General features: G+C 61.8%; 53 protein-coding genes and 1 other RNA gene (2 of these 54 running past the window's edge). 36 read left to right on the top strand and 18 right to left on the bottom strand.

The genetic code is table 11. The annotated features are described in order from the left end of the window. From phnE (AC0JZ4_RS04795) to AC0JZ4_RS04820, 6 genes are all read left to right on the top strand, one after another. On the top strand, positions 1 to 692 hold the 3' portion of the coding sequence (gene phnE / locus AC0JZ4_RS04795; protein ID WP_471887792.1) for a phosphonate ABC transporter, permease protein PhnE. 235 nt of this gene lie to the left of the window's left edge; only the last 692 of its 927 coding nucleotides appear in the window; its start codon lies off the left edge, out of view; it ends in the stop codon at positions 690 to 692. Beyond that, complete coding sequence (gene phnE, locus AC0JZ4_RS04800) at positions 692 to 2,047, top strand: phosphonate ABC transporter, permease protein PhnE (RefSeq protein WP_471885291.1); 1,356 nt, start codon at positions 692 to 694, stop codon at positions 2,045 to 2,047. The genes phnE (AC0JZ4_RS04795) and phnE (AC0JZ4_RS04800) overlap by 1 nt, the downstream gene beginning before the upstream one ends. Positions 2,048 to 2,165: 118 nt before the next feature. Beyond that, complete coding sequence (locus tag AC0JZ4_RS04805) at positions 2,166 to 2,879, top strand: DUF1045 domain-containing protein (protein WP_471885292.1); 714 nt, start codon at positions 2,166 to 2,168, stop codon at positions 2,877 to 2,879. After that, on the top strand, positions 2,876 to 4,012 hold the full coding sequence (locus AC0JZ4_RS04810) for an alpha-D-ribose 1-methylphosphonate 5-triphosphate diphosphatase (RefSeq protein WP_471885293.1): 1,137 nt from the start codon (positions 2,876 to 2,878) through the stop codon (positions 4,010 to 4,012). The genes AC0JZ4_RS04805 and AC0JZ4_RS04810 overlap by 4 nt, the downstream gene beginning before the upstream one ends. Next, complete coding sequence (gene phnN, locus AC0JZ4_RS04815; RefSeq protein ID WP_471887793.1) at positions 4,012 to 4,620, top strand: phosphonate metabolism protein/1,5-bisphosphokinase (PRPP-forming) PhnN; 609 nt, start codon at positions 4,012 to 4,014, stop codon at positions 4,618 to 4,620. The genes AC0JZ4_RS04810 and phnN overlap by 1 nt, the downstream gene beginning before the upstream one ends. A gap of 70 nt (positions 4,621 to 4,690) precedes the next feature. Continuing rightward, a complete protein-coding gene (locus AC0JZ4_RS04820; protein ID WP_471885294.1) occupies positions 4,691 to 4,993 on the top strand; it encodes a hypothetical protein in 303 nt (100 codons plus the stop codon). 10 nt (positions 4,994 to 5,003) lie between these two features. On the opposite strand, the gene polA is transcribed toward AC0JZ4_RS04820, so the two are convergent. Further along, positions 5,004 to 8,018, bottom strand: coding sequence for a DNA polymerase I (polA, locus tag AC0JZ4_RS04825; RefSeq protein WP_471885295.1), 3,015 nt, complete (start codon positions 8,016 to 8,018; stop codon positions 5,004 to 5,006). Positions 8,019 to 8,399: 381 nt separating this feature from the next. On the opposite strand from polA, the gene AC0JZ4_RS04830 reads away from it, so the two are divergent. Then, positions 8,400 to 8,831, top strand: a complete 432-nt coding sequence (locus tag AC0JZ4_RS04830) for a MarR family winged helix-turn-helix transcriptional regulator (RefSeq protein ID WP_471885296.1) — start codon at positions 8,400 to 8,402, stop codon at positions 8,829 to 8,831. A gap of 36 nt (positions 8,832 to 8,867) precedes the next feature. On the opposite strand, the gene AC0JZ4_RS04835 is transcribed toward AC0JZ4_RS04830, so the two are convergent. Beyond that, positions 8,868 to 10,535, bottom strand: coding sequence for an L-lactate permease (locus tag AC0JZ4_RS04835; RefSeq protein ID WP_471885297.1), 1,668 nt, complete (start codon positions 10,533 to 10,535; stop codon positions 8,868 to 8,870). 229 nt (positions 10,536 to 10,764) lie between these two features. On the opposite strand from AC0JZ4_RS04835, the gene AC0JZ4_RS04840 reads away from it, so the two are divergent. Further along, the gene (locus AC0JZ4_RS04840) at positions 10,765 to 12,156 is read left to right on the top strand and encodes a M20/M25/M40 family metallo-hydrolase (RefSeq protein WP_471885298.1); all 1,392 of its coding nucleotides are present in this window, start codon (positions 10,765 to 10,767) and stop codon (positions 12,154 to 12,156) included. A 183-nt stretch (positions 12,157 to 12,339) separates the two neighbouring features. Here the strand turns inward: AC0JZ4_RS04840 and dnaJ are convergent, their stop codons facing one another. From dnaJ to AC0JZ4_RS04855, 3 genes are all read right to left on the bottom strand, one after another. Beyond that, positions 12,340 to 13,467 carry a molecular chaperone DnaJ gene (gene dnaJ, locus AC0JZ4_RS04845; protein WP_471885299.1) on the bottom strand — a complete coding sequence of 376 codons (1,128 nt, stop codon included), beginning with the start codon at positions 13,465 to 13,467 and terminating at the stop codon, positions 12,340 to 12,342. A gap of 91 nt (positions 13,468 to 13,558) precedes the next feature. After that, positions 13,559 to 15,463: a molecular chaperone DnaK gene (gene dnaK, locus AC0JZ4_RS04850; RefSeq protein ID WP_471885300.1), complete on the bottom strand. Its 1,905-nt coding sequence runs from the start codon at positions 15,461 to 15,463 to the stop codon at positions 13,559 to 13,561. Positions 15,464 to 15,665: 202 nt separating this feature from the next. Beyond that, positions 15,666 to 18,230: a transglycosylase domain-containing protein gene (locus AC0JZ4_RS04855; RefSeq protein WP_471887794.1), complete on the bottom strand. Its 2,565-nt coding sequence runs from the start codon at positions 18,228 to 18,230 to the stop codon at positions 15,666 to 15,668. 292 nt (positions 18,231 to 18,522) lie between these two features. On the opposite strand from AC0JZ4_RS04855, the gene AC0JZ4_RS04860 reads away from it, so the two are divergent. From AC0JZ4_RS04860 to AC0JZ4_RS04880, 5 genes are all read left to right on the top strand, one after another. Then, entirely contained in the window at positions 18,523 to 18,705 is a 183-nt protein-coding gene (locus AC0JZ4_RS04860) for a hypothetical protein (protein WP_471885301.1), read from the top strand. Between the two features lie 95 nt (positions 18,706 to 18,800). Further along, a complete protein-coding gene (locus tag AC0JZ4_RS04865; protein WP_471885302.1) occupies positions 18,801 to 19,013 on the top strand; it encodes a hypothetical protein in 213 nt (70 codons plus the stop codon). A 157-nt stretch (positions 19,014 to 19,170) separates the two neighbouring features. Further along, complete coding sequence (locus AC0JZ4_RS04870) at positions 19,171 to 19,368, top strand: hypothetical protein (protein ID WP_471885303.1); 198 nt, start codon at positions 19,171 to 19,173, stop codon at positions 19,366 to 19,368. 291 nt (positions 19,369 to 19,659) lie between these two features. Further along, positions 19,660 to 19,872: a hypothetical protein gene (locus tag AC0JZ4_RS04875; protein WP_471885304.1), complete on the top strand. Its 213-nt coding sequence runs from the start codon at positions 19,660 to 19,662 to the stop codon at positions 19,870 to 19,872. Positions 19,873 to 19,986: 114 nt separating this feature from the next. Beyond that, positions 19,987 to 20,358 carry a hypothetical protein gene (locus tag AC0JZ4_RS04880; RefSeq protein ID WP_471885305.1) on the top strand — a complete coding sequence of 124 codons (372 nt, stop codon included), beginning with the start codon at positions 19,987 to 19,989 and terminating at the stop codon, positions 20,356 to 20,358. A gap of 19 nt (positions 20,359 to 20,377) precedes the next feature. Here the strand turns inward: AC0JZ4_RS04880 and AC0JZ4_RS04885 are convergent, their stop codons facing one another. Then, the gene (locus AC0JZ4_RS04885; protein ID WP_471885306.1) at positions 20,378 to 20,881 is read right to left on the bottom strand and encodes a YbaK/EbsC family protein; all 504 of its coding nucleotides are present in this window, start codon (positions 20,879 to 20,881) and stop codon (positions 20,378 to 20,380) included. A 465-nt stretch (positions 20,882 to 21,346) separates the two neighbouring features. On the opposite strand from AC0JZ4_RS04885, the gene AC0JZ4_RS04890 reads away from it, so the two are divergent. Both AC0JZ4_RS04890 and AC0JZ4_RS04895 read left to right on the top strand, forming a co-directional pair. Continuing rightward, positions 21,347 to 21,556: a cold-shock protein gene (locus AC0JZ4_RS04890; RefSeq protein ID WP_471885307.1), complete on the top strand. Its 210-nt coding sequence runs from the start codon at positions 21,347 to 21,349 to the stop codon at positions 21,554 to 21,556. A 516-nt stretch (positions 21,557 to 22,072) separates the two neighbouring features. Further along, on the top strand, positions 22,073 to 23,266 hold the full coding sequence (locus tag AC0JZ4_RS04895; protein ID WP_471885308.1) for a low temperature requirement protein A: 1,194 nt from the start codon (positions 22,073 to 22,075) through the stop codon (positions 23,264 to 23,266). Here the strand turns inward: AC0JZ4_RS04895 and AC0JZ4_RS04900 are convergent, their stop codons facing one another. Both AC0JZ4_RS04900 and AC0JZ4_RS04905 read right to left on the bottom strand, forming a co-directional pair. Next, positions 23,267 to 23,473, bottom strand: coding sequence for a SlyX family protein (locus AC0JZ4_RS04900; protein ID WP_471885309.1), 207 nt, complete (start codon positions 23,471 to 23,473; stop codon positions 23,267 to 23,269). A gap of 236 nt (positions 23,474 to 23,709) precedes the next feature. Continuing rightward, entirely contained in the window at positions 23,710 to 25,227 is a 1,518-nt protein-coding gene (locus AC0JZ4_RS04905) for a globin-coupled sensor protein (RefSeq protein ID WP_471885310.1), read from the bottom strand. Between the two features lie 241 nt (positions 25,228 to 25,468). Here AC0JZ4_RS04905 and recF point away from each other — a divergent pair, with 241 nt between their 5' ends. The 3 genes from recF (at position 25,469) to AC0JZ4_RS04920 (ending at position 27,966) form a co-directional block, all read left to right on the top strand. Beyond that, entirely contained in the window at positions 25,469 to 26,599 is a 1,131-nt protein-coding gene (gene recF / locus AC0JZ4_RS04910; protein WP_471885311.1) for a DNA replication/repair protein RecF, read from the top strand. 114 nt (positions 26,600 to 26,713) lie between these two features. Continuing rightward, positions 26,714 to 27,496 carry a molybdopterin-synthase adenylyltransferase MoeB gene (locus AC0JZ4_RS04915; protein WP_471885312.1) on the top strand — a complete coding sequence of 261 codons (783 nt, stop codon included), beginning with the start codon at positions 26,714 to 26,716 and terminating at the stop codon, positions 27,494 to 27,496. Then, entirely contained in the window at positions 27,496 to 27,966 is a 471-nt protein-coding gene (locus AC0JZ4_RS04920) for a GNAT family N-acetyltransferase (protein ID WP_471887795.1), read from the top strand. Before AC0JZ4_RS04915 ends, AC0JZ4_RS04920 begins: the two co-directional genes overlap by 1 nt. On the opposite strand, the gene AC0JZ4_RS04925 is transcribed toward AC0JZ4_RS04920, so the two are convergent. Next, positions 27,967 to 28,971, bottom strand: coding sequence for a 2-hydroxyacid dehydrogenase (locus AC0JZ4_RS04925; RefSeq protein ID WP_471885313.1), 1,005 nt, complete (start codon positions 28,969 to 28,971; stop codon positions 27,967 to 27,969). Between the two features lie 218 nt (positions 28,972 to 29,189). On the opposite strand from AC0JZ4_RS04925, the gene AC0JZ4_RS04930 reads away from it, so the two are divergent. Further along, positions 29,190 to 29,666: an SH3 domain-containing protein gene (locus AC0JZ4_RS04930; RefSeq protein ID WP_471887796.1), complete on the top strand. Its 477-nt coding sequence runs from the start codon at positions 29,190 to 29,192 to the stop codon at positions 29,664 to 29,666. Here AC0JZ4_RS04930 and AC0JZ4_RS04935 read toward each other — a convergent pair. Further along, on the bottom strand, positions 29,659 to 30,651 hold the full coding sequence (locus tag AC0JZ4_RS04935; RefSeq protein ID WP_471885314.1) for an adenosine kinase: 993 nt from the start codon (positions 30,649 to 30,651) through the stop codon (positions 29,659 to 29,661). The genes AC0JZ4_RS04930 and AC0JZ4_RS04935 overlap by 8 nt on opposite strands. 311 nt (positions 30,652 to 30,962) lie before the next feature. Here AC0JZ4_RS04935 and AC0JZ4_RS04940 point away from each other — a divergent pair, with 311 nt between their 5' ends. Beyond that, the gene (locus AC0JZ4_RS04940; protein WP_471885315.1) at positions 30,963 to 31,907 is read left to right on the top strand and encodes an AEC family transporter; all 945 of its coding nucleotides are present in this window, start codon (positions 30,963 to 30,965) and stop codon (positions 31,905 to 31,907) included. Positions 31,908 to 31,979: 72 nt separating this feature from the next. On the opposite strand, the gene AC0JZ4_RS04945 is transcribed toward AC0JZ4_RS04940, so the two are convergent. Beyond that, positions 31,980 to 32,555 (bottom strand): c-type cytochrome, encoded by a 576-nt coding sequence (locus AC0JZ4_RS04945; RefSeq protein WP_471887797.1) that lies wholly within the window; start codon positions 32,553 to 32,555, stop codon positions 31,980 to 31,982. Between the two features lie 182 nt (positions 32,556 to 32,737). Here AC0JZ4_RS04945 and AC0JZ4_RS04950 point away from each other — a divergent pair, with 182 nt between their 5' ends. Further along, a complete protein-coding gene (locus AC0JZ4_RS04950; RefSeq protein ID WP_471885316.1) occupies positions 32,738 to 33,496 on the top strand; it encodes a 3-deoxy-manno-octulosonate cytidylyltransferase in 759 nt (252 codons plus the stop codon). Between the two features lie 11 nt (positions 33,497 to 33,507). Beyond that, positions 33,508 to 34,371: a prephenate dehydratase gene (locus tag AC0JZ4_RS04955; RefSeq protein WP_471885317.1), complete on the top strand. Its 864-nt coding sequence runs from the start codon at positions 33,508 to 33,510 to the stop codon at positions 34,369 to 34,371. A 16-nt stretch (positions 34,372 to 34,387) separates the two neighbouring features. Here the strand turns inward: AC0JZ4_RS04955 and nudC are convergent, their stop codons facing one another. Both nudC and AC0JZ4_RS04965 read right to left on the bottom strand, forming a co-directional pair. Continuing rightward, complete coding sequence (nudC, locus tag AC0JZ4_RS04960) at positions 34,388 to 35,347, bottom strand: NAD(+) diphosphatase (protein ID WP_471885318.1); 960 nt, start codon at positions 35,345 to 35,347, stop codon at positions 34,388 to 34,390. After that, positions 35,344 to 35,769, bottom strand: a complete 426-nt coding sequence (locus AC0JZ4_RS04965) for an HIT domain-containing protein (protein WP_471885319.1) — start codon at positions 35,767 to 35,769, stop codon at positions 35,344 to 35,346. Before AC0JZ4_RS04965 ends, nudC begins: the two co-directional genes overlap by 4 nt. Before the next feature lie 80 nt (positions 35,770 to 35,849). Between AC0JZ4_RS04965 and ffs the strand changes: the two genes are divergently transcribed. From ffs to AC0JZ4_RS04980, 3 genes are all read left to right on the top strand, one after another. Beyond that, positions 35,850 to 35,946: signal recognition particle sRNA small type (gene ffs, locus AC0JZ4_RS04970), an RNA gene on the top strand. A gap of 77 nt (positions 35,947 to 36,023) precedes the next feature. Continuing rightward, positions 36,024 to 37,904, top strand: a complete 1,881-nt coding sequence (locus AC0JZ4_RS04975; protein WP_471885320.1) for a DNA polymerase III subunit gamma/tau — start codon at positions 36,024 to 36,026, stop codon at positions 37,902 to 37,904. 22 nt (positions 37,905 to 37,926) lie between these two features. Next, positions 37,927 to 38,250 carry a YbaB/EbfC family nucleoid-associated protein gene (locus AC0JZ4_RS04980; RefSeq protein WP_119942352.1) on the top strand — a complete coding sequence of 108 codons (324 nt, stop codon included), beginning with the start codon at positions 37,927 to 37,929 and terminating at the stop codon, positions 38,248 to 38,250. A 72-nt stretch (positions 38,251 to 38,322) separates the two neighbouring features. Here the strand turns inward: AC0JZ4_RS04980 and AC0JZ4_RS04985 are convergent, their stop codons facing one another. Continuing rightward, positions 38,323 to 38,934 (bottom strand): hypothetical protein, encoded by a 612-nt coding sequence (locus AC0JZ4_RS04985; RefSeq protein ID WP_471885321.1) that lies wholly within the window; start codon positions 38,932 to 38,934, stop codon positions 38,323 to 38,325. Positions 38,935 to 39,121: 187 nt separating this feature from the next. Here AC0JZ4_RS04985 and recR point away from each other — a divergent pair, with 187 nt between their 5' ends. Together recR and AC0JZ4_RS04995 are read left to right on the top strand one after the other, a co-directional pair. Continuing rightward, complete coding sequence (recR, locus tag AC0JZ4_RS04990) at positions 39,122 to 39,727, top strand: recombination mediator RecR (protein ID WP_471885322.1); 606 nt, start codon at positions 39,122 to 39,124, stop codon at positions 39,725 to 39,727. 274 nt (positions 39,728 to 40,001) lie between these two features. Beyond that, on the top strand, positions 40,002 to 41,240 hold the full coding sequence (locus AC0JZ4_RS04995; protein WP_471885323.1) for a lytic murein transglycosylase: 1,239 nt from the start codon (positions 40,002 to 40,004) through the stop codon (positions 41,238 to 41,240). A 27-nt stretch (positions 41,241 to 41,267) separates the two neighbouring features. On the opposite strand, the gene AC0JZ4_RS05000 is transcribed toward AC0JZ4_RS04995, so the two are convergent. Further along, positions 41,268 to 42,917: an MFS transporter gene (locus AC0JZ4_RS05000; protein ID WP_471885324.1), complete on the bottom strand. Its 1,650-nt coding sequence runs from the start codon at positions 42,915 to 42,917 to the stop codon at positions 41,268 to 41,270. A gap of 221 nt (positions 42,918 to 43,138) precedes the next feature. Here AC0JZ4_RS05000 and rimP point away from each other — a divergent pair, with 221 nt between their 5' ends. The 9 genes from rimP to AC0JZ4_RS05045 all read left to right on the top strand — a co-directional run bounded on the left by rimP (position 43,139) and on the right by AC0JZ4_RS05045 (position 53,927). Then, the gene (gene rimP, locus AC0JZ4_RS05005) at positions 43,139 to 43,732 is read left to right on the top strand and encodes a ribosome maturation factor RimP (RefSeq protein WP_471885325.1); all 594 of its coding nucleotides are present in this window, start codon (positions 43,139 to 43,141) and stop codon (positions 43,730 to 43,732) included. 69 nt (positions 43,733 to 43,801) lie between these two features. Then, complete coding sequence (nusA, locus tag AC0JZ4_RS05010) at positions 43,802 to 45,409, top strand: transcription termination factor NusA (RefSeq protein ID WP_471885326.1); 1,608 nt, start codon at positions 43,802 to 43,804, stop codon at positions 45,407 to 45,409. Continuing rightward, positions 45,406 to 46,107, top strand: a complete 702-nt coding sequence (locus tag AC0JZ4_RS05015) for an RNA-binding protein (protein WP_471885327.1) — start codon at positions 45,406 to 45,408, stop codon at positions 46,105 to 46,107. Before nusA ends, AC0JZ4_RS05015 begins: the two co-directional genes overlap by 4 nt. Before the next feature lie 100 nt (positions 46,108 to 46,207). Then, on the top strand, positions 46,208 to 49,009 hold the full coding sequence (gene infB / locus AC0JZ4_RS05020; RefSeq protein WP_471885328.1) for a translation initiation factor IF-2: 2,802 nt from the start codon (positions 46,208 to 46,210) through the stop codon (positions 49,007 to 49,009). A 77-nt stretch (positions 49,010 to 49,086) separates the two neighbouring features. Further along, complete coding sequence (gene kduD / locus AC0JZ4_RS05025) at positions 49,087 to 49,845, top strand: 2-dehydro-3-deoxy-D-gluconate 5-dehydrogenase KduD (RefSeq protein ID WP_471885329.1); 759 nt, start codon at positions 49,087 to 49,089, stop codon at positions 49,843 to 49,845. 214 nt (positions 49,846 to 50,059) lie between these two features. Continuing rightward, complete coding sequence (gene exbB / locus AC0JZ4_RS05030) at positions 50,060 to 51,346, top strand: tonB-system energizer ExbB (RefSeq protein ID WP_471885330.1); 1,287 nt, start codon at positions 50,060 to 50,062, stop codon at positions 51,344 to 51,346. A 3-nt stretch (positions 51,347 to 51,349) separates the two neighbouring features. After that, positions 51,350 to 51,853: a TonB system transport protein ExbD gene (gene exbD / locus AC0JZ4_RS05035; protein ID WP_471885331.1), complete on the top strand. Its 504-nt coding sequence runs from the start codon at positions 51,350 to 51,352 to the stop codon at positions 51,851 to 51,853. Beyond that, complete coding sequence (locus AC0JZ4_RS05040) at positions 51,850 to 52,770, top strand: energy transducer TonB family protein (protein ID WP_471885332.1); 921 nt, start codon at positions 51,850 to 51,852, stop codon at positions 52,768 to 52,770. Before exbD ends, AC0JZ4_RS05040 begins: the two co-directional genes overlap by 4 nt. A 161-nt stretch (positions 52,771 to 52,931) precedes the next feature. Continuing rightward, positions 52,932 to 53,927, top strand: a complete 996-nt coding sequence (locus AC0JZ4_RS05045; RefSeq protein WP_471885333.1) for an Ldh family oxidoreductase — start codon at positions 52,932 to 52,934, stop codon at positions 53,925 to 53,927. A 28-nt stretch (positions 53,928 to 53,955) separates the two neighbouring features. Here AC0JZ4_RS05045 and AC0JZ4_RS05050 read toward each other — a convergent pair whose 3' ends face one another. The 3 genes in view from AC0JZ4_RS05050 to AC0JZ4_RS05060 are tightly spaced (at most 6 nt apart) and all read right to left on the bottom strand, a layout consistent with a single transcriptional unit that may run on beyond the window. Continuing rightward, positions 53,956 to 55,302: an FtsX-like permease family protein gene (locus tag AC0JZ4_RS05050; RefSeq protein ID WP_471885334.1), complete on the bottom strand. Its 1,347-nt coding sequence runs from the start codon at positions 55,300 to 55,302 to the stop codon at positions 53,956 to 53,958. Further along, positions 55,299 to 55,988 (bottom strand): ABC transporter ATP-binding protein, encoded by a 690-nt coding sequence (locus AC0JZ4_RS05055; RefSeq protein ID WP_471885335.1) that lies wholly within the window; start codon positions 55,986 to 55,988, stop codon positions 55,299 to 55,301. The genes AC0JZ4_RS05050 and AC0JZ4_RS05055 overlap by 4 nt, the downstream gene beginning before the upstream one ends. Before the next feature lie 6 nt (positions 55,989 to 55,994). Beyond that, positions 55,995 to 56,243, bottom strand: partial view of a hypothetical protein gene (locus AC0JZ4_RS05060; RefSeq protein WP_471885336.1) — the 3' portion only. The gene runs 240 nt beyond the window's last position; 249 of the gene's 489 nt are visible here — the last part of the coding sequence; the start codon falls outside the window, past its right edge; it ends in the stop codon at positions 55,995 to 55,997.

Here is a 56,243-nt window from a genome sequence, read left to right on the forward strand (position 1 = left end):
GCTCGCTGAAATACAATTATACCTCCGATCGCGTCTATATTACCGAGACGCTCTACATTCCGCATTTCCTCTACCAGCTTGTCATCACCATCAACATCGCGCTGGTCTCGACGATCATCGGCGCTGCCATCGCCTTCGTTCTCTGCTTCTTCGCCTCGACCAATCTGGTCGGCGCCAGTGCCACCCGTTTCGTCGTGCGCCGCATCATGGAAATCATGCGCGCCTTTCCGGAAATCGTCATTGCCGGGCTTCTGACAGCAATCCTGTCGATCGGACCGATCGCGGCGATCATCGCGATTACCGTCCATACGATCGGCGCGCTCGGAAAGCTGTTCTTCGAAGTGGTGGAGAATTCCGACATGAAGCCGGACGAGGGCCTGCGGGCCGCCGGCGCAAGCTGGGTCGAGCGGGTGCGCTTCGCCATCGTTCCCCAGGTCCTGCCGAATTTCGTCTCCTACACACTGCTGCGCGCCGAAATCAATGTGCGTGCCTCGACCATCATCGGTGCGGTCGGCGGCGGCGGCATCGGCGAGGTCTTCCGTCTGGCGATCGGCCGTGATCATGCCGCCAAGACCTATGCGATCATCATCCTTCTTCTGATCAGCATCGTCGCCATCGATCAGTTTTCCGCCTGGCTTCGCCGCCGCCTGATCGGCGACCAGTCCTTCGAATTCGGCAGGGGAGCAGCCTGATGACCACTTCGGTTCCCAGCATCAATGCGGCAGACCGCGAGCGTCTTCGCGAACAGTACCCACAGGTCTTCCATCGTTCCTTCCTGCAGCGCTATGGACTGCTGATCGGCTCCGGCACCGTCTTCCTCTATCTGGCGATATGCTTTTTCGCCTTCAATGTCGGTCCGGCCTTCATGCAGGGCCAGTGGGATCGCGCCTCGATCTATGTGCAGGACTGGTATTCCTGGCGCGCCCAGCCGCGCCTGCGCTACGAGGATGACGGCAGCGTTCGCGTTCAGTGGTCGAACCGTGGCCAGTATGCCGAAGGTGCGGAGATCTTCTGGCTGCAGCCGACCCAGAATGGCGGCTATTCCGTCACCTACGGCAGCGACGCCGCCCGCCTCGACGTGACGCCAAGCCAGGTCGATGTCTATCTGAACGGCACCGCTTACCCTGTTACGATCACGCAGGATGCGGCGACGGCTCCGGCCGGTGCGCCTGCGGCAATCGTCCAGGACGGCAACAAGGTCATCGTCCATTACGGCTTCGAAGGCCAGGCCGAGATCCGCACAAGCCAGGTCTATGTCCAACGTCGTTTTCTCGGCTGGGCTAACTTCCTGTTCGACACGCGCTCGGAATTCTGGGGCAAGAGCTGGGGCGAGCTGATCAGTCTGGCCACGGTCGGCGAGCGTCTCGATCCGGCCCGCACCAATATCACGCACATGTGGGGCGATTTCCTGGAGAACACCGTCTGGCAACATGCCGACATCTTCTCCAAGCTGGCGCAGACGCTGGTCATGGCTTTCGTCGGCACGCTGTTCGGCACGCTTCTCGCCTTTCCCTTCGCCTTCATCGCCGCGCGCAACATCACTCGCAACCGCGCCGCCAACTGGCTGATGAAGCGGTCCTTCGACTTCCTGCGCTCGATCGACATGCTGATCTGGGCACTGTTCTTCACTCGCTCCTTCGGCCCCGGACCGATCCCCGGCATCGCGGCGATCTTCTTCACCGACACCGGCGCACTCGGCAAGGTCTATGCGGAAGCGCTGGAGAATGTCGACGACAAGCAGCGCGAAGGGGTGAAATCGGTCGGTGCCAATTCTGTCACCGTCAATCGCTTCGGCGTCGTGCCGCAGGTCCTGCCGGTGTTCATCTCCCAGTCCTTGTATTTCTGGGAATCCAACACCCGCTCGGCGACCGTTATCGGCGCCGTCGGCGCCGGCGGCATCGGCCTCAAGCTTCTGGAAGCTATGGGTACCAATGCCGACTGGGACAAGGTCGCCTATATGGTGCTCCTCATCCTCCTCGTCGTCTTCGCCTTCGATGCGATGTCGAATGCGATCCGCTCACGACTGATCGGCGGCCCGAGCCACTAAAACTCGGGTCCCATCATCATTCTGTCATGGAAATCTTTTACGCGCAGGGCCTGTCTTCGGACGCGGCGGACGGATAGTCTTCCGTCGCCATCCCCTTCCATGTTTCCGGACCCTTGCCTTGCGTTACGCCCTCTATTTTTCCCCCGCTGCGGCCCACCCGCTGACGAAGACGGCATCCCGCTGGCTGGGCCGCGACGCCTTTTCGGGCGAGACCTTTCCGACGCCGGATGTCTCCGGTCTCAACACTGAAGACGTCCATACGCTGACTGCCGATCCACGCCGCTACGCCTTCCACGCGACGCTGAAGGCTCCGTTCGAACTGGCCGAAGGCAAAAGCGAGGCCGAGCTCCTGAACGCCTCCGAGCGCTTCGCGGCGAAGACGCCAGCCTTCGATATCCCGAACATCGTCATCGGCCAGCTTGGTCGCTTTTTTGCGCTGGTGCCGGATGCGGTTTATCCGGATCTGCAGGCCTTTGCGGCGGAGATCGTCGAAGAGTTCGAGCCGTTTCGCGCGCCACTGTCCGAAGCCGATATCGCCCGACGCAAGCCAGATACGCTGTCGCCTGCGCATCGCGACAACCTGATCCGCTGGGGCTATCCCCACGTCATGGACGAGTTCCGCTTTCATATGACGCTGACCGGCCAGGTGCCACCCGACCAGGCGTCGGCGATGCGCGCGGCGCTCGACGAACGATTTGCCGATTTCACCAACAAGCCGCTTTCCATCGACGGGCTGTCGATCTTCGTCGAGCCTGAACGCGGCGCCCCATTCACCGCCCTTCGCTGGCTGCCCCTTAAGCCGGCCCCTGCCACCAGAAAGACCGCCCCATGACCGAGACCGTATTCACCAATGCCCGTATCGTGCTGGAGGACAGCGTGAACTGCGGTTCCGTGCAGATCCGCGATGGCAAGATTACCGACATTTCCGAGGGCAATGTCCATGCCGGCGAGGATTTCGAAGGCGACTACCTGATACCCGGCCTCGTCGAACTTCACACCGACCATCTGGAGCAGCATTATTCGCCGCGTCCCGGCGTGCGCTGGAATGCGACGGCGGCGATCCAGGCGCATGACGCCCAGATCGCCTCTTCCGGGATCACCACCGTGTTCGACTGCCTGCGCATGGGTTCGGACGAAGACGGCGGCTTCGAGCATGGCGAGATGCGCGAAATGGCCGACGCCATTCAGGCCGCCGAGCGGGAGGGGCGCCTGCGTTCGGAGCACCTCATCCATCTGCGCTGCGAAGTTTCCGCCGATAACGTGCTGCAACACTTCGCCGATTTCGAGAACGACAGCCACGTACGGCTCGTTTCGCTGATGGACCATGCGCCCGGCCAGCGCCAGTTCCAGACCATGGACCAGTACATCTTCTACTACCAGAAGAAGCGTGGCCTTTCGGACGAAGCTTTCAAGGTGTTCATCGACAAGCGGATCGAGGAATCGCAGCGCAATTCGACGCCGCACCGGATCGCCATCGCAAGGCACTGCGCTGCCTTCGGCATCACCGTCGCAAGCCATGACGACGCGACGCTGGCGCATGTCGACGAGGCGATCGAGAACGGCGTCAAGCTGGCGGAATTCCCGACCAGTTTCGAGGCCGCCGCCGCTTCGCACAAGGCCGGCATGAGCGTGTTGATGGGGGCCCCGAACGTGGTGCGCGGCAAGTCGCATTCCGGCAATATCGCCGCCCGCGATCTGGCCGCCAGGAATGTGCTCGACGTTCTCTCTTCCGATTACGTTCCGCTCAGCCTTCTCTATGCTCCCTTCATACTGGCCGACGAGGTCGACGGCATCACACTGCCGAAGGCAATCGCCATGGTGACATCGACACCGGCACGCACGGCGGGCCTTGACGATCGTGGCCGCATCGCCGTGGATCTGCGTGCCGACCTCGTTCGGGTGCACCGCGAGGCGGGCGTGCCGGTCTCGCGCGCCGTCTGGCGGCAAGGACGTCGGGTGGCGTGATGGACAATAGCGCCGACCGACGAAGAGAAATCCCCGCCGGCTGGATGGTCGTGGTTGTCGGTCCGAGCGGTGCCGGCAAGGATACGCTGATGGCCTATGCCGCCCGGCATTTCACGGATTGCCGGGAGGTGATCTTTGCCCGCCGCGTCATTACCCGCGATTCCTCCGCCGGAGGCGAGGACCATGACGGCGTCTGTGAAGCGGAATTCGAGACCATGGACAGCGCCGGCCGGTTTGCGGTGTCATGGCAGGCTCATGGATTGTGCTACGGAATACCCGCCGAAACGCGCGATGCGGTTGCCGCCGGCGCGATCGTCATCGCCAACGGATCGCGCTCGGCCCTGCAGCTTTTCCGCCAGGCCTACCCGTCGCTGATCGTGATCAACGTGACCGCAAGGCCCGATGTGCTGGCCGCAAGGCTGGAAGCGCGCGGGCGCGAAAGCCGCGAGGATATCCTCAAACGCCTTGCCCGCGGCACACCGGATGTCCGGGGCGATTATCGGGTCACCACGATCGATAATAGTGGCGAAGTCGAAACGGCCGGAAACGCTTTGGTTAACGCGATATCAACTTTGATTGCCCAAGATTTGAGCAAGCTAGAAAAATAATACTTGGCCGCTTTACAGTTGTTCTGTCTCCCCTACTTGCTTATTCGGCATAGCTAATGGAGTTGGGGCGGTGATCGGAACACGGACGAATGACGGGGCTGACCCCGGCGGCATGGCGCATTCAGACATCGAGGCGCGCATGGTCGTGCTTGAAATCGTCGCCATGACATCGCTGGCCTTGGCGCTCGATACGAACGAGGGCGGCGATGGCGATCAGGCGCGCGGTATCGTCAGTTTGATACAGGACACGGTTCGCCAGAGGTGTCGCGAGGTGGGCCTCACCGAGGCGAGCCAGAAAAACGCCGATGCCTATGCCGGCGAACTTCTCTCCACCGCACTGCTCTCGCTCTACCCTGAAGAGGGTACGGCCTGACCTGAAAGCCTCAGTGCGCCTCGTCCCAGTTGGATGCCGCGCGGGCATCCACCTTGAGCGGAACCTTCATGGAAATCGCCGGCATGGACGCCTGTTCCATGGTCGAGACGATGATCGGCATGGCCTTGTCGACATCAGCGTCTTCGACCTCGAAGATGAGTTCGTCGTGCACCTGCAGCAGCATACGAACGCGATCGCCAAGCCCTGCTTCCGCCAAAGCCGGCTCCATCTTCACCATGGCGCGGCGGATGATGTCGGCGGCCGAGCCCTGGATCGGCGCGTTGATCGCCGCGCGCTCGTTGAAGGCGCGCATGGACGGGTTGGATGACTTGATTTCCGGGTAATGCGCGCGGCGGCCGAAGATCGTTTCCACATAGCCATGTTCGCGGGCGAATGCCTTGGTGGAGTCCATGTAATCGCGGATGCCGGGAAAACGCTCGAAATACTTCTTGATGTAATCGCTCGCTTCCGAGCGCTCGATCGACAGCTGGTTGGCAAGACCGAAGGCCGAGATGCCGTAGATGATGCCGAAGTTGATCGCCTTGGCGCGGCGACGGATCTCGCTCGGCATGCCTTCTACAGGCACACCGAACATTTCGGATGCCGTCATCGCGTGGATGTCGATACCATCCTCGAAGGCCTGACGAAGCTGCGGGATATCGGCCACGTGCGCCAGCACGCGCAGCTCGATCTGGCTGTAGTCGGCCGACAGGAGCTTGTGACCGGGGGCGGCGATGAAGGCCGTCCTGATCTTGCGACCCTCGGCATTGCGGACCGGTATGTTCTGCAGGTTCGGTTCGGACGAGGACAGGCGACCCGTCGTGGTCGATGCCAGCGAATAGGATGTGTGCACCCGCTTGGTTTCCGGATGGACATAGCCAGGCAGGGCGTCCGTATAGGTGGACTTCAGCTTGGTGAGCTGGCGCCAGTCGACGATCTTGCGCGGCAGTTCAGCACCTTCGGCCGCGAGGTCTTCGAGAACCTGCGCAGATGTGGACCACTGGCCGGTCTTGGTCTTGGAGCCGCCCGGCAGCCCCATCTTGCCGAACAGGATATCGCCGAGCTGTTTCGGCGAGCCGATGGTGAATTTTTCGCCGGCAAGTTCGTAGATCTCATCCTCGAAGGCGGCTGCCTTCTGCGCCAGTTCCCCGGAAAGGCGCGAGAGGATCTGCCGGTCGATGGATATGCCGCGCTCTTCCATGCGTGCCAGAACCTCGACCATCGGGCGTTCCAGGCGCTCATAGATGCGGGTCAGACCGATTGCCGCCAGCTGCGGTTTCAGCACCATCCATAACCGCAGCGTGACGTCGGCATCTTCGGCAGCGTAGGTGGATGCCCGCTCGATATCGACGAAATCGAAGCTGACGCCGCTCTTGCCCGAACCGGCCACATCCTTGAATGCGATCGGCTTATGGTTCAGCCAGCGCTCCGACAGGGCGTCCATGCCGTGGCCGCCGGACTTTCCGGCTTCCAGAACGTAGGACATCAGCATCGTGTCGTCATAGGCCTTGATGGCAATGCCGTGACGCTTCATGACGAGGTAGTCGAATTTGAGGTTCTGCGCGACCTTGAGCACCGACGGGTCTTCGAGCAGCGGCTTCAGCCGGTCCAGCGCATCGCGGGTCGGGATCTGGTTTTCCGCCATGCCGCCGCCGAGAAGATCGCCGACGCCGGTCTTGTGGGTGAGCGGCACATAGGCGGCGCGGATATCCAGACCGGACGGATCTTTGCTGTTTTCCGCAATCGCCAGTGAGAAGCCGACCAGTTCCGCCTGCATCGGATCGAGCGAATTCGTTTCGGTGTCGAAGCCGACGAGGCCTGTCTCGCGGGCCGCGGCGATCCATTCGTCGAGGACCGCGGCATCGCGGATCGTCACGTATTTCGTGGTGTCGATCCCGGCACTGGAGAAAGCGGCAATACGGGCTTCGGCAAAGGCGGATGGCGTATCCCCATCCGCACTTTTCGGCGCTGTCTTATTCGCAGCGGCTGCCACCGTTTCGCCGCCAGCTTCACCGGCCGTTCCGGCATCGAGATCCGGGCCGCGGGCTTCGGCACCCCATTCGACCTCGATCATTGCCGGCTCTATAGCATTGGCATCGCAATCGCAGGCCGCCGCCACGCGCCGTGTCAGCGTGCCGAATTCCATGGCCTTGAGGAAGGCGACCAGCTTCGGGCCATCCTGCGGCTCGAGGAACAGGGCGTCGAGATCAAGATCCAGCGGCACGTCGGTGCGAAGTTCCACGAGCTGGCGGGAGATCCTGGCCAGATCGGCGTTGGCGACGATGTTTTCGCGACGCTTGACCTGCTTGATCTCGCCGGCGCGCGCCAGAAGCGTTTCCAGGTCGCCGAATTCTTCCAGCAGCTGGGCGGCGGTCTTGGGGCCGATGCCGGGAATGCCCGGCACGTTATCCACCGAGTCGCCCACCAGCGCCTGCAGATCGATCATCTTTTCCGGCGCAACGCCCCATTTCTCGATGACTTCGGGAATGCCGATCTGCTTGTCCTTCATGCTGTCATACATGTGGACCATGGGCGTCACGAGCTGCATCAGGTCCTTGTCGGACGACACGATCGTGACATCGGCGCCGGCGGCTTCCGCCTTGCGGGCGTAGGTGGCGATGATGTCGTCTGCCTCGAAACCCTCCGTCTCGATGCAGGGCAGGTTGAAGGCACGGGTCGCCTGGCGGATCAGGCCGAACTGCGGCACCAGCTCTTCCGGCGGGGCGGAGCGGTTGGCCTTGTAGGCGTCGTAGAGATCCTTGCGGAAGGTCTTTGACGAGTAGTCGAAGATGACGGCGAAATGGGTGGGCGTCACGCCAACGGACGTATCGCGCGCATCGGTCAGCAGCTTCCATAGCATGTTGCAGAAGCCCGACACGGCGCCGACCGGCAGGCCATCGGTTTTGCGGGTCAAGGGCGGCAGCGCATGGAACGCGCGGAAGATGAAGCCGGAGCCGTCGACTAGGAAGAGGTGATCGCCTTTTTTCATCGGCATGGAATAGCGTGACGCATGCGCGGCGTCCATGAAAACTTGTCGGCGACCGCGCCCCGGATACGCGCCCAACCTTACGGAATTGTAATCCCGCCTTCCCTTGAAAAGCCGCAATCCGCCCCTCATTTCAAGCGTACCGGCGATTGATCACGCCGCAGTCTGGAACATGGCTTGTCCCCCGCCTCACCAGACCGGACAAAGGCCTATCCCCCTCTCCGGGTCTTTGTCCTCCTATCGGAACGCCACGGCTGTACCCCCTCCCAGCCGTGGCGTTTTTTACGGTCCTTTTCTGCGCCATGACAGCTGCACTGTCTTGCCAATCGGAAGCCTCTGCCCCACTCTTCCAATAAGCATCGCCTGATATCAGTTATCGTCCGCCGGCAGCGCCGGTGGCGCGGGAGGGATGACGGAAATATGGGTTTTGATCGCTCGCAGTCTGCCACCTATCTCGCTGGACAACTCGCCCGGCTCTTTTCACGCTCCCTGCAGAAGCGGGCGGCGAGGCTCGGCTTTTCGCCCGGCCAGTTCCCCGTGCTTCTGGAACTCTGGCAGGAAGACGGTCTGACGCAGAAGCAGCTGCTCGACAGGCTGGAAGTGGAACAGGCGACGCTTGCCAATACGCTTGCCCGCATGGAACGCGACGGGCTGATTGGCCGCACGCCGCATCCCAACGACCGGCGCGCCCAGATCATCAACCTGACGGCGCTTGGACGCGCGCTGGAGGAACGCGCAGTCGAAGCTGCAGCAGAAGCCGACAGCGCGCTGTTTTCCGGCTTCCGGACATTCGAGCGCGAGTTGATGATGGAATATATGCGACAGATCATCGGCAATAGCCGCAAGATTTGAACGGGCGCCGTCCGTGTGGACAGCGCCCCGTTCCATTCAGGGCTGTACCACGACCATGGCGGTGAAGGGCCAGACATAGGCCTGCAAGGTCACGAGAACCCCGACAAGGCAGGCAAGCGCGATCGAGTGCCAGAAGACGAAGCGCAGGATGCTGCCCTCGTGCCCGAACCAGCCGGTGGCGGTGGAGGCGACAACGATCGACTGTGCGTCGATCATCTTGCCCATGACGCCGCCGGACGAGTTTGCCGCGCCCATCAGGATCGGCGAGAGACCCAATTGCTCCGATGTCACCTTCTGCAGGTTGCCGAAGAGGATGTTGGAGGCCGTATCAGACCCCGTCAATGCCACGCCGAGCCAGCCGAGCAGCGTGCCGAAGAACGGGTAGAAAACGCCGGTTGCCGCGAAGGCCAAGCCAAGCGTGGAATCGATGCCCGACAGGCGCGTGAGCGTGCCGAGCGCCAGCATGGCCGCAATGGTGATCAGCGAATAGGCGCAGAGCTTGATCGTCCGGCCGTAGGTTTTCAGCATTTGTCCGGGGGTAAATCCCATGGCGAAACCTGAGAGGACCGCCGCGATCAACATGCCGGTTCCGGTATAGGAAAGCCACGTGAAGGAGAATGTTGCGGCTTCCGGTGTCGGGCCGGGCGCGACCGGCGGCATCTTGGCGATCATCTTGTCGAGGCCCGGTACGGGATAGTTCCAGACCGCCCAGGAATTGACCGCCGACTTGAACAGGCCCGTGCCCCAGATCAGCAGCACGATGCAGACGATGATCCACGGTGTCAGCGCCGACCGGATTTCCTTGGGCGACGGCCGCACGACCGGCTTCGGCGCCTTCAATGTGCCATCGTCGGAAATATCGTGGCCACGCAGTTTTGGCGAGGTCCAGACCTCCTTCGGCTGCCAGACCTGCAGGAAACCGATGAGGCAGGCCATGGACAGAAGCGACGCGCCGATATCGACGATCCACGGGTTGATGTAGTTGGAGATGAAGAACTGGGCGAGTGCAAAGGATGCGCCGGTCACCAGGATCGCCGGCCAGATCTGCATCATGCCCTTGCGGCCGGCAAAAACCCAGATCAGCCAGAAGGGCACGAGGACGGAGAAGAACGGCAATTGCCGCCCGACCATGGCGCCGAGCAGATAGGGATCGATGCCGGTAACCTGAGACAGGCCCTGGATCGGCGTGCCGAGTGCGCCGTATGCGACCGGCGCGGTATTGGCGATCAATGACAGGCCGGAGGCAGCAAGCGGCGAGAAGCCGAGGCCGATGAGGATCGCGCCGGTGACCGCCACAGGCGTGCCGAAGCCGGATGCGCCTTCGAAAAAGGCGCCAAAGGCAAAGGCGATCAACAGAAGCTGGATGCGGCGGTCATTCGTCACGCTGCCGATCGTCTGCTGCAGCTTTTCGAATTGGCCTTTCTCCACCGTCAGACGGTAGAGAAAGATGACGTTGAGGACGATCCATCCGATCGGAAAGAAGCCGGTGACCGCGCCCAACAAACTTGCGCTCAGCGACATGCCGACCGGCATGGTAAAGATGAAAATGGCAATGAGATTGGCGATCACCAGAGCGATGATCGCTGCGATATGAGCCTTGACGACATTGGTGGCGATCAGGCCCAAGAGAATGAGAACGGGAATTGCCGCGAGAATGGTGGACAGAACAGCGCTGCCCGTTGGGTCATACACTTGATTCCACATTTTAAGCCCCTCCCAAGGCCGGACGGAATGTGTCCTGAAGCGGAGCATATACCTCCACTTTCGGCACAGTCCAGAGTTGCAACACTGATACCAAAGTTGTATTCAGCGACCTTTCTCCTCAAAGGCGGCCCCGATTTTTGATTGTGCCGCGGCGCGCTTGCTTGCTAACACTCAGCGTGACAAGCCGGTTGCCCGTTCGTGGTAGCCCGCTCAAAGACAGGGTGTTTCCATGACCGATATTTCCACAGTTCTCGACCGCGCCGACCAGAACCTCGAAGCCAGTATCGAGCGTCTGTTCTCTCTCGTCCGCATCCAGTCGATCTCGACAGACCCTGCCTACAAGGGCGAATGCCGCAAGGCGGCCGAATGGTTGGTCGATGAACTCAAGGGTATCGGTTTCGAGGCATCGATACGCGCCACGCCCGGTCATCCGATGGTCGTCGCCCATCACGACGGCGCCACCACCGATGCGCCGCATGTGCTTTTCTACGGCCATTACGACGTACAGCCGATCGACCCGATCGAACTGTGGGAAGACAGCCCTTTCGACCCGAAGATCAAGGAGCTTGCGCCGGGCCGTAAGGTGCTGACCGGACGCGGTACCGCCGATGACAAGGGCCAGCTGATGACCTTCGTCGAGGCCTGCCGCGCCTACAAGGAGATCCACGGTTCGCTGCCGATCCGCGTGACGATCCTGTTCGAGGGCGAAGAAGAATCCGGTTCGCCGTCGCTCAAGCCGTTCCTCGCCGCCAATGCCGAAGAGCTGAAGGCGGAATACGCCCTCGTCTGCGATACCGGCATGTGGGATGGCGATACGCCGGCGATCGCGGCGGCCCTTCGGGGCCTCGTGGGTGAGGAAATCGTAATCAAGGCCGCCGACCGCGACCTGCATTCGGGTCTGTTCGGCGGAGCAGCCGCCAACCCGATCCACATCCTGACCGACATCCTTGCCGGCCTGCATGACGATACAGGCCGGGTGACGCTCGAAGGCTTCTATGACGGTGTCGAGGAAACCCCGACCAATATCAAGGAGGGCTGGGAAGCGCTCGGCCGCAACTCGGAAAGCTTCCTTGGCGGCGTCGGACTTTCGATCCCGTCCGGCGAAAAGGGTCGTTCGGTTCTGGAACTGACCTGGGCACGCCCGACGGCCGAGATCAACGGCATCACCGGCGGCTATACGGGCGAAGGCTTTAAAACCGTGATTGCCGCGCAGGCTTCGGCGAAGGTCTCGTTCCGCCTTGTCGGGCAGCAGGACCCGGCGAAGATCCGCGAGGCGTTCCGCACCTATGTGCGCTCGAAGATCCCCGGCGATTGCACCGTCGAGTTTCATGAACACGGCGCTTCGCCGGCCATCCAGCTTTCCTACGATTCAGCCGCGCTGACCAAGGCGAAGGGTGCGCTTTCGGACGAATGGAAGAACCCGGCCGTGATCATCGGCATGGGCGGCTCGATCCCGATCGTCGGCGATTTCCAGAAGATGCTCGGCATGGACTCGCTCTTGATCGGCTTCGGCCTCGTCGACGACCGCATCCATTCGCCGAACGAAAAATACGACCTGAAATCCTACCACAAGGGCATCCGCTCCTGGGCGCGGATCATGACGGCGCTGGCGCAGAAGTAATTTTTCTCGACGTCATCCTCGGGCTTGTCCCGAGGATCCATTCATGTTGAGGCTGGGTTGAACGACAGTAGACGCTTGGGACGAGCCCGAGCATGACGACCGGAACGAAGCCCTGCAACTTTTACCACAAACGCAAAACGCCGGCTCTTCAGCCGGCGTTTTCAATTCGAGGATCATCTTCGATCAGCTGTCGAAGAATTCCTTCATCCGGGCGAAGAAGCCGGTCGATTCCGGGTTGTTCTCCTTCGACGAGATCTCCTCGAATTCCTGCAGCAGTTCGCGCTGGCGCTTGGTCAGCTTCTGCGGGGTTTCGATGCCGATCTGGATATAGAGGTCACCCGTCTGCGACGACCGCAGGACCGGCATGCCCTTGCCCTTGAGGCGGAACTGCTTGCCGGCCTGGGTGCCTTCCGGCACCGAGACGCGCGACTTCGAACCGTCCAGCGTGGCGACATCGAACGTGCCGCCGAGTGCTGCCGTCGTCATCGAGATCGGCACGGCGCAATAAAGGTCCGCGCCGTCGCGCTGGAAGAATTCATGCGGCTTGACCGACAGGAATATGTAGAGGTCGCCGGACGGACCGCCACGAGCGCCAGCCTCGCCTTCACCCTGAAGGCGGATGCGGGTTCCATCTTCGATACCGGCCGGGATGTTGACCGAAAGCGAACGCTCCTCGGTCACACGGCCCTGGCCGTGACACTTGGTGCAGGGATCGGTGATCGTCTGGCCGCGACCGTGACAGGTCGGGCAGGTGCGCTCGACGGAGAAGAAGCCCTGGGAGGCGCGGACGCGCCCGGAACCCTGGCAGGTGCCGCAGGTTTTCGGCTGCGTACCCGGCTTGGCGCCCGAGCCGGTGCAGACGTCGCAGGTGATCGAGGTCGGCACCCGGATCTGCGCGGTCTTGCCGGCATAAGCCTCTTCCAGCGTGATTTCCATATTGTAGCGGAGATCGGCGCCGCGTTCGCGACCGCCGGCGGAACGTCTGGCGCGTCCACCGCCCATCATCTCGCCGAAAATGTCTTCGAAAATGTCCGAGAAACCGCCCTGTGCGCCGCCGAAGCCGCCACCACCGCCCATGCCGCCCTGCTCGAAGGCAGCATGGCCGAAACGGTCATAGGCCGCCCGCTTCTGCGGGTCCTTGAGCGTCTCATAGGCTTCGTTGAGTTCCTTGAACTTCTTCTCGGCTTCCGCATCTCCGGGATTCTTGTCCGGATGATATTTCATAGCCATCTTGCGGAAGGCGCTTTTCAGCTCCTTCTCGTCAGCCGTTTTGGCGACACCAAGGGTTTCATAAAAATCTGCTTTGGCCATTCAGGTATCCGGCTCCGGAAAGTAGTCCGGCTGCACATGGCAGCCGGATTTCTTAGTCGACTATATTGAGGCTTCCGTCAACGGAGCCCGATTAGGCCGACTTCTTGTCGTCCTTGATTTCCTCGTAGTCGGCATCGACGATACCATCGTCATTCTTGCCGCCTTCTTCGGAAGCACCTTCGGCCTGCTGGGCCTCGTAGATGGCCTGACCGAGCTTCATGGACACTTCCATGAGGGTCTGGGTCTTGGCCTGGATGTCGTCTGCATCCGGCTCGGACGCTTCGACAGAGGTCTTCAGGGCTGCAATCGCATCCTCGATCGCCTTGCGGTCGGTCTCGGTGACCTTGTCGCCATACTCCTGGAGAGACTTCTCGCTGGAGTGAATCAGGCTTTCGGCCTGGTTCTTGGCTTCAACGCCGGCACGACGCTTCTTGTCGGCTTCGGCATTGGCTTCGGCGTCCTTGACCATCTTCTCGATGTCGGCGTCGGAGAGACCACCGGACGCCTGGATGCGGATCTGCTGTTCCTTGCCGGTGCCCTTGTCCTTGGCCGAAACCTGGACGATGCCGTTGGCGTCGATGTCGAACGTGACTTCGATCTGCGGCATGCCGCGCGGTGCCGGCGGCAGGCCGACGAGGTCGAACTGGCCGAGCAGCTTGTTGTCTGCCGCCATTTCACGCTCGCCCTGGGAGACGCGGATCGTAACTGCCGACTGGTTGTCGTCGGCGGTCGAGAAAGTCTGCGACTTCTTGGTCGGGATCGTCGTGTTGCGGTCGATCAGGCGGGTGAAGACGCCGCCGAGCGTTTCGATGCCGAGCGACAGCGGGGTCACGTCGAGCAGCAGAACGTCCTTGACGTCGCCCTGCAGAACGCCGCCCTGGATGGCCGCGCCGAGAGCGACGACTTCATCCGGGTTGACGCCCTTGTGCGGCTCCTTGCCGAACAGCTGCTTGACGACTTCCTGTACCTTCGGCATGCGGCTCATGCCGCCAACCAGAACGACTTCGTCGATCTCGGCAGCCGTGACACCGGCATCCTTGAGGGCTGCCTTGCACGGTGCGATCGTGCGCTGGACGAGATCGTCGACCAGGCTTTCGAACTTGGCGCGGGTCAGCTTCAGCGTCAGGTGCTTCGGACCCGATGCGTCGGCCGTGATGAACGGCAGGTTGATTTCGGTCTGCTGCGAGGACGACAGCTCGATCTTCGCCTTTTCCGCAGCTTCCTTGAGACGCTGCAGGGCGAGCTTGTCGGTCTTCAGGTCGATGCCCTGGTCCTTCTTGAACTCGGCTGCGAGATACTCGACGAGACGCATGTCGAAGTCTTCACCGCCGAGGAAGGTGTCGCCGTTGGTCGACTTCACTTCGAAGACGCCGTCGCCGATTTCCAGAACCGAGATATCGAACGTACCACCGCCCAAGTCGTAGACGGCGATCGTCTTGCCGTCCTTCTTGTCCATGCCGTAGGCAAGGGCAGCGGCCGTCGGCTCGTTGATGATGCGGAGAACTTCGAGACCTGCGATGCGGCCGGCATCCTTGGTTGCCTGGCGCTGCGCGTCGTTGAAGTAGGCCGGAACGGTGATGACGGCCTTCTCGACCTTCTCGCCGAGGTAGGATTCAGCGGTTTCCTTCATCTTCTGAAGGATCATCGCGGAGATCTGTGCCGGGGAATAATTCTTGTCGTGAGCCTTGACCCACGCGTCACCGTTGTCGCCATTGACGATGTCGAACGGGACGAGACCCTTGTCCTTTTCGACCGTCGGGTCTTCGTAGCGGCGACCGATCAGGCGCTTGACGGCGAAGAGGGTGTTGGTCGGGTTGGTGACAGCCTGACGCTTGGCCGGCTGGCCGACGAGACGCTCGCCATCTTCGGTGAATGCGACCATGGAAGGCGTCGTGCGGGCGCCTTCGGCATTTTCGATCACCTTCGCGTCCTTGCCGTCCATGATGGCGACGCAGGAGTTGGTGGTGCCAAGGTCGATGCCAATTACTTTAGCCATATTTTCTCTCTCCTTTAAGCGAACCGTCGGGACCCCGAGAGGCATTCCACTGACAGTTCCTCGACTGGGATGGTCTTGAATTACGTGCAGCAATCGCTGCTGTCATGCGGCGTATATAAGGACGGGTTTTTAGGACTGCAAGGCAGGAAATCACGCCTGTTTCGGCAAAAAATAGCTTTTCCGCCCGGCGCATTCGGTGGCGTTACTGGCCCATGATGACATCGAGAAGCGTCGTACGACGGGTTTGCTCCGGCTGGTAGACCTGACCGACATCCGCGGGCGGCACCATACCCCCACCGACATTGCCCGGTGGCACAGGTCCGCCGGCATCATATGGCCCGCGATATTGCCGGTAATCACGATATCCCTCGGCCTGTTCGGCGCGGTAATCGCCACCATTTCGGTAATCACGTTGAGGCCGGGCGTCGTTGCGGACCATGCCGCCATTCCCGCCATTGCAGACCGCGTTATCGCCATAGGGGCACGGGATCGCGCCGGGCGGCACAGGCTGGCCATAGTCGCGGCGCTGCTGAGGCTGAGGCGGCCGCTGACGCTGCGGCTCGATAGCGGCTTCGGCCGGCGCATTCTGCAAGGGCCGATCCTGGATCGGCGCGCCTGGCGCCGGCGGAAAGGCATTCTCGTCCTGGTATCCGGGCTGCTCACGCTCGCCTGTACCGGGCAGAATGCCGGAAATGATGTCGCCGATGGAGGTCGAAGGCGACTGCGGCTGCTCGACCGGTGGCAGCTGGAAGCCACTGTTAAAGCCGAACAGCGGCGTCGGCGTGTAGCCGCTCATCGCCGTCGTCATGTATTCTTTCCAGGCTCGGGCGGGCAAGCCGCCACCGGTCACACGCTTCATGAAGGCACCGTCGTCGTTGCCGAACCAGACGCCGGTGGTCAGAATGCTGGTATAGCCGACGAAAAGCGCATCGCGGAACGACTGGGTCGTGCCGGACTTGCCGGCCGTCTGCCAGCCATCGAGACGCGCGGCGCGGCCGGTGCCTTCCTGCACGACGCCGGCCATCATGCTGTTCATGGCAGCGGCAACCGGCTCGCTGAGGACACGCGGCGGATTGCTGTAATCGGCCTCATAGAGAACCTTGCCGTCGGGATCGGTGATCCGTTTGACGATATGCGGCGTCGCCTTGTAGCCGCCGTTCATGAACGCTGCGTAGGACGACGTCAGCTCGACGAGCGAGACTTCCGATGTGCCGAGCGCGATCGAGGCGTTCGGCTGGATATCGGAATCGACGCCGAGCCGATGCGCGGTCGAGATGACTTTTTCCGGGCTGAGCTGCATGACCAGCTGGGCTGCCACTGTATTGAGCGAATGCGCCATCGCATAGGATAGCGGCACCTCACCCTTGTATTCCTTCTCGTAGTTTTCCGGCGTCCAGTTGCCGATCCTGACCGGCGCATCGTTGACGATCGTATCGGGCGTGTAGCCTGCCTCCAGCGCCGAGGCATAGACGAAGGGCTTGAAGGCGGAGCCGGGCTGGCGCTTGGCCTTGGCGGCGCGGTTGAACTGGCTCTCGGCATAATCCCTGCCGCCGACCACGGCGCGGATGGCGCCGGTGGCATCGACGGAGACAAGGGCTGCCTGCGACGCATTCATCTTGCCGCCATCCTTTGCCAGGATGTCGTTCAGCGACTTGTCCGCCGCTTCCTCAAGTTTCAGGTCGATCGTGGTTTCGACCGTCACATCGACCTTGGGCTCGCCGATCAGCGATTTCACCTCGTCGACGACCATATCGGCGGCATAGTGCTGCGGGCCGGACCAGTAACTCTTGGCCTTGGCCGGCGGCTGCGCCATCGCCGTCTTGTAGTCGCTGTCGGTGATATAGCCTTCCTGCCGCATGGTGCCGAGCACGACCTGGGCGCGCTCTTCCGCAGCCTGCGGATCTCGGGCAGGCGACAGACGGGATGGCGCCTTCAACAGACCGGCAAGCGTCGCGGCCTCACCGAGGCTGACATCCTGCGCCGACTTATTGAAATAGCGTCGTGAGGCGGCCTCCACACCGTAGGCACCGGATCCGAAGAAGACGCGGTTGAGATACATTGCAAGGATCTGGTCCTTGTCGAACTTGTGCTCCAGCCAGAAGGACAGAAGCACTTCCTGGATCTTGCGCTCGAAGGTTCGATCCGGCGACAGGAACAGGTTCTTGGCAAGCTGCTGGGTGATCGTCGAGCCGCCCTGGATCGGCTGGCCGGTCAGATTGTTGACGAACGCGCGGGCAAGGCCGAACGGGTCAATGCCGAAATGCGAGTAGAAGCGCCGGTCCTCGATCGAGATGACCGCCTGTGGCAGATAGGGCGACATCTGCTCCAGCGCCAGGGCCTCGCCGCCGGTCGTGCCGCGATTGGCAATGACGGTACCGTCGGTCGCAGTGATCTTCATGTTCGGCGGACGATCGGGAATGGCCCAGGTGCTGGCCGCAGGCATCTGCGCGCCGTAATAGAGCACAAGACCGCCTATGCCGATCGCACCCCAGATGCCGAGGACCACGAGCCAGTAGACGAGCGAGCGCAACGGCGCAAAAAGGCCGCCGCCGCCGGACGGTGCCTGCCGCGATTTTCGACCGGACGGCTTCGAACCCGACTTCTTCGAAGGCTGCCTTGAACCGAGATCCGGTTGCGACTTGGCGCGCTTCGACGCCTTGCGATGACCGATGATGCGATCCTCTGCCTCAAGGCGAAAGTCGTCGTCTTCCTGCGCATCGTCGAAGGAAGGTTCCACACGTCTGTCTGATCGGCCTTTGGCTGCCATATGGGCCGGCGGTCCCCCGTCTGCGAGCCCGGATGCGGGCATCGTCATTCATTTCGTCACCGCATCCACTGTAAATGCGGCGATTTAAGGAGGGGTAAAGGGGAAACGACCGGTAAAGCAAACCGCTCGATCTGGATGGAACTGCGTCGTTCAGCGTCATATTCGGCTTTAAACCGGCGCTTCTCAGGTGATTCGTTTTTTGATAATATAAGTCAATACTAAAATTACCAGGCGGATGAATCGTGAATGAGGAATGGCGATGATCCGCCGTTTTTAGTTTGGGGAGAAAGCCATGAACAAGATCGTCGAAGCCGTCATCAGAAGCGGTGATCGGTATGTGCCGGTTGGCCTCGTCAATCTCAAGCAGGCGCTGGAAATGTCGGAACGGACAAGTTTCGAATTCAGTCACCCGGCGCATGAGGCGGGCAAAACCGATATTTTCGTTACCCGCGATATTCTGCAGAAACTGATGTAGGCGGCAGCCGGCAAGGGTGCACGCAGTTTTGTGATTTGGGCGCATAGCGAAGCGTTGCTATCGTCCGCGGTGCAACTAGCGAAAAGGAGAATGGCATGAAATCATTTCTCGTCGTCGCTGCCGTGCTCGGCCTGACATCTTCCGCAGCTCTCGCGGAATGCGCAGGTCACCAGGTCACGGCCTCGAAAACGGTGGACCGCGAGTTCACTACCGCCAGCATCACGCCGCCGCCTGCCCAGCAGACGGACATGCAGCAGGCGGACACGCCGACCGAACCGGCGGCCGACAGCCCGAAGGCTACCCAGTAAATGAGTATCCCGCGTCGGATGAAGCGTCCGGCGCGGACCTGGCGTTTTTGGCCTTTCACAGGTTTCGCTCTGTATAAGCCGCCTTACAGTCCTCGGGATTTCGGGAACCAAGCACCGGCCTCGTCGTTGGTTATAAGAACCTGAAGAGGAGGCAAGGATGCCGAACAGAGATCCCATTTCGTCGCCCGACCCGGATACGCCGCGCGGCCCGACATCTTCCGATGGTGTTCCGGACCGGGTGCAGGAAAAGCCGCCACTGACGCCGGCGCAGGACAAGGGTGACAGCAAGAACCCACAGGACCCAACGCTCGACCCTGCCTTGTTGCCGATAGGAGACCCGGCGGGAATAGCGTGAGGCTGACTAAAGCGAGATAAGCAAGGGCGCTGCCGAGAGGTTGGCGCCCTTTTATTGTGCGCGCACATGCGCGCCATAAGGTGGCGGCACGCACTTTTAACCCCGAAATTACACCCGCTCTAACTAGTTGTTGCCAATCCGCTAATCCGGCTACAGATTGCTCGCCGGGTAAGGATTTTAAAGCAACGCACATTCACGCCGAGCAATCTGCGGGTCTCGTGTTCCTCGATCTGCCCGTATCCGAGAGACAGCTTTCGTCTGCTCGCCGGGCTCCAGGCCTGGGAGGTTATCATGCCTGCACAATTGGTTCGCCAGCCGGTCAATCCGGAACAGCTAACACTCCTCCAAGAGGTGTTCGACAGCACTTGCGAAGAGCATGAAATCGACAAGGCGAGCCCGGATGCGGAGGCGCTCGCGCTTATCCTGGTGAATTCTCTTCAGAAGGGCTCAAGCGACAAGGACAAGCTGGAATCGCTTGCGGAGGCGCTTGTTCAGGCGCGCTGATGTGGGACAAAGGGTTTTTCCCTAAATTCGCAGGAGTGCGGAACATATCCGCAGCTTGGAAAGTTGACCGGTCTTGCAAACAAACTTTCCCAAAGCGAACCCATGGAGGCCGGCATGGCAGATACAGTCAAGAGCTTTACACCGAGCAACAAGACACCGTCTTTCGACCATCAGCCCAGTGAAATCGTCGATGTTTCGGCCGAAATCCAGGGCCTGCGTTCCGAAATTTCGCGGTTGAGTTCGCTTCTGTCGGAAAAGACAGGCGAAGTTTATGGTCGTGTATCCGATCGCGCCAGCAACGCGGCACATTACGTGTCGTCTGAGGCCAATACGGTGGCAACCACCATCAAGGAACATCCGGCTGCGACAACCACACTTTTCACGCTGATCGGCGCTGTCGGCTTTGCGATCGGCTATGCCGTTGCAACCGCGACCGCGGAGAGCAAGCAGGCGTGGTATCAGCGCTATCTCGGCGATCGTTTCTGAGAAAACCTGCCGGATAAGTTCAGGCCGGCGGGGTATTCACCTCGCCGGCGTCTTCCTTTGCTGCGTCCTGCGCGATATCGATCCAGACCGCGTTCGTCAGATCCGCCATTCTCGACGGCTCTATCCTTACGGCGGCGTTGATAGCGCCAGCTGCCGGAACGACTTCCTCGAAACGCTGAAGCGAGATGTCACAATAGACCGGCAAGGCAGTTGCCAGCCCGAAAGGGCATACGCCACCAACAGGGTGGCCGGTGATTTCGGCCACGTCTGCGCCCGCCAGCATGCGCGGCTTTGCGCCGAAGCGCGCCCGGAATTTTCGGTTATCCAATCGCGCCGTACCGGCCATGACGACAATCATCGTCTCATCGCCTGCGCGCAGGCATATGCTTTTCGCGATCTGATCGGGCTCGACCCCATGCGCTGCAGCGGCCATGACCACCGTGGCACTGCTGGCTTCGGTCACGATGACGTCGATGTCGGGGGCATGTTCGGAGAAAAAGGCTTGGACGGATGTAAGGCTCATTCAGGCACAATTGCGCATGCGACGATTTTAGGCAAGGTCGCCGGAAGACATGCGCAGGACGCATAACTGCGCTGCGAAATCGTGTCTGTTTTTTAGGCGTGCCACCTGTATATTCAAATCATCGACGGACGCACTCCTCCTCCCAGCGTCCTCGATGGGACCAGCAACACCTCCTCCTCCCGGTTGTTGGTCAGTTTCAGAAGCCCGGCGCACCTCCTCCCGCGCCGGGTTTTCTGTATTTCGGCCCCTCTTGTTTTTGCATCCGGCTCAACCGCTCCGTATTCAGGTGCAATCTTGACGGCAAAGAGGGCAAGCTCTAAGTGCGTTGCATCGAAATTTGTTTGATGGCCAGCACTTGGCTCCTGCCTAGCCTGCGACGTTCTACTCTGCAAAGTTCGAATTCAAACCTGTTTCTTCCGGTCCTGCCGGAGGAGACTGTCGGTCATTGCATAGAAAGGCATCGATATGGCGACGGGTACGGTAAAGTGGTTCAACGCAACCAAGGGTTATGGCTTCATCTCGCCGGATGATGGCGGTGCGGACGTTTTCGTTCACATCTCCGCAGTCGAGCGCGCTGGCCTTGGCCAGCTCAACGACGGCCAGAAGCTCTCCTACGAGCTGACGACGGATCGTCGTTCGGGCAAGGTTGCTGCTGACCAGCTTCAGGCTGCCTAATTCGACTTCGGTTCGCGGCGGCCAAGGCTGCCGCGAACCTGCTGACAGCATTGACTGCCCCTTCTGCGGCGGACGATGTCGTCTCGGGCCTTGAATAGCCCAACCCGATCCCCCATTTGATGACCAACGGCATTTCCGGAACGGGTCTCGTCTGTCGCCGCCCAACAAGGCAGGCAGCGAGACGGCCAAGACGAGAAATCGCGCCGTTTCGAAACAGGACGCCTGCCGCTTACGGTATGTTAACCTGTTTTCGAGACGATGATGGCAACAGAGCCGCTTCGATCGAACGATCAGACAGGCGGCCGCGTCGGAATGCTTCGACCGTTTGACGTGACCACGGATGTACTGGCACAGTGAACGGGATTGGAAAGGTCGGGCTTGCCCGGCCTTTTTTGTTTTGCGGCCCGGCACACGGAGCGCAGAAAAAGACCAATATTTCCAACCTCCCTCCTCCATCCGCTGATTGCCGCCCTAGATGCTGTGCTCAAACCGCGGGCGGAAAAGGGACTAAACGGCATGAACGAGGCTGGGGCGCAGAACAAACGACACTGGCTGCGCAAGGACGACCACGAATCGACCAAGGCAAGCTTTCCGGAGCTGTTCTTCGACCTTGTCTTCGTCTTTGCCCTGATCCAGCTGTCGCAGACGCTTGCATCAGACTTCTCGGTCGGCATCGCCTTTGACGCACTGATCTTCATCTTCGCCCTCTGGTGGGTCTGGATCCACACGACCTGGGTGACCAACCTGCTCGACGCCGAAATCGAGCCGGTGAGGCTGCTGCTCTTCGGCCTGATGTTCCTCGGCATCATTCTGGCGATCGCATTGCCCAAGGCATTCGAGGAAGCAGGACTGGTCTTCGCGCTCGCCTATGTCGGCATGCAGCTCAGCCGCTGCCTGTTCGCGCTCTATGCGTTCAGGGGGGTGGATGCCGCTTCGTTCATGACTTTCCTGCGCATCACCGCCTGGCTGACCTTGTCAGGCATCTTATGGATTGCCGGAGCACTGGTAGATACGGAAGCACGCACTTATTTCTGGATCGCGGCGCTGGCGATCGAATATACGGCGCCGCTGTTGCGCTACTGGCTTCCCGGGCTCGGCGCATCGCCGCAGGAAACGCTTGACGTGAACGGCGAGCACCTAGCGGAACGCTGCGCGCTCTTCGTCATCATCGCGCTCGGCGAAACGATCATCACCACCGGCAAGACAGCCTCAAGCCACGCGGATGACGGCGGCATCATCTTCGTTGTCATGGTCCTGGCATTCCTGACGACCGTGCTGATGTGGTGGATCTATTTCCATGAGGGGCAGGAACAGGCAGCAGACACGGCGGAGGCTTCGGGCGAACCGCAGACCACCGCCGACCACCTTTTCACCTACGGGCATCTGCCGATCGTCGCCGGCATCATCCTTGCGGCCGTCGGTGAGGATTTCGCGCTGACCCACCCGCATGAGAAGGGCATGTTCAACCACGCCATGGCAATGCTCGGGGGACCGATCCTTTTTCTCGCCGGGACGATGTGGATGAAGGCGGTCACTCTCCGCCGGCTGCCGTGGTCGCATTGTGCCGGCATCGCCATTGCCATCTGCGGGTTCCTCGCCGTACCGCATGTCGAGAATTACATCATCCAGATGCTGACAGTCGTGATCCTGGCGACCGTGGCGATCTGGGAATACGTGGCATTGAAGCGCCACAAGGGAAACACCGCGTAATCAGTAATGTGGCGGCCGGGTGATGGGCGTATCCGGCTGCGTCGTTTCTTCCAGCGACAGGAACCGTTCCGTCAGACGATCAAGCTTGGAGCGGGTCTGCTCAACCACCTTCCATTGCTGGGTGATCTGGTCTGACAGTTCGTCGATCACCCGTGCCTGATGGGCCGCCAGTTCTTCCAGCTGCAACAGTCTCGTTTCATCGCTCACGGCGGCATCCTTAGGCTTTTCGCTAAAGCACGTCGCGATCTTTCAGATTCGCTTGCCGTGCTTTAGCTTACTGTTTTGACGCATGTCCTTATCCCGAAACCGGTGACCACTTTCGGGAGGCATGCTGTCGGCCGCATCACGCAGGCCGTTGGACGCCATGTAGAGCGGTTTGCGCCGGAATGGAACCGGCGGCGGCGCTCAAGCCGCATCCGTCACTCAAGCGAGAAGACATTTGTTCAGGCGCGAAGCCTTTGGCGCTCCTCCCGAACCACCAGCGTGCCGGTCGTCCTGAACCGGGAAACCAGGGAGGCAAGCCGACCGCTGATGCCGACAAGGTTCTGGGCTGCGGCATTGGTCTCCTCCATCAGACCGGCATTCTGCTGGGTGGTCTGATCCATGGTGCGCACGGCGGCATTGATCTCGTCGACACCCGATGCCTGTTCCTGCGCCGACTGGGCGATGGCGTTGACATGGCCCTCGATCGACTGCACCCGGTCACCGATGCCGACCAGCGCATCGCCGGTGCGATTGACGAGATCGACGCCGCGCTGGACATCCGCCGAAGAGCGCTCGATCAGTTCCTTGATTTCCTTTGCCGCAGCGGCGGAGCGCTGGGCCAGCTCGCGTACTTCCTGTGCAACGACGGCAAAGCCCTTACCCTGCTCGCCGGCGCGGGCTGCCTCGACGCCCGCATTCAGCGCCAGCAGGTTCGTCTGGAAAGCGATCTCGTCAATGGCGCCGATGATCTGGGTCATCTTGCGCGATGACTGTTCGATATCGTCCATGGCGGCGATCGCTTCCTTGACCACATGGCCGGAACGCAGCGTTTCGGCGGAAGATTCGCGGACGATCGTCTGGACATCCCGCGTTCTGGACGCCGATTTCTGCGACAGCGCGGTGATCTGCTCGATCGCGGCAGCCGTTTCCTCCAGCGCCGACGCCTGCTGTTCGGTGCGCCTTGCTATATTATCCGACGCAGCCGAAATCCCCTCGACTTCATTGCGCAGCTGATCGACCGATTGGTTGATCTCGCCCATCGCCTTGTCGAGTGCGGAGACGGAGGAATTGTAGTCGACCTTCAGCCCGGCAAAATTCGGCGCAAGGTCCTGCCAGACTTCGGCGGTCAGATCGCCCGCCGCCAGGCCTTTCAGGGCATCTCTCAATGCGTCGAGCGCGCCATCCTGCTGGTGCTTGGCCTCCCGCTGGGCGGCCTCGACCTTTTGCCGTTCCTCGTTCAGCGCATCTAGATAGACGGAAATGGCGAAATCCATATCGACCATGGCCGCCTTGACGACCGCAGAAAGATGATCGGCGAGGATGGCAGCTTTCTTCTCCCGGAAGAAACCCTTCATTTCCTGTGCGATGACCGCCCGGATGATGCCGTCGAGAATGAGCGCATAACCGCCGATGTACCAGCGCGGCTCAAGACCCAGACGCGCATGCGTCTTGCCGATGGTGGAAACCGCGTCGACATAGTCACGCTCATAGCGGCCCGAAGAAATGACGTCCCAATGGCTGGCCTGCCGGCCCTTGGCATGATCGATATGCGCGTCGCTTGCGAAGAATTTGGCGGTATCCGGATGTACTTTCGCCTTCTTGTAGAAGGCATCCAGCGCCGGACCGATCGCCTGCCTGACCAGAGGCTGGACATTCGACAGGTGTCGACGCTCGGCCTCGCCGAGCCCGACGAAATCCAGGCGGTCGGCCAGTTCATGGTTTTGATTCTGAAGTGTCACGCTGATCTCCCCGCGCATCGCCGCAACCGTCGGAGGAGCGGATGGCATACTGTACGACAAGTTCTAGGCATGCGGATTTAACGACCTGTTAGATGTGCACCCTAGGTTTTCATTAATCATAACTTGTTGTCGGAAATCTAATTGAGCGATAAAGAATTCCAGGCCGCGACGTCAGGAAAAGCCAGGCTTCTCGCACGGAAGCTTGCGTTTCGCCGCCCAAATCCTTAGCTCCATTGCCAACGGAAACCTGCGATTCTCGATGGCGCAAAAAACCTCACTCTCTCGTCTGAAGCTTACCGACTTCCGCAACCATGCGGCGGTTTCGCTTGCGCTTGACGGGCGACATGTGGTGCTGACGGGTGAAAACGGTGCCGGCAAGACGAACCTGATGGAGGCGATCTCCTTTCTATCGCCGGGACGCGGGTTCAGGCGAGCGGTGCTGACCGACGTCACGCGCGTCGGAGCAGATGGCGGCTTCACCATTTTTGCCGATCTCGACGGCATGGACGGAGAGGTTGCGATCGGCACCGGCATAGAACCCGGCGAAGGCGACAGCGTCAGCCGCAAGGTACGCCTCAACGGCACGCCGGCGAAATCCACCGAGGAGCTTTCCGACCACCTGAACGTATTATGGCTGACGCCGTCCATGGACGGGCTGTTCACCGGTTCCTCATCGGATCGGCGGCGGTTTCTCGACCGCCTCGTGCTGTCGCTCGACCCGGCCCATGGGCGTCGGGCGAGCGATTTCGAGCGCACCATGCGCAACCGTAACAAGCTGCTTTCGGAAGGCCGGTTCGATCAGGCCTGGCTGACCGCGATCGAAACGCAGATGGCGGAACTCGGCATCGCCATGGCCGCTGCACGGCATGAAATGCTGGGATTGCTGCAATCGCTTTCCACCAACTCGCAGGAAACGCCGTTTCCGACGCCGCTGCTTTCGCTCGAGGGCTTCATGGATGGAGGCATGGACCGGCCGGCGGCAGACCTCGAAGACGACTATCTGGAGATGCTGCGCAACGGGCGGGGGCGTGATTCAGCGGCCGGCCGGACGCTGGAAGGGCCGCATCGCGCCGATCTTCTGGTACGTCACCGCGAGAAGGATATAGAGGCATCCCGCTGTTCGACCGGCGAACAGAAGGCGCTCCTGATCGGACTGATCCTTGCCCATGCGCGACTGACGGCCGACATGACCGGCTATGCGCCGATCCTGCTGCTTGACGAAATTGCCGCACATCTCGACGAGGGACGGCGGGCAACGCTGTTTGATCTCGTCGACGGGCTCGGCGGGCAGGCCTTCATGACCGGCACCGACCGCTCGATGTTTTCCGCGCTCGGCGACAGGGCACAGTTCTTTACCGTCTCGAACGGCAGCGTGACGGAAGGCGCATGATCGTGTCTCACGCTTATTTCGCGCAACGGGTAGTGCTCCAAAGCTCTGATTTCGCGCGATCCCGGACGCAAAACCGGTTCCCGGTTTTGCTGGAACTGCTCTAGGATGACGGCCATGGAAAAGCAGACTGGAATGCCCCTGACCGGCGACGAAATCGAACGTTACAAGCGCCATATCCTGCTGCCGGAGATCGGCGGCGCCGGCCAGCAGAAGATGAAGGATGCCCGCGTTCTTGTCATCGGCGCCGGCGGGCTTGGTGCTCCAGTGCTCGAATATCTGGCAGCAGCAGGCATCGGCACGATCGGCATCGTCGATGACGACCGGGTATCGCTCTCCAACCTACAGCGTCAGGTCATCCACGATTCCGGCACGATCGGCGAGATGAAGACGAGAAGTGCGCGTGAAAAGATCGCGCGGCTGAACCCGCATGTCAGGGTGGTGGATTTCGAGGAACGATTTTCCGAGGAATGGTCGGCGCGGCACCTGCGGCGCTTCGATCTTCTGGTCGACGGATCGGACAATTTCGACACCCGCTATGCGGCAGCGGATGCGGCAGAGGCGGTCAGAATGCCGCTGGTGAGCGGCGCCGTCGGCCGCTTCGACGGCTCGCTGACAGTGCTCAAGCCCTATGAGGCCCACGCAGACGGAACATTCAATCCCGGCTATCGCGATCTCTTTCCCGAAAAGCCGCCGGAAGGGCTGATTCCGGCTTGCGCCGAGACCGGCGTCGTCGGTGCATTGACCGGCGTCATCGGCACATTGATGGCCATGGAGGTGATCAAGCTCGTGACCGGCATCGGCGAGCCTCTGGTCGGCAGGCTGATGCTCTACGATGCGCTTTCGGCACGGTTCGACACGATCAAGTACAAGCGCCGAGCAAAGGCAGACAGCGAATGATCGAGGTTACCAGGATCGATGCCGGCTTCGGCCGTTGGGACGACTTGCTTGCGCTCATCCTCTCCTCCTTCGCCTATATGGACGACAGGATCGACCCGCCGTCTTCCGCCCATCGGCTGTCGCTTGCCTCGCTTGCGCAGAAGACTATGGACGAGATTGCATTCGTGGCGGTCGAAGACGAGAAGCTGATCGGTTGCGTGTTTCTGAAGCCGGAAGTCGATTGCCTCTATGTCGGCAAGCTTGCCGTTGCGCCAGCCCAGCAGGGCAAGGGTCTCGGACAGCGGTTCATGGCACTGGCCGAAGAGGTCGCCACCGAATTGCAGCTGCCGGCACTGAGGCTCGAGACCCGTATCGAGCTCGTCGGCAACCACACGACGTTCAGCCGATGGGGATTTCACCGGACGGCGGAAAAATCCCATCCGGGCTTCGACCGGGTGACCTTCATCGAAATGCGGAAAGTCCTCGCCTGATCAGTTGCGTCCGGGAAGAACCCGGTTGGGCGGACGGTGACCGTCGAAGAAGGCGCGGATGTTGATGATCACCTTGTCGCCCATATCGATGCGACCTTCTATCGTCGCCGAGCCCATATGCGGCAGAAGCACGACCTTGCCCTGGTTGGCGAGTTTCACGAGCTTCGGATTGACCGCCGGTTCGTTCTGATAGACGTCGAGGCCGGCACCGGCGATCTTGTCCTCCTGCAGAAGCTTGATCATCGCCACTTCGTCTATGATGTCGCCACGAGCGGTGTTGACGATGATCGAACCTGGCTGCATCAGCGCCAGACGCCGGGCCGACAGAAGGTGGAAGGTCGCGGGCGTCGACGGGCAATTGACCGAGACGATATCGACGCGCGCCAGCATCTGGTCGAGGCTGTCCCAATAGGTCGCCTCCAGCTCTTCTTCGGTTGCCGGGTTGGCGGGTTTGCGATTGTGATAGTGGATCGACAGGCCGAATGCCTTGGCGCGGCGGGCGACGGCCGAGCCGATGCGCCCCATGCCGATAATGCCGATACGCTTGCCCCAGATGCGGCGGCCGAGCATCCATGTCGGGCTCCAGCCCGCCCATTCGCCGGGATTGTCGGTCAGCACCCGCGAGCCTTCCGCCAGCCTGCGATTGACGGCGAGGATCAGTGCCATCGTCATGTCGGCCGTGTCTTCGGTCAGCACGTTCGGCGTGTTGGTGACGGTAATGCCCTTTTCCGCGGCGGCATCGACATCGATGTGATCGGTGCCGTTGGAAAAGCCGGCGATCAGTTTCATCTGCGGCCCGGCGCACCCAAGAAGTTCCGCATCGATGCGATCGGTCACCGTCGGCACCAGAACGTCGGCAGACTGCATGGCCGCCATCAGCTCCTCGCGGGATCTGGGGCGGTCATCGACATTGAGTTCGGCATCGAACAGTTCCCGCATGCGGGTCTCGACGGCATCCGGCAATTTTCGGGTGATATAAACCTTCGGTCTTTTCTTCGCAGTCATCATTCAACACCGCAATTTTAGCAGGTCGTTAACCATGTCGCGCGATAGTGAGCCTATCCTTGGGCGTTCTACCAGACCCGCGGGCGAAGACAAACAAAACCTCGCGGCATTCTGGACAAGAAAACCCTGGATCGTCAGCCAGGATCCTTGCCATGCGCCCATCAGCCCTACTCGTTCTTGCCGCAATCTCCTTCCCGACCGTTGCCGCACTTTCGGCAATGGCGCCGGTTTACGCCCAGGGCGCAGCCAAGGGGGCAAGCGGCCTGCCGCTGCCGCGCTTCGCCAGCCTGAAATCGCAGAAGGTCAATATCCGCATCGGCCCAAGCACCGATTATGCGGTGTCCTGGATGTATACCAAAGCCGGCATTCCCATGGAAATCATTCAGGAATACGACAACTGGCGCCGCGTGCGTGATGCGGACGGCACCGAGGGCTGGGTCAACCAGGCTCTGCTTTCCGGCGACCGCACCGCCGTCGCCGCACCATGGATGCGCGGCAAGGGGCAGGACATCTACGTCAACATGCGCCGCGACCCGCAGAGTTCAGGCGCCGTCGTCGCCAAGCTTCAGCCGGGCGTGCAGCTGAAGGTGAGCGAATGCAACGGCGACTGGTGCCATGCGGAAACGAAGGGCACCGAGGGCTGGGTCGCCCAAGGTGAAGTCTGGGGCGTCTATCCCGGCGAAGCCTTCAAATAAGGCCGGCTTCGGAAGCCGCGTCCTTCAGCGAGATTGCCGGCCGCGGGCCGATCTGCTGGATGACGATGGCAGCCGAGAGGCAACCGAGCTTGCCGCAGTCTTCGAGTGAACGGCCCTGCGTATAGCCATAAAGGAAGCCGGAGGCGAAGAGATCGCCGGCACCGGTCGTATCGACCAGTTCTTCGATCGCAAAGGCATCGATCTTTACCCGCTCCTTGCCGCGCACGATGACCGCGCCCTCTTCCGAGAGCGTGATGGCCGCAAGCTTGCAGTCGACCGCGATCTTGCCGAGCGCAAGTTCGAAATCTTCCGTTTCGTAAAGCGAGAGCAATTCCTGCTTGTTGGCGAAAACGATGTCGACCGTGCCGGATGTCATCAGGTCGAGGAACTCGGCGCGATAGCGACCGACACAGAAGGGGTCGGAGAGCGTCATCGACACTTCGCGGCCATGCTGATGGGCGATGCGGGCGGCATCGCGGATGGCTTCCTTGGCCCGCGGCGGATCCCAGAGGTAGCCTTCGAAATAGGTGACCTTGGCTTCCGCGACGACCTCTTGCTCGACATGCTCCGGGCCAAGCTCGACGCAGGCGCCGAGATAGGTGTTCATCGAGCGTTCGCCATCCGGCGTCACGAAGATCATCGAGCGTGCAGTCGGCGGGTTCTGGCCTTCCGGCTTCGTCTGATAATGTACGCCCTGCGCGCGAATATCGTGCTGAAAAATCTGGCCGAGCTGATCTTCCGCCACCTTGCCGAAATAGGCGGCCTTGCCGCCGAGGCTTGCGATGCCGGCTGCCGTATTGCCTGCAGAGCCGCCGGAAGCTTCGACGGCCGGTCCCATCTTCGAGTAAAGAAGCTCGGCGCGCTCGGCATCGATCAGGTTCATCGCGCCCTTGATAATTGCATTCTCTTCGAGAAAGGCGTCATCGCAGCGGGCGAGAATATCGACAATCGCATTGCCAATGGTCAGCACGTCGAACTTGGGCATAGTCAGTCTTGGTCCTTTTGCTTTCGGGCGTGCGCCATGGGTAGTGGCCTTTGGCCTTGAAGGAAAGCGAAATGTCCTTGATCGAAAGGCACTTTTCGCGCCTATCCGTCATGCTGGCGTCATGATCATCACCTAATCAAAGCGCATCCGGCTTTGTTGGTCGTCACGGATGTACTGGCGTCCGACTGCCGGATGCCTTTGGGGTAGGCATACCCAAATCCAGCATAAGATCAGGGCACTGTTGCATATCGCGCATTTGTCGGCTGCTGTGATATGCGATAGACGCACGGGACAAACATTAAGGTCTCACCGTGTCTACAGTCTTTGCCAACGTCCTTCCCGTCTTCCTGCTCATTCTCATTGGCTGGCTGATTGCCAGATCAGGTCTTCTGAAGGCGGAGACCGGCGATGCGCTGGGTGAGTTCGTCTTCAAGATCGCCGTGCCGATGCTGATCTTCAGGACGCTGGCGACGGCACATTTCGAAGGCGTTTCGCCTTTCCGTCTCTGGACGGCCTATTTCATCGGAGTCGCGATAACCTGGACGGTCGGCCATCTCATCACCGTTCGCGTCTTCAAGCGCGATGCGAAGGTCGGAGTGATCGCCGGCATGTCGGCGAGTTTCGCCAACAACGTCTTCATCGGCCTGCCGCTGGTTTCCCATATCGTCGGCCAGGACGGTCTTGTCGCCCTCTCGATCCTGCTCGCCATCCATCTGCCGATCATGATGATCGTCGGCACAATCCTGATGGAAGGCGCCTCGGCCAAGGTCGACGGAACGGCGTCGCGGGGGCTGACCAGCGTTCTGAAACAGGTCGGCTCGAACCTTGTCCGCAATCCGCTCGTCATCGCCCTGACATGCGGCCTGATCGTCAACCTGTCCGGCCTTTCGATGAACGCCCCGATAGAGCGCGTCGTCAACCAGATAGCGGACGCCGCAAGTCCTGCGGCGCTCATCTCCATCGGCATGGCTTTGACGCGTTACCCGATCAAGGGCGACCTCGGCCTGTCGAGCAGTGCCGCCGTGCTCAAGCTTCTGATGATGCCGGCCTTCGTCTTCGCCGCCAGCAAGATGCTCGACCTTCGACCCGACTGGACCGCGGCGCTCGTCCTGACGTCCTCCGTCCCGACGGGCATCAATGCCTGGCTGATTGCACAGCGGTTCCGTTCGGGCCAGAGCCTTGCGGCATCGGTCATCGGCATCACAACTGCTTTCGGCGTCGCATCCGTCAGTCTCTGGGCGTGGCTGCTTTCCTGATCGTTGTCAGAAGCTGGATACGAAAACGCCCGGTCATGCCGGGCGTTTTGCTGTGAACACTTGTTCTGGCTATCAGTTGGTCGCCGGGGCCGGAGCATCGGCCGGCGGCAACGGCACCGGGCTATCGGCCTGCTCTCTTATATAAGCGAGGAGGTTGGCGCGCTCCTGATCGTTCTTCAGGCCGGCAAAGCCCATGGCAGTGCCTTTGACATAGGCCTTGGGCGCCATCAGGAAGTGGTTGAGGTGTTCGAAAGTCCAGGTTTCCTGGCCGCCTTTCGAAAACTCCTTCATGCCCGCCGAATAGGAAAAGCCCTCATGGGTGCCGATCGGACGGTTGACGAGGCCCCAGAGGTCGGGACCAACCTTGTTGGGCCCTCCCTTCTCAATGGAGTGACAGCTTTGACACTTCTTGAACGCAGCCGCGCCGGCGCTGGCATCGGCACTGGCAAGAAGTACACCTACGGGAACCGCCGCAGGCGCCGCGGCCGCAGCACCGCCTGCCGCCGGTTCTTCGGCCGCGACAATGGCAAAGCCTTCCTTTTCCGGAACAGGCGAATGAAAGATCCCCTCTGAGGCGATCGAAACGGACATCATGACAAAAACAGTGGCGAGAAGAGCGCCGACGGACATATTGATATAAGGATTCATTATTAAGGCTCCTTCCCAGCCCATTTGCCGTGACCCGCGGCCGGTCCTCCCCAACCACAGGTACACACAGACATCTTGCAATCCCGCGAAAGCTATGTCTTTTGCCAAGTCCTTGCAACTCGAAACCAAGTGCAGCGCATGAGACCTTTTGACACCCTTGACGCTGAGACAGAAGGCCTTTGATGACGAGCGCCGCCTCCGACAAAACTCTGGTGATGATCCCCGCCCGCATGGCGTCCACCCGCCTGCCGGGCAAGCCGCTTGCCGATATCGCCGGCCTGCCGATGATCGTGCAGGTGGCAAGGCGCGCCGAGGAAGCGAAGGTCGGGCGGATTGTGGTTGCAGTCGACGACGCTGAGGTTTTCGACGTGGTGAAGGCCGCCGGCTTTGACGTGGTCATGACCCGCCACGACCACCAGTCCGGCTCCGACCGCATCTACGAGGCGCTGACCAAGGCGGACCCCGAGGGCAAGGTCGAATTCGTCATCAACGTCCAGGGCGACCTGCCGACGATCGAGCCGGAGGCGGTACGCGCCTCGCTTCGCCCGCTCATCGACAACGCCTCTACCGATATCGCGACGCTGACCGTCGAAATCACCGACGAACACGAGAAGACCAACCCGAACGTCGTCAAGATCGTCGGCTCCCCCTTGTCGGATACGCGCCTTAAGGCGCTCTATTTCACGCGCGCCACCGCGCCCCATGGCGCAGGCCCGCTCTATCACCATATCGGTCTTTATGCGTATCGCCGTGCGGCACTGGAGAAGTTCGTGACGCTCGGCCCGTCGGTGCTGGAGAAGCGCGAAAGCCTGGAGCAGCTCAGGGCGCTCGAGGCCGGCATGCGGATCGATGCGGAGATCGTCAGATCGGTGCCGCTCGGCGTCGATACGCCGGCCGATCTCGAAAAGGCCCGCGCCATCCTTTCCTCCCGCCAGTCGTAACGGATATTCCCATGACCACGCCGACCAATCGCATCGCCTTCCAGGGTGACTATGGTGCAAATTCCGACATGGCTTGCCGCGACATGTTTCCGGATATGGAGCCGCTGCCCTGCGCGACGTTCGAAGATGCCTTCCAGGCACTCGAGAGCGGCGAAGCGGATCTGGCGATGATCCCGATCGAGAACACGATCGCCGGACGCGTGGCCGATATCCATTATCTGCTGCCGGAATCGCGCCTGCATATCATCGGCGAATATTTCATGCCGATCCGTTTTCAGCTGATGGTCCTGCCGGGCGTTGGCCATGACGAGATCCGCACCGTGCACAGCCATATCCACGCGCTCGGCCAGTGCCGCAAGATCATCCGCTCGAACGGCTGGAAAGCCGTGGTGGCCGGCGACACGGCAGGGGCCGCCAAGATGGTGGCCGAGAAGGGTGATCGCTCGATGGCAGCGCTCGCGCCGCGGCTCGCCGCCGATCTCTACAGGCTCGATATCCTTGCCGAGAATGTCGAGGATACCGAGAACAACGTGACCCGTTTCGTCATTCTTTCGCGCGACGAGAAATGGGTGCAGCGCAACGACGCCGACGACGTCATCGTAACGACGTTCGTGTTCAATGTCCGCAACATTCCGGCGGCGCTCTACAAGGCGATGGGCGGGTTTGCGACGAATGGCATCAACATGACGAAGCTCGAAAGCTACCAGCTCGGCGGCAAGTTCGTGGCAACGCAGTTCTATGCCGATATCGAAGGCCACCCGGACGATGCGCCAGTGCGACGGGCACTGGAAGAACTGCGCTTCTTCTCCGAAAAAGTCCGCATCCTCGGGTCCTACAAGGGCCACCCGATGCGTGGAACGTTCCAGACCAGCTGAGTGACGACCGGCAGCATCAAAGCTGCCAGTCCACCCAATCCTTCATCAAACGATAGGCGATGGCGCCCCTGGCCGGGCCGAATGGTTTCACATCCGGGCCGGCGTCCAGCATGGCGCTCACTTCAGCGCGGGTGAACCAGCGGACGTCCGACATTTCCTGTTCGTCGATCGTGATCTGCGTCGAGACCGCCTCCGCGTAACAGCCGATCATCAGCGAATGCGGCATCGGCCAGGGCTGCGAGGCGTGATAGCGGACGCGGCCGAGGACAATCCCGGATTCTTCGACGGTCTCGCGGCGCACGGCGCTTTCGATCGTCTCACCCGGTTCGACGAAGCCGGCGAGACAGGAATACATGCCTTCCTGAAAGTGATGGCTGCGACCCAACAGGCATCGGTCATTCTCGACATCCACCGTCAGCATGATGACCACCGGATCGGTACGCGGGAACATCATGTGCTGGCACTGCGTGCAAACCCGCTTGTAGCCGCCGAGCTTCGTCTCTGTCGGCGCGCCACACTTGCCGCAGAAGCGATTGGCGCCGTTCCAGGCCAGCAAGGACAGAGCCTGGGCGACCTCGCCCTGCAACTCGCCGTCGATCAGCGCTTCACGATAGAGCGCACGCGCATCGGTCGCCTTGTACTGGCTCGCCAGAGCCTCTGCTTCGACTTGAAGCGGCACAGCAATCCGGGGCTCGCCGGTATCGCGGTAGCCGAGCAGCACGGCATTGTCGAAATCCGGCTTCATTTCGCCCAGTTCATAGGCCGCAAACAGCGGATCGAGGATCTGGCCGTCGTGCTTGAGGATGAGCCTGGAGCCGGCGAAGGCGAGGATATGCGTGCCTTCGATCGCCAGCGCCTGTTCGACACAATCGTCCTGCCGATATTCCGCCCGCCGATCCAGCGCGTTTGCGGCAAAGGCTGTCAGGCTGCTCGGTTCGGGATGCGGCGCATCGATCGCGAAAAGGTCTTTGGTCATGAGGTGAGATTTTCCGTTAGCCGGGCAACGAGCGCTTGGCGGTTTGACTGGTCATAGGGCTCCGCGCGGCCAAAACCCCAGATCGGACCGGGCCAGTTCGGATCGCCTTCGAAGCGCGCGACGATATGGATATGCAGCTGGCGAACGATATTGCCAATCGCCGCGACATTGATCTTCTCGGCGCCGGTCGCCTTCTTCAGCGCCTCGGCAACCATGTTGGTCTCGAAGGTCAGCATGGTCTGGTCGAGCGGCGTCAGATCGAAAACCTCGCTCATGCCGTTACGCTGCGGAACCAGCATGAACCAGGGCCAGCGGCTGTCCTTCATCATCCGCAACTGACAAAGCCCGAGCCGGGCGACCAACTCGGTATCGCCGGCAAGCCGCGCATCCAGTTCAAATTCGCTCAAGTGCTCCTCCGGCATTTTGTTGGTCATTGTCGTTGAAGATAGTTTTTTACAGTGTTGGCTTGCATTTGGAAGCGTTATTGCCGATATGTGCGGCGGGAGGTTGGTGGTGGACGAGCCACTCGCCAACTGGGTCAGGTCCGGAAGGAAGCAGCCCTAACGAGCCCGGCACGGGTCGCCGTGCCAGCCTCCCACCTTCTCATCTTGGTCAGCACCCGGTCCGGTCAAGCGACCGCCTGCCGGAATGGCCCTATCAGGCTGGCAGGACTTATATGAGCGACACCGGGGCCCCATCGACAAGCAACCCAGCCGCAGCCGGCAGCTACAGGGTGCTGGCACGCAAATATCGCCCCAAGGATTTTTCGGACCTGATGGTCGGCCAGGAGCCGATGGTTCGTACGCTGACCAATGCGTTCGAGACAGGCCGTATCGCCCAGGCCTACATGCTGACCGGCGTGCGCGGCGTCGGCAAGACGACAACAGCCCGCATTCTGGCTCGCGCACTCAATTACAGGACGCCCGAGATCGATCGCCCGACGATCGATCTGCGTGAGCCCGGCGAGCATTGCCAGGCGATCATGGAAGGCCGCCATGTCGATGTGATCGAGATGGACGCCGCCTCGCATACGGGTATCGACGACATTCGTGAGATCATCGAGCAGGTGCGCTATCGCCCGGTTTCGGCGCGCTACAAGGTCTATATCATCGACGAAGTGCACATGCTCTCGACGCAGGCCTTCAATGGCCTGTTGAAGACGCTCGAAGAGCCGCCGGAACATGTGAAATTCATCTTTGCGACGACGGAAATCCGCAAGGTTCCGATCACTGTACTCTCCCGCTGCCAGCGGTTCGACCTTCGCCGCATCAGCGCCGCCGATCTCGTCGGCCTGTTTTCGACCATCCTCGAAAAGGAAGGCATTCCGGCCGAGCAGGAAGCGCTGGCGATGATCGCCCGCGCCGCCGAAGGCTCCGCCCGTGACGGGTTGTCGCTGCTCGACCAGTCGATCGCCCATGGCGGCGGCAGCGTGCATGCCGACACCGTGCGCGGGATGCTGGGGCTTGCCGATCGCGCTCGCATCGTCGATCTGTTCGAACATATCGTGAAGGGCGACGTGACCGCGGCACTGTCGGAATTCGCCGCGCAATACGAAGCCGGTGCAAATCCCGTCGTGGTGCTGACCGACCTTGCCGATTTCACCCATCTCGTCACCCGCTTCAAATTCATTCCCGATGCCGCCGACGATCCTTCGCTGAGCGAGGTGGAACGCGTAAGGGGGCGTGAATTTTCCGAAACGGTGGCTGTCAGTGCGCTGTCGCGTATCTGGCAGATGCTTTTGAAGGGCATTCCCGAAGCAGAGGGTTCCTCGCGACCGGCGGGTGCGGCCGAGATGGTTCTGATCCGGCTTGCACATGCCTCCTCCCTGCCCTCGCCGGAAGATGCCGCACGCCGGCTTGCCGATTTCGCCAATGGCGACGGTTCCGCGAGCGGGATGACGAATGGCAATGGCAGCGGGCGCGGCGCTCCCATGGGACAGGGTCCCCAGGCTTCCATCGCCGCACGCGGAATGGAAATGGGCGGGCAGCGCATGCCGTCGGGCGGTCCGACCGCGATGCTGAGGGCGGTCCCCAACACGGCACCGCGCGAAATGCCGGTTGGCCGCATCGAGGAACGCGCAGCCGAGAAGCCCGAACCATCGGTCGCCGTGCGCTCGATGCACGACATCGTCGATCTCTGCACCAAGAACCGCGATGCCCGACTGAAGGCGCTTGTGCGCAATTTCGTCCGGCTGGTGAAGATCGAGCCCGGCCGCCTCGATATCCGCATGACGGATGGTGGCCCCGGCACGCTGCCGGGTGAACTTGGCGTCAAGCTGAAGGAATGGACCGGCATCCACTGGATCGTTTCGCTCAGCAACGAGCCGGGCGAGCCGACGCTGGTCGAGGCGGATGCCAATGCCCGCGAAGCGCGGCTGACCGATGCGCGTTCCGACCCTGATGTGATGGCCATCCTTTCGCAGTTTCCAGGTGCCAAGATTACCGACGTGCGCATACGCGCCTCGGAAGACGACAACGACCTGGAAGACGCGCCGGCACCGGCAATCGCGGAGTCCGAAGAGGGCGACATCGTGCCCGGCGACGACATTGAACTATAAGCGAGAAGAAAGGGAATAACCGATGCGCGACATCATGGGCATGATGGGCAAGGTCAAGGAAATGCAGGCCAAGATGGAGAAGATGCAGGCGGATATCGCCGCTCTCGAAGTCGAAGGCACGGCCGGCGGCGGCCTCGTGACCGTCAAGATGAACGGCAAGGGCGAGATGCTCGGTCTCAAGCTCGATCCGTCGCTGTTCAAGGAAGACGATGTCGAGATCCTCGAAGACCTGATCGTCGCCGCCCACAAGTCGGCCAAGGACCGGGCCGAACAGATCACCGCCGAGAAGACCAAGGAGCTGACCGCCGGCCTGCCGATTCCGCCCGGCATGAAGCTGCCGTTCTAACTAACTCAATCAGAGAGGGGCAGGCCCGGCTGGTCGCCCCTCCTTTTCCTGCACCGATATTACGTCAGCGATTCAGAAATTATACCTGACACCCAACACGTTGGCATTCGATCCGCCATGCATGTCGCCAAGCGTACCCCAAGCGCCCGAGCGATGGTGGAGACGCCAGAAGACTTCCAGTTCCGGGCGCGACACAGTGCTGAAGCTTATTTCCGGCCCCAGATAGAACAGCGTGCTCGCATCGCCATCGCGCTCAAGCTCCTGGCGACGTTCACGGCCCGCATGGGTATCCGTCACATGGCTCAGGCCGAAGGTGAAGGACGGGATGATGCGCACGGTATTGGCGATCTCGATCGCATCGTAGCGACCAACGACGCCGCCCCAGATCTCGGCATCCGAGCTTTTACCGAACCGGCCGGCAATGCCTGCCTCAAACCCCAATTTCACATCGCCGATGCTGTAGGGGAAGATCTGGTAGCCGAACCCGAAGATCGGGCTTCCCTCGTAATTCGAGCCGAACGGATTGGCCGAATCGAACATGTCCTCATCGACCATGCCACCGCCGAAGCCGAAAACGGATTGCTCGAGAGCCGTCTCTTCCGCTGATGCCTTGTCTGCCGATGCGAGCGGCAAAGCCACGGCAGCGGGAAAAACGGCAACGAGAAAACGGACTACAAAACGCATACGATGCTCCGATCAGCAATTACTTAAGCGGTATAGTGCTGCAAATGGAAACAGCCACCTAACCATATATCACGCCTTCGTGATGTCGCATGTACGCATCTGGTCATAAAGGCAATCATATCGGCGGGCCCCGAAGCTTCGCGTTTTGATCGTTTCCGTTTGGTCGGGAGATGGGCTATGGGACGGTATGGCAAAGCGAGTCACCGGCCCCGAAATCGAAAAACTCATCCAGCTTCTGGCGAAGGTTCCGGGCCTCGGCCCGCGATCGGCGCGCCGGGCGGCGCTGCATTTGATCAAGAAGAAAGACCAGCTGCTTGGGCCGCTTTCCCACGCCATGGGCGAGGCCTACGACAAGGTGAAAATCTGCTCGCGCTGCGGCAATGTCGATACATCCGACCCCTGCACCGTCTGCACCGATATCCGCCGCGATCATTCGATGCTGATCATCTGCGAAGACGTTTCCGATCTCTGGGCACTGGAGCGGACCGGCGCGATGAATGCCGCCTATCACGTGCTCGGCGGCACACTTTCGCCGCTCGACGGCGTCGGGCCGGACGATCTCAACATTCGCTCGCTGGTCGACCGTGTCAGCGAGGGAACGGTGAAGGAGATCATCATCGCGGTGAATGCCACCGTCGAAGGGCAGACAACCGCACACTATATTACCGACCAGCTGTCCGATTTCGACATCAAGATTACCCGTTTGGCGCATGGCGTGCCGGTGGGCGGCGAACTCGATTATCTCGACGAGGGCACGCTGACGGCCGCCCTTCGGGCACGAACGACGATCTAGGGTCAAAACTCAGTCAGGATAGCGGTTCTGTTGGCGACGATGGGATTGAATGTAAGGAAGCAAGCGCAAGGCAAGACCCGAAGGTCTTGTCGAGCATTGTTTGCGATCAGGCGGCCCATGATCGCCAATCCTTCGGACACGCTGTATTTTGTGCCTGCGGGCGTCGGGAAGGTTTGAAAATGATGAGTATTTCCGGCACCTTCCCTCCTTCTCAGGCACAAAATACAGCTTGCATAACCACTATCCTGATTGAGTTTTGACCCTAGGAGGACATATGCGAAAGACATTCCTTGCACTGGCGACCTTCGCATCCCTCCTACCCTTCACCGCCGCCGCACAAAACAGGCCGGATGTCGAAAAGCAGTTCCAGCGATGGATCGCTTCCGATCTTGGCCCCGAGGCCCGGAAGGCGGGCGTCTCGGCCCGCACGATCGATGCTGCATTCAACGGCGTGACGCTGAACTGGGACCTGCCGGATCTCCTGCCGCCCGGCTCCAAGCCGCCTAAAAGCCAGGACCAGAGCCAGGCCGAATTTTCATCGCCCGGCGCCTATTTCTCCGAAAAGCGGCTACAGGGCCTTGCCGCGACCGGCCGCAGCCTTGCGGCCACCCATGCCTCGACGCTGAAACGGATCGAGGCCGCCTATGGCGTGCCCGGGGAAATCATCGTGGCGATCTGGGGCCGCGAATCGGGGTTTGGCCGCGCCAAACTCCCCTATTCCGCCGTCGAGGTGCTGGCGACCAAGGCCTTTATGTCGACCCGCAAGCCGATGTTCCGCGAAGAACTGATCGCCGCACTGAAAATGATCGAGCGCGGCGATGTCAGCGCGGCCGCGATGAAGGGCTCCTGGGCCGGCGCTCTCGGCCAGCCGCAGTTCATGCCGACGAGCTACCTGAAATACGCCGTCGATTTCGACCGGGACGGGCATCCGGACATCTGGAATTCCGTGCCGGATTCTCTGGCGTCGATTGCCCATTACCTGCAGCAGGAAGGCTGGAGGCAAGGCCGCGACTGGGGTTTCGAGGTTTCGATCCCGGCCAATGTGAGCTGCGCGCAGGAAGGGCCGGACCTTGCCAGGCCGATTTCCAGCTGGGCTTCTACCGGCATTACCCGTGTCTCAGGCAAGGGCTTTCCACCATCTGAACTGCGGGCGGACGGGATGATGCTCGTTCCGGCCGGACGGCACGGGCCGGAATTCATCGTCACGCCGAATTTCTATGTGCTGAAGCAATACAACAATTCCGACCTCTACGCGCTGTTCATCGGTAACCTCGCCGATCGCATCGCCTATGGCGGCGGTGCATTCCAAGCGAGCTGGGGCGATGTCGGCCGGATGCTGCGGTCGGATGTGCTGGCCATGCAGAAGGCGCTGGTCGCGAAGGGCTATGACGTCGGAACCGTCGACGGCCTTGCCGGGTTCAAGACCCGCCGCTCGCTGGGCGACTGGCAGGCCAAGGCCGGAGTGACGCCGACATGCTTTCCGGATGCGTCGCTCAAGGGGAAGATAAGGTAGGGCTGTCGCCAGTTCGCTTTTTGAAGATCAATGCAGATCGACGTGATGCTTGTGGAAGATATCGCTCTTGGGCGGGATCGTCTGGCGTTCGATCATGCGGTGGACGCGCGGTCCCTCCTCCCCCTTGTGCAGTGTTCGGATCGCATCCCATATTTCGGCATCGATCTGCAGCCTGCGCCGGTTGTGACGAACATAATCGGCCCATGTGGCGGTATGATAGGTCTCCGTCCAGATGCCGGGATGCTCCAGATCGCGCATCAATGCCCATTGGCGCGCACCGTCGCGAATGCGCACCCGTCTGCGGCGCGCCATCAGCGTGAGAAACTCGGGAATATCTTCTTCTGAAATTTCATAATCGATCTGCAGCACGATCGGTCCGCTGCGCGGCTGCAGATCCAGGCGCAGCATCGGCTCGTTGAAACGGTTGAGCGGGCTGAGATCGACATCGGCGAATTGCGGCAAGGGCGAACGCAGGCCCGCCGCAGCCCCGGCCAGCATGGCAAGGCTTGCAAGGCTCAGGGATACCGAGACCCCCATGTGCTCCGCCGCAAGGCCCCAGATCCAGCTGCCGACGGCGATGCCGCCGAAGGTTGCCGTCTGATAGAAGGACAGGGCACGGCCGACAACCCAGCGCGGCGCCGACAGCTGCACGGTGGTGTTGAACAGCGACAGCGCCAGCACCCAGCAGGCACCAGGGATCAGAAGCACCAGGGCAGTCAGAGCCGTGTCGTTGCTGAGCGCGATGACGGCCGAGCTTGCGGCAAAGCCGGTGAACGACAGACGAACTATCGCCTCGCTCGACAGCATTTCGCGCAGCCTCGCATTGGACATGGCTCCCGCGATGGCGCCCAGACCGAAGGCGCCGAGCATGACGCCATAGGTCAACGGGCCGCCGGTAACGAGGTCGCGCGCGACAATCGGCAGAAGCGCCAGAATGGCGCTTGCCGACAGACCGAAAAGCATGCCGCGACAGAGCACATTGAGAATGGTCGGCGACATGGAGACATAGCCGAGGCCGGCCGACAGAGCCCGAAACAGCGTTTCACGCGGCAGCGTATCGTCGCGACGTTCGGGCTTCCAGCGCAGGAGCGCGTACATCAGCGCCACGTAGCTTGCGGCATTGACTGCAAAGGCCGCCGCCGCGCCTGCCGCGGCAACGATGGCGCCGCCGATGGCCGGGCCGACGCTGCGGGTAATGTTGAAACCGACGCTGTTCAGCGTCACCGCCTGCGGCAACATTTCCCGTGAGACGATGTCTCCTACTGAGGCCTGCCAGGACGGATTGTTGAGCGCCACACCACAGCCGAGCAGGAAGGTGAACAGCAGAAGAAGCCAAGGCGTGAGCAGATCCAGATAGGCAAAGACGGTCAGCGCGATCGACACGATCAGCATGAAGGCCTGCGCCGTCAGCATCAGACTGCGACGGTTGAAATTGTCGGCCAGCGCCCCGGCAACCAGCGAGAACAGCATGATCGGCAGCGCGGTCGATGCCTGGACAAGCGCAACCATGTCCTGCGAGGTGGAGATCGATGTCATCATCCAGGCGGCGCCTACGGCCTGGATCAGACCACCGAAATTCGATGCGAGACTTGCAATCCAGATCGTGCGGAAGGTCTCGTTCTTGAAAGGCGCGAGTGTGGCTATTCTCTCCGGCACGAACTGGCTCTTACGTTGCATCTGCGGATTTCGACTTCCATTAGGGTTATAGAGGTCGGCGCGCTTAATTCCAGCGGCAGTGGCGGGAAATGTGCAAGCCTTGCAATTGCCTGCCCGAAGGCGTATATGCAGCCCATATTCTTGATCGTCCGATGAAGAGTGGGCCCTCCCGGACCCGCTCTTTTTTGTTAGGCGATCACTTCAACCCGCGCCATCCAAGCGGGCATTGAACCGGAGAGCTTATGCAGCAGACAGACCACGAGCCGCGTCTCATCGTCGAGACTGGTCTCGACCTGAGGGTCGCCGAAATCATCGAGCCGGTATTGACCGCAATGGAGTTCCGGCTGGTCCGGGTTCGCATGCTGAACCAGAACGGCATGACCCTGCAGATCATGGCCGAGCGCAATGACGGCACCATGGATGTCGATGGTTGCGAAGCCGTGTCCATGGCCATCTCACCGGTTCTTGATGTGGAAGATCCGATCGATCGGGAGTATCATCTCGAGGTCTCCTCGCCTGGCATCGACCGTCCGATGGTGCGCAAGTCGGACTTTTCCCGCTGGCAGGGGCATCTCTTGAAATGCGAGACGTCGATCATCATCGACAACCGCAAGCGGTTCCGCGGCAAGATCGTCGATGTAACCGAAGATGGCTTTACGATCGAGCGCGATCAGGTTGCCTATGGCGAAGAGCCGAGCGTAACGATCCCGTTCTCGGCACTGGCCGAGGGCAAGCTGATCCTGACGGACGATCTGATCCGCGACGCGCTGAGGGCCGACAAGCTTGCCAAGCAGGCGGCGAACCAGAACGGCGACGAAGAAGCAGACGACGAATAACCGACCAACACACTGGCCATTCCCGAGGAGGAAGGGCCTAAAGACTTGGACCTACGGAGACCAACGACAATGGCAGTGAGCGCAAACCGGCTTGAACTTCTGCAGATCGCAGATGCTGTGGCCCGCGAAAAGGTCATCGACCGCGAGATCGTGCTGGCTGCGATGGCAGACGCCATCCAGAAGGCCGCGCGTTCGCGCTACGGCTCGGAAACCAATATTCGCGCCGACATCAATTCCAAGACCGGCGAAATCCGCCTGCAGCGTCTTCTGGAAGTTGTCGAAGTCGCCGAGGATTACGGCACCCAGATTCCGCTGACACTGGCCCGCGACCGCAACGTCGACGCCAAGATCGGCGACTTCATCGCCGACCCGCTGCCGCCGATGGACTTTGGCCGTATCGCTGCGCAGTCGGCCAAGCAGGTCATCGTGCAGAAGGTGCGCGAAGCCGAGCGTGACCGCCAGTTCGACGAGTTCAAGGACCGTATGGGCGAAATCGTCAACGGTACCGTCAAGCGCGTCGAGTACGGCAATGTCATCGTCGATCTGGGCCGTGGCGAAGGCATCATCCGTCGCGACGAGATGATCCCGCGCGAAAACATGCGCTACGGCGACCGCGTCCGTGCCTACGTCTACGACGTACGCCGCGAGCAGCGCGGCCCGCAGATTTTCCTGTCGCGTACGCATCCGCAGTTCATGGTGAAGCTGTTCACCATGGAAGTTCCGGAAATCTACGACGGCATCATCCAGATCAAGTCGGTTGCCCGTGACCCGGGTTCGCGCGCCAAGATCGCCGTCATCTCGAACGATTCGTCGATCGATCCGGTCGGTGCCTGCGTCGGTATGCGCGGTTCCCGCGTTCAGGCCGTCGTCGGCGAACTGCAGGGCGAAAAGATCGACATCATCCCGTGGAGCCAGGATCCGGCTTCGTTCATCGTCAACGCCCTGCAGCCGGCTGAAGTCGCCAAGGTCGTTCTCGACGAAGACGCGGAACGCATCGAAGTCGTGGTTCCGGACGAGCAGCTGTCGCTGGCCATCGGCCGCCGCGGCCAGAACGTCCGCCTCGCATCGCAGCTGACCGGCTGGGATATCGACATCATGACGGAAGCCGAAGAGTCGGAGCGCCGCCAGAAGGAATTCAACGAGCGCACCAACCTGTTCATGGAAGCGCTGGACGTCGATGAGATGGTCGGCCAGGTGCTGGCTTCGGAAGGCTTCGCGCAGGTCGAGGAACTGGCCTATACCGAACTCGACGAAATCTCGTCGATCGACGGCTTCGACGAAGACACCGCGACCGAGATCCAGACCCGCGCGCGCGAATACCTGGAGCGTATCGAGGCTGAAAACGATGCAAAGCGCGTCGAACTCGGCGTCCAGGACGAGCTGAAGCAGATCGAAGGCCTCACAGCACAGATGCTGGTCGCGCTCGGCGAAGAAGGCATCAAGACAGTCGAGGACTTCGCCGGCTGCGCCGCCGACGATCTGGTCGGCTGGTCGGAACGCAAGGACGGCGAGACCAAGAAGTTCGAAGGCACGTTCTCGAAATTCGACGTTTCCCGCGTCGAGGCCGAGAACATGATCGTGCAGGCGCGTCTTCTCGCCGGCTGGATCACCGAGGCAGATCTCGCCACGGAAGAAACCGAGACCGAGGAGGAGGCTGCTGCCGCCGATCAGGAATGATCGCGGCGGGCAACCAGACGGATGGCGCGGATGCGTTTGACGATCAGTGGCCGGACGATTTCGTCGTGAACGACCGCACCTGCATCGTCACGCGCGAGGCGTCCAGCCCGGACGCCTTGATCCGGTTCGTGCGCGCTCCCGACGGGAGCGTCGTACCGGACCTGAAGCGCCAGCTGCCCGGACGGGGCTGCTGGGTGCGGGCGGAACGGCAGCTTGTCGAGCGCGCGGTCAAGAAGCAGCTGTTTGCGCGGGCGCTGAAAAGCGACGCGAAGGCGGCGGTCGATCTTGGCGATCTCGTCGACCGGCTGCTGGTCAAGGATATGACCGGGATGATGAACATGGCCCGCAAGGCAGGCCAGTTCGTAACCGGCGCGATGAAGGTCGATGCCGCGGTGCGCTCCGGCGCAGTTGTCGGCGTCTTCCATGCCTCCGACGCGGCTGCGGACGGAATTCGAAAAATCGACCAGGCCAAAAAGGCCTGGAAGCTTGGCACCGGTGCCGAGGAAGACATTCCGTCGTTTTTGCTGCTGACAGGCAGCGAATTGGACGAAGTGATGGGCGAGAATGCTTTTATCCATGCCTGCGCGCTTGCAGGGCAGGCGGGTGAGGGTGTAGTGAAGCGCGCAAACCTACTTGAGCAGTACCGTAAAGGCGGTCTGCCCCAGACAAAGGGTGTCTTTGACATGCCTAAACCATGACGCTGTCACCGGCTGTAGCCGGACGCAGATCGATTTGTACGACTTGAACGACAGGTTCTGATGGCTTCCATCCGTTCCTGTACGAAGGAACAGGAACGGAATGACCGATAATAACGACGACAAGACACTGGGCGTGAAGAAGACCCTCTCCCTGAAACCTTCGGGGATGAGCCAGGGAACCGTGCGCCAGGATATGGGGCGTGGACGAACCAAGGCGGTTGTTGTCGAGACCGTGAAGCGCCGGCCGACCCGCCCGCAGGACGAAAAGCCGATTACCCCGATCGTGACACCTGCCGCGCCAGCAGCACCCCGCCCGGTGGAAGCCGCAACGCCGGCCGCGCCCGCAGCACCTGCTCCGCAGGCCGCAGCACCGCAGCCGCGCCCGCAGCAGCCCGCACCACAGGGTCAGCGCCCGGCCCAGCCGCAGGGCCAGCGCCCGCAGCAGGGTCAGCGTCCGGGTTCCTACAACAACCAGCAGCGCCCCGGCTCGCATCAGGGCCAGCGCCCGCAACAATCCGGCCAGCCGAACCGCGCACCGCAGCGCCCGAACGTGCTTCACGACCTTTCCGCCGGAGAGATGGAAGCCCGTCGCCGCGCGCTGATGGAAGCTCAGGCACGCGAAGTCATCGAAGCCAAGCAGCGTGCCGAGGACGAAGCTCGTCGCGCGGCGGAAGCCGAAATCCGCAAGGCCGAGGAAGCAGCAGAAGCTGCCCGCCGTGCAGCCGAGCCCGCTCCTGAACCGGAACCCGAGCCGGTCGTTGCAGAACCTGAAGCTGTCGTTGCACGCGCACCGGCTGGACGCCCACAGGACGGTCGCCCTCAGGCGCCCCGTCCCGGTGCGAACGCACCGGCCGCTCCGCAGCCGGGCGCCGTACGCGGCCGCCGCTCCAATGACGAAGACGACGATCGCGGCCCGGCCCGCACCGGTGCGAGCGCACCCGGCCGCGGCCGTGTCGCAGCACCTGCACCGGCCAAGCCGCCGGCACGTCCGAAGGGCGACGAAGGTCGCCGTCAGGGCAAGCTGACGATCACTGCAGCCAGCACCGACGACGACGGCAACGCCCGTGGCCGTTCGATGGCGGCAATGCGCCGCCGTCAGGAGAAATTCCGCCGCAGCCAGATGCAGGAAACCCGTGAAAAGGTTATCCGCGAAGTCATCCTGCCGGAAACCATCACCATTCAGGAACTGTCGCAGCGTATGTCCGAACGGGCCGTCGATGTGATCAAGTACCTGATGAAGGAAGGCCAGATGATGAAGCCGGGCGACGTCATCGACGCCGACCTTGCAGAACTCATCGCCAGCGAATTCGGCCATAGCGTCAAGCGCGTATCGGAATCCGACGTCGAAGAAGGCATCTTCGACAAGGCCGACGTTGCAGGCGAAATGGTTTCCCGCCCGCCGGTCGTCACGATCATGGGTCACGTCGACCACGGCAAGACCTCGCTGCTCGACGCCATCCGTCAGGCGAACGTCGTGTCGGGCGAAGCCGGTGGCATCACCCAGCATATCGGTGCCTATCAGGTCGAACAGAACGGCCAGAAGATCACCTTCATCGACACCCCCGGCCACGCCGCCTTCACGGCCATGCGTGCCCGTGGTGCGCAGGCGACGGATATCGCGATCCTTGTGGTTGCGGCCGACGACAGCGTGATGCCGCAGACGATCGAATCCATCAACCACGCCAAGGCGGCTGGTGTTCCGATCATCGTGGCGATCAACAAGATCGACAAGCATGAAGCCAAGCCGGACAAGGTCCGCCAGCAGCTTCTGCAGCACGAAGTCTTCGTGGAATCGCTCGGCGGTGAAGTGCTCGACGTCGAAGTTTCGGCGAAGAACAAGACCAACCTCGACAAGCTGCTCGAAGCCGTTCTGCTGCAGGCCGAAATCCTCGACCTGAAGGCCGATCCGAGCCGTACGGCCGAAGGTACCGTCATCGAAGCCCAGCTCGATCGTGGCCGTGGTGCGGTGGCGACCGTTCTCGTCCAGAAGGGTACGCTGAAGCCGGGCCAGATCATCGTTGCCGGCGACCAGTGGGGCCGCGTTCGTGCTCTCGTCACCGACAAGGGCGATCACGTCAAGGAAGCAGGGCCTGCCATGCCGGTCGAGATCCTCGGCCTGTCCGGTACGCCGGCTGCCGGTGACCGTTTTGCCGTCGTCGAGAACGAGGCACGCGCCCGCGAAATCTCCGAATATCGTCAGCGTCTTGCACGCGACAAGGCGGTTGCCCGTCAGACCGGTCAGCGCGGTTCGCTCGAGCAGATGATGAGCAAGCTGCAGAACACCGGTTTCAAGGAGTTCCCGCTGGTCATCAAGGGCGATGTGCAGGGTTCGGTCGAGGCGATCATCGCATCGCTCGACAAGCTGGGGACCGACGAAGTGCGTGCTCGCATCGTCCATTCGGGCGCAGGCGCGATCACGGAATCGGATATCTCGCTTGCCGAAGCATCGGACGCCGCGATCATCGGCTTCAACGTCCGCGCCAATGCGCAGGCACGCGCTGTTGCCGATCGCAACGGCCTCGACATCCGCTACTACAACATCATCTACGATCTGGTGGATGACGTGAAGGCGGCGATGTCGGGTCTGCTTTCGCCGGAACGCCGCGAAACCTTCCTCGGTAATGCCGAGATCCTGGAAGTCTTCAACATCACCAAGGTCGGCAAGGTTGCCGGTTGCCGTGTCGTCGAAGGCAAGGTGGAGCGTGGTGCAGGCGTGCGTCTGGTGCGCGACAACGTCGTCATCCACGAAGGCAAGCTCAAGACGCTCAAGCGCTTCAAGGACGAAGTCGCCGAAGTGCCGATGGGCCAGGAATGCGGTATGGCCTTCGAAAATTACGAAGACATCCGCGCCGGCGACACGATCGAGTGCTTCCGCGTCGAACACATCACGCGTACGCTTTAAGCGCCGCGTCAGGAATGCTACCAAAACGCCGGGCCCAGTGCCCGGCGTTTTCGTTTATGCGCTTATCGGGAGAGATCATGACCACCTCATTCGACCTGACAGGAAAGACGGCCATCGTGACCGGAGCCAATACCGGGCTCGGGCAGGCAATCGCGATAGCACTTTCGGGTGCCGGTGCGAGGGTCGCGCTGGTCGGGCGGTCATCGATGGCGGAAACGGAAGCGGAGATTGCGGCCGGAGGCGGTGAAAGCCTTTCGATCTCAGCCGACCTTGCCACGCTCGAGCCGATCGGGCGCATTCTCGACGAAACGATCGCATGGTCCGGTCAGGCCGACATCCTGATCAACAATGCCGGCATCATCCGCCGTGCCGATGCACTCGACTTTACCGAGGAAGACTGGGACGCGGTGATGGATCTCAACCTGAAGAGTGTCTTCTTCCTCTCGCAAGCCTTCGCAAAGCGACTCGTTGCCTCGGAAAGGCGCGGCAAGATCGTCAATATCGCCTCGCTTCTCGCCTTCCAGGGCGGCATCCGCATCCCGTCCTACACCGCCTCAAAAAGCGGCCTTGCCGGCCTGACGCGACTGCTCGCATGCGAATGGGCCGCCCGCGGCATCAACGTCAATGCGATCGCTCCGGGCTATTTCTCGACCAACAATACCGAGGCCCTGCGAAACGACGAGGAGCGCAACGCCGCCATTCTTGCGCGGATTCCGGCCGGCCATTGGGGCAGGCCGGAGGACATCGGCGGCGCCGCGGTGTTTCTCGCCTCCGCCGCGGCCGATTACGTGCATGGCACAGTTCTGCCGGTCGATGGCGGCTGGCTGGCACGGTAGACGGGCATTCAGAACCCCGTCCGGCCTTGATTTCGGATAGGCTAAAGATAAATTGCGGGCATCACTCAAGATTTATTAGTTGCCATTTCCAGTCATGTTTATTATCGCATAGCAGCAAAATTTCGCTGCCGGCGCGACGCTGGCGCTCGACCGAACAGTATCATGCCGATCCGGTGAAGAACGCCTTTCGGCAATAGTCGGAGTATCGTCTGCCATGTCCTTGACCATCGCCCCCGCCGTTGCCGCTGGAAACCGCCGGCTCGCGAGCAATGCAAAACAGCTTGGGACGACAGTCGCCGCATTTGTGATGCTGACGGCGTCGGCAGTGGCCCAGACGCCGGAGACAGGCAACCCGGCACCCGCTGCACCGCAGCAGACCGCGCCGGCAACGAGCGTTGCGCCGACCACGGGCCGCGCGGGCCAGACCACGACCTCGCCGACAGCGACGGGCCAGACCGAGACACCTGCGGCCGCTCCGGCTCCGCAGCCGTCAGCACAAGCCCCTGCCCCAGCGACAAGTGCACCTCCGGCAGCAGCGCAGGCGCCTGTGGCAACCCAGCCCGCACCGGCTGCAAGCCAGGCCCAGGAAACCCAGGCTCCGGCAGCAAGCCAGCCGGCAGCTCCGGCCGTCGCCCCTTCCAACACCACGCAGGCACCTGCTCCCGAGGCGTCGCAGTCCGCGGCGCCGACACCGGACACCGCTGCGCCCCAGGCACCGGCCACGCAGGAAACCGTAACCGATCTCGCCCCGGCCGAAGAAGCCGAAGCCCTGACCATTCCACACGACCTTTCCCCTTGGGGCATGTTCATGGCCGCCGACTGGGTGGTCAAGTCGGTGATGATCGGCCTTGCCATCGCGTCACTCGCCACCTGGACGGTCTGGCTGGTCAAGACGCTGGAGTTGGCCGGTGCGCGTACGCGCGCAGGACGCACTATCAAGATCATCCGCAGTTCGCGAACGCTGGCAGAGGCCGTTGAAGCGTCTGCCGGCCGCGGCGGACCGGCCGCCTACATGCTGCGCGCCGCAGCCGATGAGGTGAAAATGTCGGAAGCCGCGCTGGATCATGTGGAAGGCGATGGCATCAAGGAACGCGTCGGTTCGTCCCTGTCGCGCATTGAGGCATTCGCCGGCCGCCGAATCGCGCGCGGCACGGGCATTCTCGCCAGCATCGGTTCCGTCGCTCCCTTCGTCGGCCTTTTCGGCACCGTCTGGGGCATCATGAACTCGTTCATCGGCATTTCGGAAACGCAGACGACCAACCTTGCGGTCGTGGCACCTGGCATCGCCGAAGCGTTGCTTGCGACCGCGATCGGCCTTGTCGCCGCCATTCCAGCCGTCATCATCTACAATGCCTTTGCCCGCTCGGTCACCGGCTACCGCCAGCTGCTTGCCGATGCCGCCGCCGGCGTCGAGCGACTGGTGAGCCGCGATCTCGACTTCCGCAAGGTTCCCCCGGGCGGCCGCAAGCCGGCTCCCGTTTCGCTCGTCGCGGGAGAGTAAGTCATGGCCGGCGGTATTCGCGAACATCACGGCGAGGAATTGCCCGAAAACCACGAGATCAACGTGACGCCGTTCATTGACGTCATGCTGGTTCTGCTGATCATCTTCATGGTCGCCGCGCCGCTTTCGACCGTGGACGTCAATATCGACCTTCCCGCCTCCAGCGCCAAGCCGGCGGAACGGCCCGAGGAACCGCTCTACCTCACGGTTCAGGAAGATCTTACGCTCAATCTCGGCAATGACCCTGTTGCGCGTGAGCGTCTGACCGAGCGGCTGAACACGATTACCAACGGCAACAAGGACACCCGCATTTTCCTGCGTGCCGACAAGGCCGTCGATTACGGGCAGTTCATGGAGGTGATGAACCTGCTGCGCGACGCCGGCTATCTGAAGATCGCCCTGGTTGGCCTGGAGACACTTCCGGGCGCTGCCCCCACTGCCGCCGCGGGCGGACAGCCTGCAGCACCCGCAACCTCGCCACAGCCTGCCGCCGGAGCAACACCATGAACCCAGCCGCTCCCTATCGCGGCACCGGTCACAAGATCGGCGAGCTATCGCTCTGGACCGGCGCCAGCATTCTGGTGCTGAGCGCGCATATTGCCGCCGCCGCGCTGCTTCTGCAGGAGGAGCCCGTCGTCGACGTGGACAGCGCCCCGCCCGCCGCAATCATGATCGAGCTTGCTCCGGAGCCGGAAGCCGTCAATACCGAGGAGGAGCAGATCTCTCCCGATGTAACGGACGCGCAGCAGGTCGAAAGCGAGCAGACGGAACCGGTGGAAGAGGCGCAGCCCGAACCCTTGCCGGAGCCGGTCGAACCGCCACCGGAAGTGGCCGAGGAACCGCCGCCGCCGCCGGAACCCGAGATCGCCGAGCCGCTTCCCGAGCCGCCGCCAGAGCCGATCGAAGAGCCCGACCCACTGGAGCAGCAGATGACGGCTGCGCTCGAAAATGTGGAAGTGCCGCTGCCGACCATGCGTCCGCCACCGCCGCCACCGGAAGTGGCCGAAAAGCCGGAGCCAAGGAAGGAACCGGTCAGAAGGGTCGAACGCCGCCAGCAGCAACAGGCCCAGCGCGAGCAGGCGCAGGCCAAGGCGCAGGTAACCCAATCCAACCGCAACGCGGCAAGCCAGACATCGAGCGGATCAGCCTTCTCGGCCAATATTTCGCCGGCCCGCTGGATGACCCGCGTGCGCGCCAAGATCGCCCGCAACGCCCGCCGCTGCCCCGGCAACGGTACCGGCATCGTCACGGTCCGCTTCAGTTTCGACGGCAGCGGAAACATCGGTAACGTCTCCGTCGCACGTTCTTCGGGCGATTCCGCGATCGACAACTATGTCACATCCGCCGTTCGGCGCGCATCGCCGATCCCGGCGCCGCCGTCAGGTGTTGCAAGTTCGCTCAGCCAGCCGGTAAAGTGCGAATAACCGCCTGATTTGTCTTAGCGACCCGACAACCGGCACCGGTTTTCGGGTCGTTCCGCTTTCTGACGAGCTGCATCATTGCTTCCGGCATCCCCTTACGGGTGCATGAGAGGAGGATGCGGCTGCGGGACCTCCCTTCATTTCATCTGTTCCGGATATCCCGCATGCATCTGACACTCACCGAAGCCGAAACGCTGGTTCGCGGCGTCTTCGAAGACAATGGCGTCCTGCCAGCAACCGCCCTTTCCGTCGCCCGCGCGTTGGTGCAGTCGGAAGCCGCCGGCCAGTCCGGCCATGGCCTGCGCCGCGTTCCGGCCTATGTGAAGCAGGTGCGTACCGGCAAGGTGGACGGCTCGGCTCTGCCACAGCTCTCCCGCCCGCGTCCTGCCGTCCTTTCGATCGATGCGGCGCACGGCTTTGCCTATCCCGCACTAGATCTCGCGGTTGCCGAACTGCCGGCCGTGGCACGCGAGCAGGGTATCGCCTTTGCCGCGATCGACCGCTCACACCATGCAGGCGTGATGGCGCTCACCGTCGAGCGCTTTGCCGAGAAGGGGTTGGTGGCGATGATGTTTGCCAACGCGCCTGCAGCGATGGCGCCCTGGGGCGGCAAAGTGCCGCTCTATGGCACGAACCCGATCGCATTCGCCGTGCCGGTCGCCGGCGCCGATCCGCTTGTTATCGACCTTGCGCTTTCCAAGGTGGCGCGCGGCAAGGTGATGGCGGCGACGCAGAAGGGCACGAGCATTCCCGACGACTGGGCCTTCGATGTCGACGGCAATCCGACGACCGATGCCCATGCCGCGATGAAGGGCACGATGGCGCCATCGGGCGGCGCCAAGGGAGCGGCGCTGGCGCTGATGGTGGAGGTGCTGTCTGCCGGTCTGGCCGGCGCCAATTTCTCCTATCAGGCAAGCTCTCTGTTCGACGAGAACGGCCCGCCGCCGGAGCTCGGCCATTCGATCATTCTCATCGACCCGGATGCTGCCAATGGCGGCGGAACGGCAGAGCGCATGGCAGGCCTTGCCGGAGAGATGGCGAAGCAGGAGGGCGTTCGGCTGCCCGGTCGCCGCGGCCGCAGCCTGCGCGCAGATGCACTCGCCAAGGGCATAGAGATCGAGGACGACGTTATCACCGCGATCCACGCGCTCGCGGCGTAGCCAAAGGGCAAAATCGCTCAGGCCCGCGTCACGAACGAAGGGCCTGAGCCGGAGACTGGCGGTAGGCGAGCAGCGCCGGCACCGCGGCCAGAGCCGCAGAGAAGCCCAGAAGTACCATCGCAAGCCGCAGGTCTTCTCGGGTGAAGCCGACGGGGAGGATGACACCGCTCCTGTCGGTGAACAGATGCGCTGCGATCTTTGCGCCGGCAAGGCCTATCAGGAAACCGATACCGACGCCGACCGCCACGAGCAGGAACAGTTCCAGCCAGACGATAAGGAACACCGATGCCCGCGGTGCGCCGAAGGCGCGCAAGGCGCCGATCTGTTTGCGTCTTTGTCCCACGTGAATTACCGTGACGAGAACGAGTGCTGCAGCGACCAGAGCCTGCGAACCCGCCGCGACGGCACCGAGCACCATCTTGGCGTCGCCAAGCGTCGCATAAAGCCCGGTCAGTACCTCGCCGGGAAAGACCGCCACCGTGTTGCCACGGCGATATTCCTGTCGCAGCCGGTAGGCATCGGCGATCGTCTTAGGCTTCACCAGAATGGCCGGCAGTCCGGGCGTTTGTTCGGCAAAGGTCTCGATGATCGGCGCATCGGGGTCGATGCTGCCATGGTGTTCTTCCTCGATGTGTGTCGCGGAGGCCGCGCCCAGGGCGAAGGCATGCCGGGACGCGCTCACTTCGCCGACAGCCGCCGCTTCCACACCTTCATGAGCATCCGCTTCGCCCTCATGAGCATGCTCGTGCCCTTCGTCTTCACCATCCTCCATTCCGAGGCCATGGACATGCCATACGGCCTGGATGGGGACGAGGATGGCACGGTCCCATGGCGTGCCGGTCGGCTGCAGGCGGCCGACGACCGTGTAGGCCGGTCCGGCGTGGGTGTGGCCGCCGGTTTCCGCCGTGCCGTGCATCGGCTTGATCTCGGCATCAAGCGGCAGGCTGACGGCGGAGCCGAGCACCGCCTCGCCCTCGAGCGTGAACATTCTTCCCTCGGCAAAACCCGTCGTTGTACCGGCAATCAGGCTGGTCGTCGTGCCAATGATCGGATGACCGGCGAAGCTGTCGCCGAAGCCAACCGGCGCTGCCCAGGCAACACGGGGATCTACTGCCAGCCTTGCCAGGACATGGCCGTCGACCAGAGGCAGAGGGGCTGGCTGCAGGAAGACGGAAGAGAGGACAAGTTGCGTTTCGGAGCCGGCGGCACCGATCACGACATCGAACTTGTCGGCAGCACGGGCGCTGCCAAGGCGCAAGGCCCGTTCCTGCAGGGTCACCGCGACGCCGAGCGCGGTTGCGAGCGCCACCAGAAGCACCACGACGGCGCCGCCAAGCCAGAGACGGCGCAGATCGGCCAGGATGAAGCCCATCATGCCGCCATCTCCCCCGCGCCGGTATCTTCTGCAATCATGCCGTTCCTCAGTGTCAGGCGGCGGTCAAGCCGTTCGGCCATGCGCTGATCATGGGTCGCGATGATCAGCGTCGAACCGGAATCCGCGGCAACGGACAACAGCAGATCGCCGACCGCCTCGCCGGTTTCCCGATCAAGACTTGCCGTCGGTTCGTCGGCGATGATTACGCTGGGCTTGCGCAGAAGCGCGCGAGCGATGGCAACACGCTGCATCTCACCGCGCGACATGGTTTCGACGGGCTGATTAGGCCGCGTCAGGCCGACCGTATCGAGCAGCATGCGGGCACGGACTGCCACGGCGGCATCGGCGGCGCGTGAAAGCCGAGCGGGCAGAAGAATGTTGTCGATCGCCGACAGGCCGGCAAAGAGATGGAAATCCTGCATCACGAGGCCGACATTGGCGGCGCGCCAGCGGTCACGGCGGCCTTCCGAAAGCGCGGCGATATCCTCACGCCCCCAGGAAACGCGGCCGCTTCTGATACGCTCCAGCCCGGAGACGACGTTCAGGAAGGTGCTTTTGCCTGAACCTGAACCGCCAGTGAGCGCTACACGGCTGCCTGCGGCAATATCGAGACTGTCGATTGCCAGGACGGGCTTATCCAGGCCGGCGAAGGAGACGGCCAGATTTTCAATCTTCAACGCAAGCATGATCGATCAGACCGCCGCATATTCGGCCTGGCGGATGCGAAGCAGACTGACGAAGCCGGTCTCCGGATCCGTCCACGAACCCATTTCCAGCTTCCCGCGGACTTCGATCGTCTGGCTCGGCTGGGTGAAGGTCTGCTTCTCGTTCAGGTAGACGACGACGATATTGTCCGGCCAGTCGGCGTCGCTGGCACAGAAGGGGCAGATCGACATCGGTACTTCGGTCAGCACGAAGAACTGCGCCTCCGCCTTCAGCGG

The sequence above is a fragment of the [Rhizobium] kunmingense genome (assembly GCF_977018605.1).

Bases quoted from the DNA above. Each gene is read 5' to 3' on its own strand.
- AC0JZ4_RS04975 (WP_471885320.1), top strand. From the start codon at position 36,024: ATGAGCGACACCGGGGCCCCATCGACAAGCAACCCAGCCGCAGCCGGC.
- recF (WP_471885311.1), top strand. From the start codon at position 25,469: ATGGCGCAAAAAACCTCACTCTCTCGTCTGAAGCTTACCGACTTCCGC.
- dnaK (WP_471885300.1), bottom strand. From the start codon at position 15,463: ATGGCTAAAGTAATTGGCATCGACCTTGGCACCACCAACTCCTGCGTC.
- AC0JZ4_RS04875 (WP_471885304.1), top strand. From the start codon at position 19,660: ATGCCTGCACAATTGGTTCGCCAGCCGGTCAATCCGGAACAGCTAACA.
- kduD (WP_471885329.1), top strand. From the start codon at position 49,087: ATGACCACCTCATTCGACCTGACAGGAAAGACGGCCATCGTGACCGGA.
- AC0JZ4_RS05055 (WP_471885335.1), bottom strand. From the start codon at position 55,988: ATGCTTGCGTTGAAGATTGAAAATCTGGCCGTCTCCTTCGCCGGCCTG.
- AC0JZ4_RS04945 (WP_471887797.1), bottom strand. From the start codon at position 32,555: ATGAATCCTTATATCAATATGTCCGTCGGCGCTCTTCTCGCCACTGTT.
- AC0JZ4_RS04880 (WP_471885305.1), top strand. From the start codon at position 19,987: ATGGCAGATACAGTCAAGAGCTTTACACCGAGCAACAAGACACCGTCT.
- AC0JZ4_RS04915 (WP_471885312.1), top strand. From the start codon at position 26,714: ATGGAAAAGCAGACTGGAATGCCCCTGACCGGCGACGAAATCGAACGT.
- AC0JZ4_RS04810 (WP_471885293.1), top strand. From the start codon at position 2,876: ATGACCGAGACCGTATTCACCAATGCCCGTATCGTGCTGGAGGACAGC.
- AC0JZ4_RS04985 (WP_471885321.1), bottom strand. From the start codon at position 38,934: ATGCGTTTTGTAGTCCGTTTTCTCGTTGCCGTTTTTCCCGCTGCCGTG.
- rimP (WP_471885325.1), top strand. From the start codon at position 43,139: ATGCAGCAGACAGACCACGAGCCGCGTCTCATCGTCGAGACTGGTCTC.
- AC0JZ4_RS04885 (WP_471885306.1), bottom strand. From the start codon at position 20,881: ATGAGCCTTACATCCGTCCAAGCCTTTTTCTCCGAACATGCCCCCGAC.
- AC0JZ4_RS04830 (WP_471885296.1), top strand. From the start codon at position 8,400: ATGGGTTTTGATCGCTCGCAGTCTGCCACCTATCTCGCTGGACAACTC.
- AC0JZ4_RS04890 (WP_471885307.1), top strand. From the start codon at position 21,347: ATGGCGACGGGTACGGTAAAGTGGTTCAACGCAACCAAGGGTTATGGC.
- infB (WP_471885328.1), top strand. From the start codon at position 46,208: ATGACCGATAATAACGACGACAAGACACTGGGCGTGAAGAAGACCCTC.
- AC0JZ4_RS04860 (WP_471885301.1), top strand. From the start codon at position 18,523: ATGAACAAGATCGTCGAAGCCGTCATCAGAAGCGGTGATCGGTATGTG.
- AC0JZ4_RS05015 (WP_471885327.1), top strand. From the start codon at position 45,406: ATGATCGCGGCGGGCAACCAGACGGATGGCGCGGATGCGTTTGACGAT.
- AC0JZ4_RS05000 (WP_471885324.1), bottom strand. From the start codon at position 42,917: ATGCAACGTAAGAGCCAGTTCGTGCCGGAGAGAATAGCCACACTCGCG.
- nudC (WP_471885318.1), bottom strand. From the start codon at position 35,347: ATGACCAAAGACCTTTTCGCGATCGATGCGCCGCATCCCGAACCGAGC.
- AC0JZ4_RS04925 (WP_471885313.1), bottom strand. From the start codon at position 28,971: ATGACTGCGAAGAAAAGACCGAAGGTTTATATCACCCGAAAATTGCCG.
- AC0JZ4_RS04930 (WP_471887796.1), top strand. From the start codon at position 29,190: ATGGCGCCGGTTTACGCCCAGGGCGCAGCCAAGGGGGCAAGCGGCCTG.
- AC0JZ4_RS04865 (WP_471885302.1), top strand. From the start codon at position 18,801: ATGAAATCATTTCTCGTCGTCGCTGCCGTGCTCGGCCTGACATCTTCC.
- AC0JZ4_RS04895 (WP_471885308.1), top strand. From the start codon at position 22,073: ATGAACGAGGCTGGGGCGCAGAACAAACGACACTGGCTGCGCAAGGAC.
- AC0JZ4_RS04870 (WP_471885303.1), top strand. From the start codon at position 19,171: ATGCCGAACAGAGATCCCATTTCGTCGCCCGACCCGGATACGCCGCGC.
- dnaJ (WP_471885299.1), bottom strand. From the start codon at position 13,467: ATGGCCAAAGCAGATTTTTATGAAACCCTTGGTGTCGCCAAAACGGCT.
- AC0JZ4_RS05045 (WP_471885333.1), top strand. From the start codon at position 52,932: ATGCATCTGACACTCACCGAAGCCGAAACGCTGGTTCGCGGCGTCTTC.
- recR (WP_471885322.1), top strand. From the start codon at position 39,122: ATGGCAAAGCGAGTCACCGGCCCCGAAATCGAAAAACTCATCCAGCTT.
- phnN (WP_471887793.1), top strand. From the start codon at position 4,012: ATGGACAATAGCGCCGACCGACGAAGAGAAATCCCCGCCGGCTGGATG.
- AC0JZ4_RS04905 (WP_471885310.1), bottom strand. From the start codon at position 25,227: ATGCGCGGGGAGATCAGCGTGACACTTCAGAATCAAAACCATGAACTG.
- AC0JZ4_RS04950 (WP_471885316.1), top strand. From the start codon at position 32,738: ATGACGAGCGCCGCCTCCGACAAAACTCTGGTGATGATCCCCGCCCGC.
- AC0JZ4_RS04840 (WP_471885298.1), top strand. From the start codon at position 10,765: ATGACCGATATTTCCACAGTTCTCGACCGCGCCGACCAGAACCTCGAA.
- polA (WP_471885295.1), bottom strand. From the start codon at position 8,018: ATGGACGCCGCGCATGCGTCACGCTATTCCATGCCGATGAAAAAAGGC.
- AC0JZ4_RS04980 (WP_119942352.1), top strand. From the start codon at position 37,927: ATGCGCGACATCATGGGCATGATGGGCAAGGTCAAGGAAATGCAGGCC.
- nusA (WP_471885326.1), top strand. From the start codon at position 43,802: ATGGCAGTGAGCGCAAACCGGCTTGAACTTCTGCAGATCGCAGATGCT.
- exbD (WP_471885331.1), top strand. From the start codon at position 51,350: ATGGCCGGCGGTATTCGCGAACATCACGGCGAGGAATTGCCCGAAAAC.
- AC0JZ4_RS05050 (WP_471885334.1), bottom strand. From the start codon at position 55,302: ATGATGGGCTTCATCCTGGCCGATCTGCGCCGTCTCTGGCTTGGCGGC.
- exbB (WP_471885330.1), top strand. From the start codon at position 50,060: ATGTCCTTGACCATCGCCCCCGCCGTTGCCGCTGGAAACCGCCGGCTC.
- AC0JZ4_RS04965 (WP_471885319.1), bottom strand. From the start codon at position 35,769: ATGCCGGAGGAGCACTTGAGCGAATTTGAACTGGATGCGCGGCTTGCC.
- phnE (WP_471885291.1), top strand. From the start codon at position 692: ATGACCACTTCGGTTCCCAGCATCAATGCGGCAGACCGCGAGCGTCTT.
- AC0JZ4_RS04935 (WP_471885314.1), bottom strand. From the start codon at position 30,651: ATGCCCAAGTTCGACGTGCTGACCATTGGCAATGCGATTGTCGATATT.
- AC0JZ4_RS04955 (WP_471885317.1), top strand. From the start codon at position 33,508: ATGACCACGCCGACCAATCGCATCGCCTTCCAGGGTGACTATGGTGCA.
- AC0JZ4_RS04995 (WP_471885323.1), top strand. From the start codon at position 40,002: ATGCGAAAGACATTCCTTGCACTGGCGACCTTCGCATCCCTCCTACCC.
- AC0JZ4_RS04835 (WP_471885297.1), bottom strand. From the start codon at position 10,535: ATGTGGAATCAAGTGTATGACCCAACGGGCAGCGCTGTTCTGTCCACC.
- AC0JZ4_RS05040 (WP_471885332.1), top strand. From the start codon at position 51,850: ATGAACCCAGCCGCTCCCTATCGCGGCACCGGTCACAAGATCGGCGAG.
- AC0JZ4_RS04855 (WP_471887794.1), bottom strand. From the start codon at position 18,230: ATGGCAGCCAAAGGCCGATCAGACAGACGTGTGGAACCTTCCTTCGAC.